Here is a 55,383-nt window from a genome sequence, read left to right as displayed (position 1 = left end):
TCGCGGCCACCGGCATACCCGCCGGCACGGTGAAGGTCTATCTGGCGCGGGCACGGACGGCGCTCGCCACCCTGCTCGGCTCCGACGACGAACGGGAGGAAACCGATGTCAACACGCATCCGTAAAGCGCTCGCCGATCTCGAGCACGACACCTCGTCGTTGCGGCTGGCCCCGCCGGCGCGGGTCCGGGCCCGGGGCGAGGCATGGCGTCGGCATCGGGTCACCGGTGGTGTCGCCGCGGCTGTCGCCGGGACGATCACGGCCACGATTGTCGGGGTCACGACGGTCGGTGGTGGGAGTACGACCTCGCCCCCGCCGGTCGGGACGAGACCGACGGTCACCTCACCGGCGGTCGCGGCGGAGACGGACTGCGGCAGGCATGCACTGCGGCTGTTCGAGAAACTGCCGGACTCCGCGATCGCCTGCTTCCTCGACGCGGTCATGGCCAAACGACCCGCCCGCCTGGCGGAGACCCGCCCCACCCCCGAGGGCGCCCCGATCCACATGCTCTATGTGACGGACACGACCGGCGCCGTCCGAGTGACGACCGATTCCCGCCAGGACAACCTCGGCAATCAAGCCGTGACGCATAAGACGTGCGCCAGGACGGTCGTTAACCACGGATACATCGAGTTCTCTCAATGCTCCTGACCCTTGTCGTCCGCCGGGCGCGGCCTCTCCTGTCACCGGCCTCCGGGGCGGGCTGGGTCGGGCCGAGGCGATGAGCCGGCTGCACCCACCGCCGCTCGAGCTCGTTCCCGGCCGGGCCACGGACGTTCGTGTCCGCGCCGCGGGCAGCCGCCGTGACCAGGCTCAATTCATCGAAGGGCTGTCGGCGAGAATGCCGACGCGTAGTCGCACCTGGTCGTCCCGCCACTCCAGCCGGGAGCCCGGCGGCGGCATCTCCACTCCCGCGATGCCCGCAGGGGACGCGAACTCATCACGGAGCTGATCGATCAGCCGCTCGGCCCGCTGCCGTACCAATGGGGACTTGTCGGGGCCATCGAGGCTCAATCCTGCGGCGTGGGCTGCGGTACCCACGCGTAGACATCCCAGCACAATGACATCGACCAAGATTAGCCGGAACCCGCGGACACACCATGACGTGGCCATCCCGAATGCGTCGTCGGTTGCGCGGTCATCGCCAGCGAGGTTCGGCTCAGACCGTGCCCTTCGGAGCGACGTTGCCCTGACATTGGTCGTCGCAGGCCGCCTTGGGCCGACGAGGGTGTCGTGTCGACGGCACCGGGCTGATCTACGAATACGCCGCGGACCTCGCCGGGCGCCCGGAGGGAGACCATCCGGACGCCCGCGCGATTCGAGGTCAGCGTTCCGCGTTGGCCTGAGCCGCCTGGCGCTTCAGGTCGGCACCGAGGGTCGCCGCCCGGCAGTCGATCTTCTTGTGTTTCATGGTGACGGTGCAGCGGTCGCCGGTCACCGCCACGCGTGGCGCGTCCAGGACCGGCTCGTTGCCGACTACGTTGCCCCTGCTGGTCGAGGTGCTGATCGCGATGCCAGCCCCGTCGGGGCTCTTCGCCACGAAGGTCGGCCGGTTGAGGATGACCGACCCGCCATGGTCGGGTGCGGTGCGGTCGCCGCGTAGCTGCACCGAGACGCCCAGCGGGTAGGTGAACGTGCCCAAGTTGACGGTGAGGTTGTCCTTCGGGTCGGTCAGCTCGACCAGCAAGCCGGCATCCGCGGATCCGGTGAACCGCGAGTTGTTGACGGTGATGACGTTGTCACCTGCGCTGACGCCCGCGTCGCCGATGTTGAGGGTCTTCGACGTGACGCGGACATTGCTCAGCACGACGTTCGCACCACGCGGGAGCTGCAGCGCGCACGGCACGTTGATGGTCACCGTGGTGTTGGCGTCGACCAGGCCGCGTTCCAGGATGACCGCGCCGGCGCGCGACTCCGTGGCCGTGGCCGAGCAGGCCGCGGTGAGAGTCGCCAGACCCACCGGTTTCCGGAAGGTCGCGATGCCATTGGCGATCGATGGGCCCGGATCGTGGGGTGTCGATCGTCCATGGCCGGCGGCGACGAACACGGGCGGTTCGTCGATCGAGGGCCTGGAGGGCGCCGCGCGGTAGACGCCGAAACCGGTCGCGGCCAGCACGGCCACCCCCGCCGCGATTGTCAGCTTCCATCTCATGGCTTCACCGCCGTCGTCACCTGGTTGGCCTGCGTCTGCGTGCCCTTGCCGTTGGGGTGCGGGTCGAACCGCTTGTGGATCTCTTTCTCCGAGTCGCCCGTGTTGACCGGCGGCCAGCCAAGGTTGAACTTGACCGCGGACGCCGCCCCCGCCGCGTCGCAGTCGCTGCCGAACACATAGCTGTCCCGGGCACCGGCGCCATGGCCGGAGAACGCCTGGCTTAGCGGCGCGAGCGTGAACTCATGCTTCTCGGCCTCCTGCCTTAGCACCCGGTTGAGGTTGGCGATGATGATCTCCGCCATCGCCCAGAGGACCGAACAGTCTCGGGACGCCAGGTTGAACGGACCAGCCTCCTTGCGGATGTGGTACGGGTTGTAATAGAGGAGGATGACGACCTCGGCGCCGTTGCTCCGCGCCTTGTCCAGGCGGTTCATCATCTTGACCACGTCGGGTCGCATCGCTTCGGCCCGGGTCTTCGCCGCCTCGTTGCAGGTGCTGCGTAGGAGGGTGGTGAACTGGCGCGCCAGGCACTCGCGGAGCCAGAACGGGACGTCGGAGAACCGGATGTCGTTGGCGCCCAGCGACACGGTGACGAGCTGACGTGCCTCTTCCGCCTCAAGGAGCTGTGGCCGCCACGGGCCCTTGGCATTACGACCGTTGTCGGCGTCCCGGACCGCCTCGCGGATCGTGTAGCCCCAGATGCCCACCCGATTCGCGTCGTCAAAGCCGCCGGCGATCCGGTCCGGGTAGGGCGTGGCCGGAGGCGTGCCGACGCAGCCGAACGCGGACTCCTCGCGGTCCTCCCTGCAAGTAGGGATGGAGAACCCCGTGGTGGTGGAATCGCCGATGGCGACGTAGTCGGGCCCGGCACCAGTAGTGATGCCGGTGACTGGTGGGTTCATGGTGAAGACGGCCAGCAGGATGTTGTCGTCGAGCGAGGGGTTCGCGGTCCGCACGGTGACGCGGCGGTCGCTGTCGTCGACGAAGGGCAGCAGGTCGTAGAGCTCGTCGTCGGATCGCGGCTCGGAGGGGCCCGTCTGGGCATCCGCCGGATTGGCGGCCGCGTCGCCCTCGCCGCCCACGGTGATCAACGCACCGTCATGGTCGGCGCCGTCATCCTCGCCGCCGGCGGCGCTGGTCAGCCGTTGACCGTTGACGTCGACGGTGCTGAACTGCTGTGTGCCGGCGGACTGGTAAGAGAAGGAGATGCCGAGTGACATCTCGAGCCGCGTGTTGCGGTCGCCGCGGTTGATCGGCGTGGCCAGCTCCACCTGGTACTCGTCGCCGGTCGGGCTCAACGCTCCGTAGAGCAGCGACACGGTCAGGTCGACCGTGACCGCCGGGTCGTCGAAGACGACAACGAAGATCTCGCCATCCACCGCGTCCGGCTGTGGCTCGACGACGGAGAAGGTGACTGGTCCGGCCGCTGCGGAATCCAATTTGGACTTGAGAAGCCCGGTCACGTCCGCGAGGTAGTTAAAGGATGAGATTCCGGTCGCGACCTCGTTGTCGAGCGCGATCGGCTCTCCGTCTACCGTCACCGGTTCGACCAGGCGCGTCCCGCGGAACCCGGTTGTCGCTACCGCCGCGTACGCGCGCCGGACGGTCGCGCCCGCCGGCTTGCGCAGGGTCAGCGTGCCGCCTGCCGCCGTGTCGCTCGCCACCGCGGCGACTGAGCGTGAGATCCGGCCGCGTTCGTTGACCTTGAGCTGCAGCCCGTTTGACGCGGCCGCCCGGGCCGCCGCGGCGGCCGGACGCGTGCCGGTGCCGGGCGTGGGCTCGGCGGCCGCCGGTGTCGCGACGAGGGCGCCGACCACACAGATACCGACGAGGCCGGCTGACAAGAGTTTTCCACGCCTGAGTCTGGTTGCGGGCATTCGCCGTCCTCTGATTGGTTGCCACCTGCCAAGCGACCAAGCTAGGCGCAAGTGTCGGCAGCATCGCTGTCCACAACAGAGGTTCAGCCTGCGGAGTCGCAAGGCGGCACGTTCGGCCTAACCCGATCGACGGATGACGCCCCATGCACACTTGTCGTTGCCCCGGGTCGGTGCCTTCGCGACCGAGGGCAAAGGCAAGCGAGGCCCACCTCAGCGAACGCGACCGGGAGCCCGGCGCCGTGAGAACTCACGCGCCGCCACGCCCAGCGGTCTTCCATGCGGCGATCGCGTTTCCCCGGTCCATGTCGGACACCGGATGACGCGGGGCTTCGCTGCAGACGTACCGCACGGACCCAAGCCAAAGCCACGCCGTACGCCAGGATTCGGTCGGCGGTAAGCCGTCGTGCACGCGGGCAGGGTGCCGGCCGCGGGGGTACAAACGGGTGGCCTGGTCCACTCGCTGGCGCAGGACGGCGGCGGATGTGCTATGTTCGTCCCGTTGCAGTTTTGATTTCCGTAGACGTTTCCGGCGCCTGATGGGTATTTGAAACCATCAAGGCGCTTTTCGTTTTTCGTGTCGTTTCGACGCAGGTGATCAACGCGGCGGCGTAGGGGTCCGCGCAGTGCGGTCTCCAACAGCCTGCGAAGGAGCAGACATGACTACAGGCACCGTGAAGTGGTTCAACGCCGACAAGGGCTTCGGCTTCATCAGCCCCGACGACGGCGGCGCCGACGTCTTCGCCCACTTCTCCGCGATCTCGACGAGCGGCTTCCGCAGTCTCGACGAGAACCAGAAGGTGGAGTTCGACATCACCCAGGGCCAGAAGGGCCCGCAGGCGGAGAACATCCGTCCGCTCTGATCCACGCTCTGCCAACGGCGGCCCGACTGGTTCAGTCGAGCCGCCGTTCGGCGTTCTGTCGACGTCGCGGCGATCGGCGACGTCGGGAACCCCGGTCGTCACTGTGCGGTTCGGACCCACACCGCGTTGATGACCCACCTGAAGTCCGACTTGCTGTTGATCTCCATGTCGTTCGTGATCGAGCCGTCGCTGCCACGCGTACCGGCCCGGATGTGCACGGTCTGGCCCTGCTGAACGGGGCCGTTGCTGAACAGCCGCGCCGTGAAGTTGCCGCCCTGGGCCAGGAACTCGCGGGAGATGACCCCGCTCGAGTCGGTTTGCCAGTTGAACCGTGACATCAACGCGAACGACGGCGCCGTGACGTTCGGATGCAGGACGTGGGCCATCAGGAAGTTCTCGTGCGTCGTGGACGAATCCGAAACACCGAACTCGTCGAGTACGCGCAGATCGTGCCGGCCGAGGCCGCACCGCGCCTCGATGAAGATCTCCAGCACACCCGTCGCCGACGCCCGGTAGTTGAAGCCGATCTGATCGTCCGCGACCGCCCAGCCGTTGTCGAAGTCGTCCGCGTCGTTGTTGTCCAGCATGATCTGGTGACTCACCAGGCCGGTGAACCGGTCGATGGCTTGCGTCCGCGAGACCCGGAACCCACCGAGGTTGTGCGGATCGAAGCCGCTCTGGGTGGCCGCGAACGGCGGACGGTGGGCTGTCCACACGAGCGGCGAATCGGGGGCGTGCTGCTCCGTGGTCGTCGGTCCCTGCGCGTCGTGCAGCCATGCCGCGTGCCCGTCACCGGCCTCGGTGCGGGGCGCCACCTCCTGCGCCGCTGCCTTGGTCTCGGCGATGATCCGCCGCAGCTGCGTCTCGTCGACGTTGAGACTGTCGAAGTAGGCCTGGACGTTCTTGCGACGCTGCTGGTCGAGTGCCTCGTAATCAGCGTTGACCCCGTTGGGAGGCTGAAGAAGATCGCGGAACCTGGTCCGCTCGCCGCGCATCCGCCGCCGCAGCGACAGCCAGTTCTCCTCGCCGAGCAGTTCGCTGATCCGACGGTTCCCGCGCTCGACGATCTCCGTCACCTTGTCGCCGCGAGCCTCGGCGGTGGTGCGCTGCCGACGGTCGTAGTCCTCGGCGACCTCCGCCGCCATGCGACGATCCGCTTCTGGAATGTCAGGATCGAACGGCATGTAGTAATGGCTGAGATATTGCCCCGTTGACATGAATCCCCCCGATGGCGCCAAGGGTCGTCCGGCCTTGACGCCGAGCCCTGCGGCTGAACGTAGCAGGCCCTTGATCCACCACGGGCCAGATCCGCCCATCTCATCCGAGCAGTTCGGGCCGGGGCCCGCGGTCCGCCGTCGGCATTGCCCGAGGAGCGTCATGCCTGCGATGACCCTCCGAGGGCGACGGCCGGCAGGGGCCGGGACCACAAACTCCCCGGTCTCGCCGGAGCGTGGGGTCCAGACCGGAGCGCTGCCGTCTCGCCGTGCACGGTTGGGACCTTGCGGCCTGGGGTGACAGGGTCAGCGCCCCTGAAGCCGAAGCGCTCGGGCGGACAGGCTCCTGGCTGTGGATGCTCTCGACCTCGCGCGCGGTGGCAGTTCGGCGTCACCACCGTCGATCACTTCCTGTTCGTGCCCGGTTCTCGGCGCTCGTGGTGGGGCTGAGCCGGGCACCTTCCTGTCCACCGTCAGCGGCGCGGTGCGCAACCCTGGCGTCCACGAGACCGGCTACGGTGCCGTCCTCGGCGACCTGGTCGCCACGTGTGGCGTCGCGCGTGCTGCGCAGGCTCCACACGATCGACACCGTGATCGTCACGACGATGACGCCAAGGGTGAGCGGAATGGGAAGCTTGCCGACGGCAGTTTCGGACAGGATCAGCTTGACGCCGGCGAAGCCGAGGAGCACGGCGAGGCCGTAGTGCAGGTGCACGAATCGGCGTAGCAGCCCGGCGAGGCAGAAGTAGAGGCTCCGCAGGCCGAGGACGGCGAACGCGTTGGCGGTCCAGACGATGAACGTGCTGGTGGTGATCGCCAGGACCGCCGCCACGGAGTCGATGGCGAAGATCAGGTCGGTAGCCTCGACCGCGATGAGGACGACGAACAGCAGGGTGGCCACGCGTTTGCCGCCGACGCGGGTGAAGAACTTGTCGCCGTGGAAGTCGGCGTCGACGGGAACGATACGGCGGACGAGGCGGACGACGAGGTTGCGGTCCGGTGGAGTCTGCTGGTCGTGCCGGAACGCCATTTTGTAGCCGGTGTAGATCAGGAAAGCGCCGAACGCGTAGGCGGTCCAGAAGAAGGTCTCCAGGAGCTCCGCGCCGACGAAGATGAAGACCAGCCGGAACAGCAGCGCGCCGATGACTCCCCAGAACAGCACCTTGTGTTGCACCGACGCGGGCACGGCGAAGTACGTGAAGATCAGCGCGAACACGAAGACGTTGTCGATCGACAGGGCCTTCTCGATGAGATAACCGGCGTAGTAGGTGCCGGCGATGTCGCCGCCCTGCCCCATCCACAGGATGACACCGAACAGCAGACCGGCAGCGATCCAGACTCCGGACCAGATCGCGGCCTCACGGAAGCCGATGACGTGATTGTCGCGGTGCAGGAACAGATCAACTGCGAGCATCGCCGCGATCGCGAGCAACACGAGGGCCCAGACCCACCAGGAGACAGACAAGGGATCACCCTTCGTCCAGCCGAGCCCGCGGCGGCGGGCCGGCGCTGTCGGACGAAGGTCTCCCCGGCCACCGGATCGGCGACCGCGCCGCCGAGGCCCGGATAGGCCGGGCCCGTACTGACGGCGGCGCGTTGATCGTCGGGTACTCCCCCTCGAACTATGTACAACTATTCACGAAGCATGCTTCGTATGTCAAGTGAGCCCGGCGGATAAGTGCGAGACTGTATTCGTGTCTTGGTGTGCGTAGATTGAGGGCGGCGGCATGCACCAGGTTCGACCGCAGGGATGGTGATCACGTGTCTCCGACACCTCAGGGCACATCTGCACCGGCAGTCAAAGGATGGACGTTCCTGACCAACCACGCCCACGTGCTGCTGGCGATCGCCCGCGACCCCACCGCCCGGCTGCGCGATGTCGCTGACGGCGTCGGCATCACCGAACGCGCCGCGCAGGCGATCGTCGCCGACCTTGAAACCGCCGGCTACCTGCAGCGCGAACGCATCGGGCGCCGCAACCAGTACACCGTCAACCCCAGCGGCCGCTTCCGACACCCCGCGGAAGCCGACCGCAGCATCGGTGAGCTGCTCAACCTGTTCATCAGGACACCATCGACCTGATCGTGAGTTCAAGCAGCTCGGACCCGGTTCAGGCTCATGCCCGAGGCGGTCGGACAGCGCTGCGGTTGGGCTCTCGACCCGTCTGGCAGGGCCGAGCGGCACGCGGATGGCGGGACCGATGGCCCTGAACGGCTTCTCCGCGGCGCGGTTGGCTTGACGGCAGGCAGGAGCAGCTTGAGGAGGCACGACCATGGATGTCCGTCCGATCGTTGTCGGTTACGACGCCTCATCCGATGCCCGGGCCGCGTTGCGATGGGCGCTCGACGAGGCCGCTCGTGAGTCACTCCAGGTCAAGCTCGTACATGCCTTCGACTGGTACGTCGGCCCGAGCTTGTTCGCACCAGGGCCGAGCAGGTGGCCTGACACGGAGGCCCGCGCCGACATCAAGGCCATGCTCGCCTACGCCGCCGCCGATGCTCGCACGTCCCATCCCGACGTTGCGGTGAGCACTGAAGTTATGGATGGTCCCGCGCAGGTTTGTCTTCGGGACGCCTCGATCGAAGCCGCGATGGTCGTGGTCGGCTGTCGTGGCAGCGGAGGATTCGCGGAGTTGCTGATCGGTTCGACCGCGGTGTCTGTCTCCGCTCGCGCGCACTGCCCGGTGGTCATCGTGCACGCCGGGGCCGGTGAGCCCACTGGCGACGTCGTCGTCGGCGTCGACGGGTCCCCGTGCGCCAAAGTCGCGCTGGAGTTCGCGTTCGCGAAGGCCGCGACCTACCGGGCGCCGTTGCGAGTCATTGAGGCGTGGGCACCACCGTCGACCCGGTTCGTGCCGCAGGGACTGGATCTGGAGACCATCGCACGGAGCATCCACGTCGAGCTCGATGACCTGGTCGCTGACTGGAAAGCCAAGTTTCCCGAGGTGCCAGTCTCGACGGAGGTGCCGTTGGGTAGTGCCGCGGGCTCCCTGGTGGCGGCAAGTGCCGACGCCAGGCTGATCGTGGTGGGCAGCCGCGGTCGCGGCAACGTGAGCGGCACAGTCCTTGGATCGGTGGGGCAGGAACTCATCCGCCATGCGCGCTGCCCGGTGGCCATCGTGCGTGAGGCGGCGATGGGCTGATTCCGCCCGCTCAGCGTGGGACCTCGACACTATGCATCCGCCGTCGGCTACCTGAACGCGGCCGGCGACGACACCGCAGGCGCATTGGACAGAATTTCGGCCGCCAGGCGGGTCGCCCGCGACCAGCGTTCCTTGTCGACACCCGCAGCTGGCTCCTCCGCGAACCCCGTCGTCAGCACACCGCAGCGGTCACGACGTCAACGCGTCCGCTCAGCTCCGCGAGCAGCCGCTGCGGTGTCGGCTGATCGTCGGCGCCGGACCCGTCCGCCGTCTCGCTCGAGTCGGTGCCGCCGCCGATGAGCCCGCGAAGGGACGCGGGCAGTTGGGCCACTCTCTCATCGAGTTGCCCGGGCGAGAAGCGTCCGCGCAGCGGCCACAGCGGGTGTCGCGGCGGTCGAACCAGACGTAAGCGCCGCGATGCTCACCCGTCCCGCCTCTCCCCTCCGTAGTGGGGTATGGCGGGCGGGGACGAACATCGCCGCGTAACCCCGCCAAGGCGTGCATCAGCGCGGTCTCCTCACCGGCGACGTAGGACCCGGCGCCCTCCACGACCTCCACGTCGGAGGTGACGCCCGAACCGTGGATATCCCGGCCCAGATGCCCCGCATCCCGAGCCGCGAGCACCGCCGCCCGCATCCCGCTGACGGCCGCCGGGTACTCCGAACGGACCAGGACCAGCCCGTGGCGCGCCCGGACCGCGAACGCGGCCAACGCCAGGCCCTCCAGGACGCGGTGCGGGTCCTGCTCCATCAGCAGTCGATCGCAGTACGACCCGGGGGTCGCCCTCGTCGCCGTTGGCGACCACATAGCGTGGCCCGGGTTGCCGGCTCGCCATCGACCACTTCTCAGCCACCGCGAAGCCGGACCCACCCCGTCCCCGCAAACCCGACATCGCGATCTCACCGATCAACTCCCCCGGCGAGCTGGACGCCAACACCCCGGCCAGACCTGCCACGCGCCCTCAGCACCGAGCAAGCCCGCCAGGACGACCGGCGGGTCCACCATGCTCTGATACGGAATCGGCGGTGGCGGCTCGCCGATGGCGACGATCGCCCCACTTCCGTGAGGAGGCGGTTCCGGTCACCGTGGCGACCGGCCAGCTCAGCCCGTCGGCCAGCCGCACCAGGTCGTCGGCACTGACGGCGCCACGCGATGACCGGACCTCGCGAAGCTGGTCCAGCACTGAGGTGCCCGGTCGCTGCAACCGCTGCTGAAGGGCGACGAATACCTCCAACGGCTCGACCATCCGACTTCCCTACGTCATATCTGCCCGGACCTGATCACGCTACGTCGCAGCCGGGACCCGGGGCTCTGAACAGCGATTACTCGTGCGAAGGAGAATCCGTGTGGCTGTGGATGACCGCGACCGGGCTGTGGGCGCAGTGCACCAGGGCCTGGCTCACCGAGCCGAGCAGCAGCCCGGTCATGCCGCCGCGACCGCGGGAACCAACTACGACCAGGGACGCGTGGCGGGAGGCGTCGACGAAAACGGCCTCGGCGTTGTCGGCTGGGCGGACGCGGAATCGAAGTGCCGTGTCCTCGAGGAAGAGGACCGGTCTGGTCTCTCGACGAATATCGAGCTGCGGATACGTGGCAACCGACGGCCGGAGCGCCGCGGAGAGGAACGCCTCCGGACCGGCTGATCCTTCGCCCGTGTCCCGATAGACGTGGATTGCCTGCAACGAGACGTGGCGCTCGGCCGCCTCTTCGCACGCGAACGCCAACGCCAACGCGGATTCGGGTGACCCGTCTACGCCAACGACGATCGGCGCGTCCACCGCGTTCGTCTCACTCGGACGGAAAACGACCACCGGGCTGTGCGCGTACGCGACGACCTGTGCGGCAACCGACCCGAGCAGCAGTTCAGGGAAGCCGCCGAGGCCGCGGTGCCCGAGGACGACGACGTCGGCTGTACGAGATTGCTCGATCAAGGCCAGCTGGCCGCTCTCCGCAGCTTGCGCGGTGTGGAGCTCGATGTCCGGGTACTCCCCCTTGACGATGGCGGCCACCTCGTCCATCAGCGCCTGGCTGTCGGCCCTCGGTTCGGTTGGCAGCGCCGGCGCGAACGGCGCGAAGCCCAGCGATGCGTACCCCGTCGGGTAGAGGAAGCCATGCGTCAGGGTGAGCGAGTCTCGGCGTCGTCGCGCCATCGCCGCCGCGTAGCGCGCGGCACCCAAGCTTTCTTCGGAGCCGTCGACGCCGACGGCTACGGTCTTTCGCATAGGATCGTGCCCCCGTGAATGCCCGATTGCCGGCACCCCGACATCTTTCAGCCAACGTCAATCCAGGCGCCCCGGGTAGGGCCGATCGGCCCTAATCGGGCGGCGACCGCGGACGCCTCCCGCAGGCACGCAGCGGCGTCGGTGGCACCTGGCAGGGTCAAACGGTGCTGGTCGGCTGGTGGTCCAGATAGCGGGTGAACCAGTCTCTTGCGTGACAGGCGGCGGTGGTCAGAGTGCCGGGCTCTTCGAAGAGGTGCGTCGCGCCGGGTACGACGACGATGTCGTTGGCACACCTCAGTTCGGCTTGTGCGGCTTGGTTGAGGGCGAGGACCGCGGTGTCCAGGCCACCGACGATGAGGAGCGTGGGAGCGGAGACGGCGCGTAGCCGTGGCCCTGCCAGGTCCGGACGGCCGCCGCGGGAGACGATCGCGGCCACGTCGGCGTGGGGCTCGGCCGCTGCCCACAACGCGGCGCCAGCGCCGGTGCTCGCGCCGAAGAACCCGGTGCCCAGCTTGTGGCCCCAGGGCTGATCACGCACCCAGGCGGTGACGTCGCTGAGTCGGCCGGCAAGCAACGCGATGTCGAACACGTTGACCCGCGCGCGGGCCTCCTCAGGCGTGAGCAGGTCGAACAGCAGGGTGCCCAGGCCCGCGTGGTTCAGGGTGGAGGCTACGTACCGGTTGCGTGGACTATGGCGGCTGCTGCCGCTGCCGTGGACGAACACCACGAGCCCACGCGCGCCCGTGGGCACCGTCAGATGCCCGGTCAGGTGCAAGCTCCGGAGCTCGATCGCCACCTCCTCGTCGCGGTCAGCAACATCGCTTCGACCTGACGGCGCGCTCGGCGTCCGGTACGGCGCGCGCGCAAGCAGTTCGCGAACCTCGTCGTCAACCGTGGGCGAGAAGTCCTTGTACCACTGGCCGACGGAGGAGATGAAGTCTGGCGCGTGGACGCAGACCACGTCGTCAGCGTCGCGGCGCAGCGTCGCGACGACATCGGCCGGTGCCACCGGGACCGCGAGGACAACCCGACTGGCGCCGCGGGCGCGGGCCACCTCGCAGGCAGCGCGCGCGGTAGAACCGGTCGCGATCCCATCATCGACGATGATCGCCGTGCGTCCGGTCAAGTCGATCGGAGCCCACTCCCCGCGCAGCTTGTTCGCACGCTTCGTGAGAGCCGCGCGCTCGGCCGCTTCAACGATCGCCAACTCTTCGGCGTCGACACGCGCGTGGCGGATCACATCCTCGTGCAGGACGCGCACGCCTCCTTCGCCGAGAGCACCCATCGCGAGTTCCGGCTGAGCGGGAACGCCCAGCTTGCGAACGACGATCACGTCCAGCGGCGCGCGTAGCAGCTCGGCGACCCGAGATGCCACCGGCACACCTCCTCGTGGGAGGCCCAATACCACGACATCACGGCCAAGCAGATGGGACAGCATGGAAGCTAGCTGCCCACCGGCGTCGCCGCGGTCTTCGAAAACCTGAGGTCCGAACGTCACCGGGTCCTCCTTTCCGTGCGGCGCTTCTGGTAGAAAGCCCTTCCAGGCATCGACGACCTCGTGGGCGTCTCGATGTCGCCGCCCGCCGTCCTCCCAGCAAATGGCGATCTCCACCGCGTCGTGTAGGGCCGATCGGCCCTAATGGCTGTGCTGGTTGGTCACAGCGCCAGCACAAAGATGGAGATGGGTTCGGTATCCTGCGTGCCGGTGCCAACTCACACCGCAGCGGGAACAGCCGTCGCGAGGGTCAGCACGACGCTGGCGGCGTTCGAGGCCAGCGGGCCCCAGGGTGGTCCGGACGGCGACGTAGCCGCCCACGGCGACGGCCCAAGGACCGTTGACGGTCAGGCGATCGAGTCGTCCTCGGGCGGAACGGTGAGAGGGCGGCGGACCTCGTCGCGCGCGGCCAGGCTCTCCATCGCGCGGATGTACTGGCGTTGCGTGATCTCACTCGTCGCGAGCTGCGCGACCAACGCGCCTTCCAGGGTCTCCGGAACCGTCGTGGCGGAGCCGGCGTCGCGGGTTGCCTTCGCGGGCTGGCCGCTCTTCGGCGGCGACTTCGCCGCCGGCCGTATCGCGTACGCATATGCGGCGATCGACACCATGACCAGGAACAGGACGAGCAGCATCGATGTCACCTTCCCCGAAGCGTCGATCGTCCACGGGCCGCTGCGGCGCGCCGACCGTCAGGAGCGCGGTACATCACGTCCTCCCGGCGGACCGCGCGCGCGGCCGGTCGGGGCAGAGCCAGGTGCCGGACGGTGCCGGCCGCCCAGAGGAGCACGATGTCGCTGACGAGCATGGCGAGCAGGACCTCGCTGCCGGTCAACAGCGCGCCGGTCGCGGCGAGCATCGCCACCGTCGCGAGCATGCTCTCGACGAGAAGGCCGCGGTCCATGGAGCCCGAGTCTCCTACCCGGAACAGGTCGCCGCCGGCGAAGCCCTCGGCCAGTCCCAACGCGAAGACGCACGCCGCGACGACATGCACGTCGGATAGCGCCGCCATGTCGACTCCCCGGACGAAGGCGACGTAGTAGGCCACCGCCAAAGCCGTCAGGGCCGTAGCTCTCACGTCTCGCTGCGTCAGTCGCATCGCTCCGCCCTCCTGGTGCTCGTCTTCCTCCATCAGACGCCGGTCCGAGTTCCATCGACAGGGCCGTAGGTCACCGCCGGCTGGGAGCTTGGACCTCGCCTGGACGCGTGGATGGGAGTGCCCGCTCCAGCACGCGCAGCAACGGGCACCCCGTCGGGGCCGGGCGAGGAGTCGAACCTCGCATGTAGGCGCGGGGACATCCCTCGGACCGCCCCACCCTGTTCGGGCAGTTGCCGTATGTCTACCAGCCCATGTCTCCCGTCCAGGATGTCTGCTGACGTTTGCTGGCGACAGGAGCGGGCGGCCCAGTTTGCCGGGCCGTACGGCAGGAGTCCAAAGCCCCGGTCCGAGGCGACTACCGGTCCGGGACGTCGGGCCGCAGGCTCGACCGGGTGGGGACGCGGTCGTCGTAGGCGTACCCGTGCGTGCGCGGACGCCGAAGGTCGTCGTGTTCCCACGTCAGCCGGTCGACGACGTCGACGACCCCGGCCACCTCACGGGTCAACGCGACCGCGAGGCGGGCGACGCTGCGACTCTCCAGTTTGCCGGTCTCGGTCACGACGCCATCGATGACGTCGACCTCGACGGAGAGCGGGTCCACGCAGAGGTCACGGCGCAGGACGTTGTCCACGATGTCGACGCGGATGTCCGCGTCCGGGCGGGTGTGCAACCGAAGCAGGTCACGCCGAGACACGATGCCCAGGAGCCTGCCCTGGACGTCCACGACCGGCATCCGCTTGACGCGACGCGCCTCCAACCGGCGAGCGGCGTCGGTGATCCGGTCCGCGGGGCCGACCGTCACCGCGGGCGCGGTCATCAGCTCGGCGGCTGTGCCGCCGTCGGCTTTCGCCGCCGACAACCGCGCCTGCCAACCGGCACGTGGCGATCGGCGCGCGGCCGCCCTCTCCAGTTCGTGCAAAAGGTCCGCCTCGGAGACCACACCGAGCACCCGACCGAGCTCGTCGACGACAGGCACGGCGCTGACCGCGCGGTCGACAACGAGATCGACGATCTGCCGGTACGTGGCCTGCGGCGGCACCGCCACGACGTCACGGGTCATGACGTCCGCCACCGTCCATTGTCTCATCCCAACGGCCTCCCTCAGCTCTTCGCTCGTCTCTCCGGTCTCACAGCCGTGAAGATCGGCACCTGGAACGCCGAACGGCGGGGCTCGGGCGCTCCGCGGTCGGCGGTCACCTCCAGCAGGCCGTCGGCGTAGCGGGCCGTCATCGTGCCGCAACGCACGTCCCACGGAACGGCGACGACGCGTACGCGGCGCCCGTACCAAAGCTCGCTCTGGCCGCGGGCGGCGGTTGTCGGCGGATCGCGCGTCGCGTCGAGTCGCAACTCGCTTCCGTCGCACGTCACCCGCAGGTCGTGGACCGGGTCGATGCCCGGCAGCTCGGCCAGGAGTCGAAAGCGGTCCGGATAGACCGCCTCCTCGACCAGGATCGTCCGAGCGTCCATCATCGCCTCGGGTGCTCGGGCCGCAGAAGCTCCACGAGACGTCGGTAGTCGTCCTCGCTGATCTCACCGCGAGCGAGCCGGTCAGCGAGGACGCGACGGGCGCTGGTGTCCTCGTCGCCACCAGGTTTGGGCCGGAGCAACGCGACGACCACAGCCAGCACGGTGATGATCATCAAGCCGAGCACGTACAGATATCCGAACCCGAGTCCGTGACCGGGCATCTCCTTCACCTTCCTACGAAGATCGGGACGACCCGCCCGTCAGAGGAGGCCGGTTGGGTTGCCCAGTCCGGGCTTCAGGTAGGCCGGGTTGAGGTCGTCGAACTCGAAGGTCAGCCCGTCGTCCACGCGCACGACTCCGCTGACCTGGGCGGCGAGGTGGGCCGAGATCTGCGCCGAGCTGTGCCGGTCCAGGCGTCCCGACAAGGAGACGACGCCGTCGGTGACGGTGACGTCCACTGTGTGCTCATCGATGTTCAGCACACGCTTGAAGACACCGTCGAGGACGTCGCGCCGGATGTCGTCGTCGGGGCGAAGGTGAACCTTGAGGAGGTCGCCACGGGAAACGATGCCGACCAGCCGGCCGAGGTGGTCTGTGACCGGCAAGCGCTTGATGCGCTGGCGATGCATGATCCTCGCCGCTTCCACCAGCGTGGTCGAGACGGAGGTCGTCACCGCTGGCGTGGTCATCAGGTCGCCCGCGTCGGTCGCGTCGGCCTTGACGCGGGCATCGTGCCGACGCCGGCTCTCGAAGACGCGACGCTCGTGAGGCTCACCGATCAACTCGATCTTGTGAAGAAGGTCGGCCTCGGAGATGACCCCGATCACGCCACGATGCTTGTCCACCACCGGCACCGCGCTGACGCGTCGCGTGGCCATCAGATCGACCACCTGCCGGTACGTAGCATCGTCGCCGACCGCCGCGACGTCCTTCGTCATGACGTCGCCCACCTGCCACGCTCTCATCGCCGTCCTCCCTCGAGTGCCCCGGGCCTGTGCGCCATCTGCTGGATGTCGCCGGCCGCCGCCTCGAGCAGTTGGTGCGCGAGGTCGGACAGGGCTCGCGCGGCGGCGAGCTCGTCGCCGATTTCCGGGACCTCGCCGTCCGCCGGGTTCCGGCGAGCCTGCCCCCGCCCGCGCAGGTCAGTGGCGTCCGAGGTGTGCAACCGCGCCTCGGCGTTCGTCAGCCGTTCGTCGTCGTGCTCGGTGATGTCGATGGCCACCGTCCACGTCTTGATGCGCGTCACGCTGATCCCTCCTCGTTCTCTCTCCGTCAGCCTCCAACGAGTCGCTCGGCCGTGGCAGAGGCCAAAGTCCCGCCCGGTGCCGACACCCGGCCGGTACGGCGGACAGCGGCGCTTGTTGCGCGAAGGTCCATCGGCATTCCGGGTCGGGACCATCGGCTCTCCCCGGACGTAACCGCGCGTGGGATGTTGGTACGAGCGGACGCCCGCCCGATGTCCACCCGGGACGAGACAGGGCGTTCCGGTCGCACGGCCGCCCGCGCGAGGGAGGTCGTCCCCATGTCGCCGATACTGGGCAGATGCCACTCGGCCGCGGTCGCTGCGGCGATTCTCGCGTTCGCCGCGATTCCGGGCACCGCATCCGCCACCGACTCGGTGCGGGCCTGGCGGATCACCGGCAAGACCGACATGGGGACACCCGCGGGCGCTCTTCCTTCCACCATCGGCAACGACGTCGTGCTTCCGCTGGACGTGTTCCAATCCACGCCGGCCTGGCGGTCCGAACAGCTCGTGCTGCGCCTGACCGCCGTGGGTGCGCCGGTCCGGTTGCACCTACGTGGCGCGGCCTGGGGAGACCCGCCGGTGACCGAGTATCGGGCCGGCCCGGACGGCGCCTTCTACCAGCTTCGGACCTCTCGCACGACAGGGGTCAGCATCCGGTACGGACTCCTCTCGGGCGCGGCACCCTCGCCGTCGAGCGCGTCGTCTCCGCCGGCGACCGCCACGCCGGGCGGTCCCGCGGCGAGCCCGGTCGCCACCCCTCCCGCCGAACCTACGGTTCCAGCGGTACCGGCGGCGGCGGCCGGCCCACACGCGACACGAGAGGCCGACCGACGACACCCGGCCGACGGTGGACATCGGGTAGAGGTCGTGAGACCGCGGCTCCAGGCAAGGGGCGCTGCGATATCTGCCCGCGGAAGGAAGTGACGGTTTGATGGCCTTCGAGGATCGCGCCGACGCGGGGCGCCGGCTCGCCAGCCGGCTCACCCACCTACGTGGTTGCGACGCGGTCGTGCTCGGAGTGGTCCGCGGTGGCGTTCCGGTGGCATTCGAGGTGGCCCGGGCGCTGGGCATGCCGTTGGATGTCGTCGTCACCGGGCGGGTTCGGGATCCGTTCGGTTCCTGTGTCACCCTCGGCGCCGTGGCCGAAGGCGGAGTCGCGGTGTTCGACGACACGGCGCTCCGATGTGCCGGCATCGCGGAAGGCGACCTCCTCGATCTCACGGCAGGTCTCGATGCGGAGATCGACCGGCGCGCACGGGCCATCCGCTCCGGCCGGGCACCGGTCACGTGCACTCGGCGAACGGTGCTGCTGGTCGACGACGGCATGGCGACGGGCGTCTCGGGGCGGGCCGCCGCCCGGGTGGCCCGTGCCCGCGGCGCACAGCGCGTGGTGTTCGCCGTGCCGGTCGCGGCCTCCGACGCCGTGGCCAGCCTCGATGGCGAAATCGACGAGACCGTCTATGTCGACATCGTGCCGTGGGTGCCGGCTATCAGCCGTTGGTACCGGGACTACCCGCCCACGACCGACGACGAGGTCGCGGACATCCTCCGCCGGGCCGGCATCCGGTCGCCCTACCGCGCACCGAGACCGGCGGCGTGACGGGACCACACACCTGGGTGCGACGGCCGGTTCGGCCGTCGCACCCGTCTGTGTGCTCGCACGTCAGTTCGCGGAAGGCCGCATCAGGTGCTCGGGTGTTCCGAACGAGTAGCCCGGAGAGTGGACCACACGTGAGTCGTCCTGATCCCAGGTGAGCCGGTCGACCACCTCGACCACGCCCGCGACCTTGGATACGAGGTTGCCTACCAGGCCTGCCAGACTGCGACTCTCGACCCTGCCCGTCAGCGACACGACTCCGTCGCTCACGTCGACCTCGACCGTCGCGGGGTCGATCCACAGGGTGCGGAGCAAAACGAAGTTAGCGATCTCGGAACGGATGTCCGCATCCGTACGGGTGTGTATCCACAGCAGGTCACGGCGTGACACGATGCCGACGAGACGGCGTTGCGCATCCACGACCGGCATCCGCTTGATGCGTTCGGACTCCAGCCGCCGAGCCGCCGCGACGATCGAGGCCCCGGGCTCGATGACCACTGCCGGTGCGGTCATCAGGTCCGCCGCGACGGCGCCGTTCGACGGCGCGACCGCGCGTCGCCGGCCCGCGAAGAGTCTGCGGTGTTGCTCGTCACCGACCGCCTCCACCTTGTGGAGAAGGTCAGCCTCCGACACCACCCCGACGACGCGGCCGGCGGAGTCGACGACAGGTGCCGCGCTCACGCCGCTGTCCACGAGCGCGTTGACCACCTCGCGATATGAGGCGTCGGGAGCGACTGATACGACATCTCGCGTCATGACGTCCTGGACGGTCCACTGTCTCATTCCTGGTCCCCTCTCCACCGCCGCGACAACCGCCGCATCTCCCGCTCGATTTGCTGGTCGGTCGGCGCCGGAGCGTAGACGTCCCAGATGTTGAAGACGAGGCCGATTCCCCAGCCGAGCATCGGGAAGAGCGGCCAGTAGAAACCGCCGGGCATGATGAGCACCCACAGAGCGTTCAGCAGCAGGTTCACCATCACGTAGGCGAGAATGTGCGCCTGCAGCCCACGTTTCTTGCGGAGCTGGTTGACGGCCGCCTCCCGCAGCTCGGCGTCAGGGCGCGGCGTCACGTTGGTCGACATCGGATCCTCCTCTCGACCACCTCCAGCCTGGCGCGAGGGAGGGTCACCCGGGAAGCGTCGTTAGGCCCCTCGTCGAGGGCCGGAAGTCGCTTGTCCGCGCGTCTACACGCGACGGCGCCCGACCGCGAAGGTCAGGCGCCGGAACTCACGTGGTCAGCTCTTCTTGGCGACCGCCGGCTTGCCGTTGCCGACGACGACCGGGATCTCGCGAGTCTTCGGCGGTGTCTCTCCGACGAGGACCCGCACCTCGAGGATGCCGGCCTCGTAGGTCGCCGTGACCTTGTCTCCGCGCGTCCCCGCGGGCAGCGGGATGTGCCGGTAGAGCGAGCCGTAGTGGAACTCGGAGTGCACGACCTTGCCTTCCTCGGTCCGCTGCTCCTGCTTGCGTTCCACCTTGATGCTCAAGCCGCCGTCCACCACCGTCACGTGGATGTCCTTCTTCGGGTCCACGCCTGGCAGCTCCGCCCGGACCACGTAGTCGTCGGCGTCGAGAAACTCCTCGATGCGGATGGGCTGTCCGGTCAGCGGCAGCCAGGTGAGCGTCGGCCACTCCATTGGGAACAGGCTGCGCGCCCGCAACGTCGCGGTACTCATCCTGACCCCTCCTCTCGTCGATGTTCCACGTCCAGACCACCACGACGACCTGGCGTGCGGGCAGAGGAGAAAGTCATCTGCCGCCGCCGAAGTGCCCTGCCCCGCCGGCCTTCCCGTCAAGAGCCGAAGTGGGCAGGGGCGGGTGGTCGGCTCGCCTACCGCGTAGGGATGACGGCGACCGGGCAGCCGGCACGGTGCGTCAGGATCTGGGCCAGCGAGAGGCTCGAGCGCTGCCCAGCCCGCACGGCGGTGCCGACCACTACGAGCCGGGCCGAGCGCGAGGCGGCTGTGACGGCCATGGGCACGTCCAGGCCATGGCGCACTGCCCTGCGCACAGGCACCTCCGGGTACTTCTCGGACCAGATCCGAAGTGCGTCGGCCAGAGCGCGGTCCGCGGCGTCGCGTCCTTCCGCGAAGCGCCGGCGCGACGGGTCGCGGTCGCGATGTGCCGTGCCCGGCCACACGGTGATGGCCAGCAACGGTGCACCCCACATCGCCGCCTCCGTGAACGCGAACTCGAGAAGGACGTCGTCGCCGGGTTCGCCGCCCACCGCGACCAGCACCGGACGATGGGGCGAGCCGGTGGCCTCCACCCGGCGGTGCAGGATCACCGGGACGCCCGCCCGACCGATGACGCGGTGGGCGATCGACTCGCGCCGCACGCGTCCCTGGGCGCAGCCACTGTTGTGACCGACGACGAGCAGGCTGCTTCCGCGCGACCGCGCGAGCAGCAGCGCGTCCGGGTCGCCGGCACCGACGACGGCGGACGAGGACACCTCAGGACAGGTGGATCGCGCACGTGACAGCGCGAGCGTGGTCACCCGGGCGCCGGACTCCGCGGTCTCGCCCTCCTCCACCGCGTGGACGACCACGACCGGCGACGTGCGCGCGTTGGCTTCCGCCAGCGCGAGCTCCAGGGCGGCGGACCCTGCCGGCGACCCGTCCACCCCTACCACCACGGGACCCATCGGCTCGATCGGCATCGCGCACCTCCGCTTCTTCCTCAGCATCGATCCGCGCCCGCGCCGGCCGGCAGAGGCGTCGCGCCCGATCTGAGGGACCTTCGGCCCGGGAGGTAAGCACAGGAGAACGAGCCGTCCCCGGGCCGCCGCGCCGGACCGGGGACGGCAGGTGGCCGCGTCAGATGAACAGCAGCTGGGCGCCGTCGGTCTTCTCGATGAAGTCCGCCGCGCTGATGATGCCCTCCACCTGATCGCTGAGGTCCGCTTCGTGGAGGTGCATCATGTCGGCCGACATCCGGCACGCCCACAGGTGTCCGCCGGAGGCGACGATCTGGTCCAGGAACTCGGGAACGTCGGGCACACCGACCTCGGCGATCTGCCTCTTCATCATGCGTGTGGCGAACGCCGTCATCCCTGGCAGACCGCCGAGACCCTGAGGTAGGTGGGTCGCGGTGTTGCCGATCGTGGTGAACTTGAGGTCGTGCATCCGGGACTTTGTGATCATGTCGAAGCCCCAGAAGGTGAAGAACAAGTGGGTCTCCACGCCTTCACCCAGTGCGGCATTGGCGAGGACCAGACCTGGGTACGCCATGTCGAAGTTGCCCTTGGAACAGATGATGGCGAGCTTCCGACCGATGGTCGCGTCGTCGTCGAAGTTCGGCACGATGCTCGGCGTGGTGATGCTGGTCATGACGGTTCGCTCCTTCACACGCAGCCGTGCGGCTTGGGCAGGCCGGCGACGTGGATGCTGTGGCACCACTCGCCGCCGTCCAGGAGGCCGGGCGTCTGGTCGGGCCGCGGTTCCACGCCGGTCGCGATCACGAGATAGTCGTACGGAAAGGTACGGCCGCTGGCCAGCGACACGACGTTGGCGTCAGGGTCGACCCGCTCCACGTCGCCGTAGTCGAGGTGCACGCCACGCGGAATGAACCGGTCCCGTGGCCGCACGATGTCACCCTCGTCGTAGCTGCCGAACGGCAGGAACAGGTATCCCGGTTGGTAGTGGTGTGTGTCCGAGCGGTCGATCACCGGCGCCCCAGGGCCGAACGTCCCCGTCGGCTGTGCCTGTCGACTTTTCAGGCCATGACGGGACCACAATGGACGGAGGTGCACGCGGGAAATCCGGTGACGAGGCGGACGACTCAATCAGCGACCCAGTGGATGCGGCGGGCGAGCAGGAGCCCGCCCGCGGTCCACGCGAGCAGGACGAGGACGTCGACCGTGGGAAAGCCACCGCCGGCGGTGAACGCCGTCGCCATCGCGTGGGCCGCGTGCTCGAGTGGCAGCAGGCTCGCCGTCACCTCGAGAACGTCCGGCATCGCGGCGCCGACGACGAAGACGTCGGAGATGAAGCTCAACGACAACAACGACCCGAGCGTCACCGCGATGACCGTCTGGACCCGCCGCGCCATCGCGAGCACCGCGAACCCGAGCGCCGCGAAGCACGACCCAGCGACCATGAACACCAGAGTCAGCGTGGGCAGGCGCGTCAGATCGACCCTCACCCCGAAGCCGGCGACGGCAACCGTGGACAGCGCAAGGGCCGTGGCCGCCGGTGCGGCGAGACCGACGACCACACGTCCGGTGACGTAGGCCCAGAAAGCCATCGGGGTCGCCGCGAGGCGGGCGAGGGCCCGTCGCTCCCGTGCCTGGGCGATGCCGGAGGGGATGACCGAATAGACGGTCACCGCCAGGCCGTAGGTGGCCATACCCGGAAGCAACGCGGCCGCGGCCGCCGTGCGCGCGGCGCCCGGCGGCGCGGTGAGCACCGGGAAGAGTGCGAGCAGGATGACCGGGAAGATGAGCGCGAAGAACACCGCGCTGCCGTCGCGGCGCAGGCCGCGCCACGCGTAGCCGACCTGAGCTCCCAGTGTCGCCGGCAGGGACGGGTGGCCGGTCACCTCCCGGTGCAGAGCGGCCGGCCGGCGAGAGGCCGCGACGGCGGGTCGAGGTGCCGGGTGGTTGGGGGATTCCCACGAGAACCGGCGCACGGCGACGACGCCTCCGGCGACACCCCAGGCGGCCAGCACGAGTAGGCTGCCCGAGCGGAAGCCGCTGCCGGGCGCGGTCAGGTTGGTCGCGTCGAACATCGCGGCCGCGAAGTGCCGCAGCGGAAGCACCCATCCGAGCCTGTCGAAGCTCTCGGGCATGCGTGCGCCGACCAGGAACACGTCGGAGACGAACGCCAGCGTGATCAGCAAGCCGTTGGTGAGCGCTTGGACGGCGGTCGCGCCCGGCACCAGCGAGACGACCGCCAAGCCGAGAGCGGCGAAGGCGGCCACCCCGACCACGAGCGTGACCACGGCGGCCGGAAGGCCGCGCCACGCCACGTCGACGCCGTAGCAGGCCACTCCGACCGCGAAAACCAACACGGCCGCACCGACCGCGATCACCGTCGAGGTGCCGAGCCGACCGGCCAGCAGGGTCCATGGCGCCACCGGTGCCGCTCGCAGCCGCTTGAACACGCCATTCTCGCGCAGGCGCGCCGTCTCGGCGGCGAGCAGGCAGAACGCGGCCTGAGCCGCTCCGAAGACGGCGAGTGCCGGCGTCAGGGACTGAGCCAGCGAGACTCCGTCACGGCTCGCGACGACCTCGTTGCCGAAGAGGCCGGCGAGGAGGACGAGAAAGACCACGGGCAGACCGACGGTGAAGAAGGCCGCGACCGGGCTGCGAACGAACGACCGCAGCCCGTGAAACGTGAGCAGCGTGACCGCCGCGACAGAGCGGGGCCGGGTTCGTGTGCGGTGACCCCGACGCGCGACGTCAGTGAACATCGGCCTGCTCCCCGACCAACCGCAGGTAGACGTCCTCGAGGTTGGGCCGCCGCACGGTCAGGCAGGCCAGGTCGAGCCCCCGCCGCACCGCCCAACCGGTCAGCTCGTGGAGGTCACGAACCGGCGACGCGGTCACGAGCTGGAGCCACCCGTTGGCCACCGACGGAGTCTCGCTCAGCAGCGGCAGTCCGCTGATCGACACCCCGGCGGGCACCCGGCAGCGGACCACGCTCGCCGGCGCCGCACCGCTGTCGCCGACGCCGAGCTCGTCCGGCCGGCCCAGCGCGATCAGCCGTCCCGAGCGCATCACCGCGAGGCGGTCCGCGAGACGCTCGGCCTCCTCGATGTAGTGGGTGGTCAACAGGATCGTTGTTCCCGCATGGCGCAGACCCTCGACGAGAGTCCACGCGCGGTGCCGCGCGCCCGGATCGAACCCGGTGGTCGGCTCGTCCAGGAACAGCAGGTCAGGAGCGCCGACGACGCCGAGTGCGAGGTCCAGCCGGCGGCGCTGGCCGCCCGATAGCCCCTTGACCCTGGCCGTCCGTTTGTCCGCCAGGCCGACGAGGTCGATCACCTCGTCCACCCCGTAGTGTCGCGGGAACAGCCTCTGCTGCAGGCTCACCAGCTCGCGAACCGTGAACTCCTCCTCGAATCCGGCGCTCTGCAGGACCACCCCGATGCGCTCGCGGTGACGCCGTCCGCCCTTTGCCGGATCGACGCCGAGGACGCGCACGGTTCCGGCTGTCCGGTCCCGGTAGCCCTCGAGAATCTCGAGGGTGGTGGTCTTGCCCGCGCCGTTGGGCCCGAGCAGGGCGAATATCTCACCCGCCTCCACGCTGAAGGAGACGTCGTCGACGGCACGAACCTCGCCGAAGGTCTTGCACAGGCGTTCCACGACGATGGCGGACATGCCTCAAGCAAACGCCCGAACAGGCTGAGGCCGTCAGTGCCATCTGTCCCATGTCGAAGGACGTAGTGCCTCGCCGCCTGGGTCGGGAGGTGCCGTCAGTGGGCGGACGGTTCCTCGATCCGTGAATCCGGACCAGGAAACACCAGCGCCTCGTGCCCGTTGTCGAGCCAGCGCACGACGTACGGTGGGCTGCCGTCATCGTGTTTGAGGGCGAGGACGACGCCGCACCGGCGGCGGTCTCCGACGTGTGTGCCTTCCAGGATGAGGCGGTCGCCGACCTTGGCTTTCATCATCTCGTCCCTTCGTTGTCGTTAGCCCCCGGCGCACGGACGACGAGCACCGGGCAGTGTGCGTGGTGCAGCAGCTGACGGGTCACCGAGCCCAGCCGGCTCCCACGGAATCCGCCGCGCCCGCGCGAACCGACGACGACGAGCTGGGCACCGCGCGACGCTTCGACGAGCGCCCGCGCCGCGCCGGTCTCCGGTGCCCGCATGCTGACCGAGACCGTCGCGCGCCGGCTGTCCCGCAGAGCGTCGGCCAGCAACGTGCGTTCCGCGGTCTCGAGCTCCTCCACGGCGTCCTCGTTGCGCGGCCGGCCAAGGCTGTGCCACGGCTGCGGCGGCTGCCAGGCCCGGACGGCCACGAGCTCGGCGCCGCGCCTCTCCGCTTCGGCGAAGGCCGCGGACACGGCCCCGCGCGCCTCGGGCGACTCGTCGACCCCGACGACCACCGGCCCGGAGGCGTACGACCCGGCCACACCGCGGCGGACGACCGCGACCGGGCCGGCGGCGTGCGTGGCCAAGGCCGCAGCGACCGACCCGAGGAGCAGGTCGGCGAACCCACCGCGGCCACGGTTGCCCACGACGACCAGTTGAACTCCCGTGGAAAGCTCCGCGAGCATCGTCGCCGGCGGCCCTTCGACCACCAGCCCGGTGATCGGAACGTCCGGGTTCGCGGCTCCGAGCACCGACACCGTCCGGTCGAGTGCCTGCTCGGTGTCACGGTAGGCCGGCGTACGCGGCCAGTTGTCCGCTCGCGGCGTGGCCGGTCCGACGCGCACGGGCCACTCGACGACCTCGACGAGGCGGACGCCGCACGTCCATCGTCGCGCCTCGTCGATCGCCCACTCGACGGCGGCCTCGGCGGCCGGCGAACCGTCGTATCCGACGAGAATCCTGTCCGTCTCCATGCTCATCACGCCGTGAAGCCGTCAGCGGCGACCACCGCACCATTGACGAGCTCGCCTGACCACGACCGTTCCACCTGCCAACCGCCGTCCATCGTTTCGCTCCCTCGCCGCTCGGTCCCGTTTCGAGCGTCGTCGCGCCCGCGTCCCGGCCGGTACCGGCATTGGTCACGTCAGGATGGGACCAGTGGCGGCAATGAGTGACACGAAGAGAGCAGTGTGTTTCGAGTGACGCACGAGGGGGCGGCTCACGACAGCAAGACCTCGTCGAGCGGGCGGCGCGGAGTGGGGCGCATCCGGGTGGCCGGGTATCCGACGCGGAGCACGCTCTGCAGGGTCAGACCGTTCGCCTGATCGCCCAGCAAGGACCGCAGGTGCGGCACCTCGACCACCTGGCTGAGCGGCGTGGCGGCCAGGCCGCGCACCGTCGCCGTCAACAGGACCCGTTCGAGGGCCATCCCGGCGCGCAGCCAGTCGGCCGGCGCGTCGCCGCCGGTGAGGATCAGCAGCGCGGTCGGCTCGTGTTCGAACTGGACGGTGGCCGTCGGAGCGCCGTTTCCGACGCTGAAGTCGCGCAGTGGGATCGCCTCGTTCTTGTCGCGCGGGCCGAACGCCTCACGCGGAACGCCGTCACGTCTGCCGATGCCGCCCGGAGTCGTCCACGCGGCCAGCTCCGCCTGGTACCCGTGGTCGGCGCGCAGCAGGGTGTCCGCCGTCCGCACGAGGGACCACACCGAGGACCGGAGGGCTCCGTCGGCGACGAGGACCGTGACCCCCTCACGGTCGCCGGCGACCGCCAGATCGGCCAGCACAGCGGGCGGGACAGGCCGGTTCCGGTACGGCCGGCGATTGGTGTGCCTGCGCGGAATGGCACCGGCGAGCGCGACGGCCGCCGGCGTGGAGGTCCGCGCCCGGCCCATCCTCACCCGCGCGGCGAGCTCCGGGTGGTCGGCGTCGGGAAGCACGACGACCTCCGGGTGCCGGCCGTGAGCCCGGACGGCGACCCGCAGGTTGAACACCGCTGCCCCGACGCTGAGGTGCAGCTCTCGACCGTCCGGGTCGACGTTGTCGAGGCGGCGCGCTTTGTCGACCAGCACCTCCACCAGGTCCTCCGCGACCCGGAACAGCCACGGTTGGGTGTTGTGGATGGAGGGTGCCGCGGCCGCCGCCGCGAGACATTCTCGCAAGACCGGCCCCGGCCCGCCGTCGGCATCGAACCAGAGTTCGTCGTTCATGGCGTCAGGGTCATCCCGACCTTCGATGCGGCGCCACCGCCACCCGACCCGCTTCGGGTGCCGAAGGTCCTGACGGCGCTTCTTCGCGCCGTATGGTGACCACTGCCGGATTTCCGAGTCGAAAGTCTCTGTCCGGTCACCATGCGGCGGAGAAGGGTTGGAGACGACCCAGCCATCCCCTGCTAGGGGTCGAGGACATGAAGCGTCTCGTCGCGGCCTTGGCGGCCGCCGCCCTGCTCACTCTCGCCGCCTGCGCTGACGACACCGGCACGGGAACGCCGCCGCCGTCCACCGCCGCACCGTCGCGTACCTCCGCACCGCCGCTCCCGCCGCCGAGCGTCGCGGCGAGTCAACGAAGTGGTGGATGGGTGACCGGCCCACTCACGGTCCGCCACGACGTGGCTGTCCCGCCCGTTCCGGTCGTCGTGCGCATCAGGCACGCTCAGCACCCCGCCGACGGGTACGACCGGATCGTGTTCGACGTCTCCGGCGCGCTGCCCGGCTACGACGTGCGCTATGTGGCCCGACCCATCGGGGACGCCACCGGCGAACCTGTGTCGATGCCGGGACGGCGCTTCCTCCAGATCCGGCTCATGCCGGCGGACGCGCACGACCAGTCCGGCGCCTCGGCCGTCCCACGGTCGCGGACGCTCGGCTACCCGATGCTCGAGGCGTACGCCGTAACCGGCGATTTCGAGGCCGTCGTCACGATCGTCCTAGGGCTCGACGACGTGGTGGCGTTCCGGGTGGGCGAGCTACCCAGCCGGATCTACGTCGACGTGGCGGCCTGAACCCCATCCACTGCGGTGAGCCGGGGGTCATGCCGGGCCGGGACCTTCGACCCTGACCGCCACCACGCCGCCGAGCGACGGTTGTCGAAGGGCGAGGGAGGCAACGCGATGGGACGGTCCACGCGAGCGACAGGCCCGCAGGGGCGCCGGAGGGCGACGAACCCGCCGCCCGCCGTCGCCGAGCTGGCCGAGCGCGAAGCCCGTGGACCGGTCGACGCGCTCGTTCGGCAGCTACGCTCCTCCCCCGACGGGCTCTCCCAGCGCGACGCGGCTCGCCGTCTTGTGAGCTACGGCGCGAACGAGCTCGTCCGTCGGAGACGGCGGGGACTGCTGCGTCCGCTGGTCGGTCAGTTGACACACCCGCTCGCGCTGCTGCTCTGGGTGGCCGCCGGGTTGTCGCTCGTCGCCGGGACGCCTGCCCTGTCCATCGCGATCGTCGTCGTCATCGTGGTCAACGCCGTGTTCGCGCTCGTCCAGGAGAGCCAGGCCGAACGCGCGGTCGAAGCGCTCTCGTCGTATCTCCCCGCCACCGCGAGCGTCATACGAGACGGTCGGCGCCAATCGGTGGACGCGCGCGAGCTCGTGCCGGGCGATGTGATGATCGTCGAGGAGGGCGACCGGATCAGCGCGGACGCCCGGATCCTGGAGGGCTCGCTCGAGGTCGACCTGTCGACCCTCAACGGCGAGTCGCTGCCCGCGGCGCGGGGCGCCGACCTCCACGACCCCGGCGGCTCCCTGTTCGACGCGCCGGACCTGCTCTTCAGCGGCAGCTCGTGCACTGGCGGAGATGCCCGTGCCCTGGTCTTCGCCACCGGAATGCACACCGAGCTCGGCCGCATCGCCGCTCTGTCCCAGCGCACCGGTCCCGACGAGAGCCCCCTTGAGCGGCAGGTCCGGCGGGTCGCGTGGCTGATCGCTCTGGTCGCGGTGGCGGTCGGCATCGCGTTCCTGCCGCTGGGTGCGCTGGCGGCCGGGCTGTCGTGGGCGGCCGCTTTCACGTTCGCGATCGGACTGCTGGTCGCGAACGTCCCGGAAGGGCTGCTGCCGACGATCACCCTCGCCCTTGCTGTCGGTGTGCGCGACCTGGCGCGCCGCGGTGCGGTCGTGAAACGCCTCAGCGCGGTCGAGACGCTGGGCTCGACGACCGTCATCTGCACCGACAAGACAGGCACACTCACGATCAACCAGATGCGGGTCATACGGATCTGGACGACCGAGGGCACGACGGAGCTGTCGGAGGCCCGATCGCCGAAGCCGCCATCCGCACAGCTGCTGGACGCGGCACGGGTCATGGGCCTGTCCACCACCGCCGTCTTCGACCCGGACCGGCCGGACGAGACGGCGGGCGACCCGACCGAGGTGGCGTTGCTGCGCGCCGCCGACCTGCTGGGCGGCCGCGTCGACGCGGCCAGCCGGGATCGTCACCGGCTTCGCATGTTCCATTTCGAGCCGGCGTTGCGCCGCATGTCGACGATCGACGACATCGACGGTGTCCCCTGGGTCCACACCAAAGGTGCCCCCGAAGAAGTCCTGCCACTGTGCGACCGGATCGCCGGGCCAGGAGGCGACCGCCCCATCGTCGAGGCGGACCACGCGGACCTGTCCGATGTGGTCCGTGGGTACGCCGAGCAGGGCCTGCGGGTGCTGGCCGTCGCCCGGCGCCGGCTGGATGTCGGGCTCCCGCTGCCGGACCGCAGGCCGGACGCCGAACGGACGCTCGAGCTGGTCGCGATCGTCGCGATGTTCGACCCGCCCCGGCCGGAGGTCGCCCAGGCCGTCGAGCGCTGCCACACCGCGGGCATCCGCCTGATCGTCGTGACCGGAGACAACGGGTTGACGGCCAAGGAGATCGCCCGCCGGGTCGGCATCGGCCGCGCCGGCGCGCGCGTAGTCACTGGCGGCGAGCTCGACGCCATGCCGGAAGCCGCGCTCGACGAGCTGCTCGACACCGAACGAGAGATCATCTTCGCGCGTAGCTCGCCCGAGGCGAAGCTGCGCATCGCCGACGCCTTACGCGAGCGCGGCAATGTCGTCGCCATGACCGGAGACGGGGTCAACGACGCCCCGGCGTTGCGCCGAGCCGACATCGGGGTCGCGATGGGTGTCACGGGCACCGACGTCGCGCGCGAGGCCGCCACGATGGTGCTCACCGACGACAATTTCGCCACCATCGTCGCCGCCGTGCGGGCGGGCCGTCGCGTCTACGACAACGTTCGCAAGTTCATCCTCTACATCTTCGCCCACGCGACCCCGGAAGTCGTTCCGTTCCTGGTGTTCGCCCTCTCCGGAGGGCAGGTGCCGCTCCCGCTCACCGTCCTGCAGATCCTTGCCATCGATCTCGGCACGGAGACCCTGCCCGCGCTGGCCCTGGGCCGCGAACCGGCCGAGCCGGGTCTGATGGACCGACCGCCGCGGCCACGCCGGCAGTCGGTCATCGACCGGCGGATGCTCCTTCGCGCATGGCTGCTGCTCGGCGGTGTCTCGGCGGTCCTCGTCATGGCGGGCTACTTCTTCGCGCTGCAGGCCGGAGGCTGGTCGCTGGGCGCGGACACGGGCGTCGGCAGCCCATTGCACCACACCTGGCAACAGGCGACGACGATGACCTTCCTCGGCATCGTCTCGTGCCAGATCGGCGTGGCGTTCGCCGCCCGCACCGATCGTGCCTCCCTCCGGACTGTCGGTCTGACCACCAACCGCCTGCTTCTCTATGGAGTCGCGTTCGAGGTCCTGGTCGCCGCCGCGGTGGTCGGGATCCCGGTCCTCCAGGACCTCTTCGGCACCGCTGTGCCCAGCTGGCCACAGCTCGCCCTCCTGGCCGTCTTCCCGGTCATCGTCTGGGGTGCCGACGAGCTGTGGCGCGCGATCCGTAGGCGGCGCAGCGCGAGTGCCGGCCTGGCGATGTGAACGCCGTCCCTGGCGTCCAGGGCTCGTCTCAGGCTCAGGACCCGCCGTCGCCGCAGACCACCTCGATCGTCACCGAGGGCGGCTGGACAAGGGTGTTGTGCACCGTGCAACGCGACACGACCGCGTTCAACGCGTGACGTCGCTGCGGCGGAAGCCCGGCCGGTGCCTGAACCGCCAGGCGCACCGCCGCCACCCGAGCGGGACGGTCGGTCGCCATCTCGTACTCGACTGCGACACCCAACCCGTCCCGGCTCACTCCGTGGCGGGTGAGGTACCGGCCCGCATAGAAGGCGACGCAACTCGCCAACGACGCGACGAAGAGCTCCGTCGGCGTCGGGGCCAAGTCCGCTCCACCGGAGTCGGTCGGCTGGTCGACCCTCAGCCGGTGGCCCCGCACGGTGATCTCGTACGAGTCTCCCGCCACAAGGGCGACGTCCATCCGCTGGGTCTCTTCCGCGCCGCTGCGCGCCAGGCCGGTGCGCTCCATGCTGTTCACCTCCGGGTGACGGGTCCTCCGCCAGGACTACTCCGTCCGATCAGGACGCACCGGAACGGCAGCGGGAACGACCAGGACAGGCCGGTAGGCGTGGTGCAACGTAGCCATGGCCACACTGCCCAGGAGGATCTCCTTGACTGCCGATCGCCCACGCGAGCCCACCGCCAGTGCCGCCGCGGCCTCGCTTCGGGCGGTGCCGGCGAGCGCCCTCGCGACTGTCCGACCGGCGCCGCCATCGCCCGGCACGTGCAGACGAGTCACCGCCCTGTCGCCGACCTGCGACGGGATCGTCGAGGAGTCGCCGTCGACGGTGACGAGTGTCAGCACACGGGACGGGAAGAGTCGCGCCGCGGTCTCCAGCGCCGTCCGTGCACCGGGCGAGCCGTCGAAGCCGACCAGCACCGGGCCGTTCTCGAGCGCGGCCCACTCGGCGATGAGCAGCGGGTGCGGGACCACGAGGACAGGCCGTGGCGAGTAGTGGACGACCATGTCGGAGACGCTGCCGAGAATCGCTTGCGCACCCCCGAGCCCCCGGGAGCCGACCAGCACGAGGTCGGGGTCGATCTTCTCGGCGAGCTCGGTGAGCAACAGCCCCTCCCCGCCGTAGCTGCGCACCACCAGAGGCTCCGCGTCCCACCCGGCGGCGCCGGCGAGGGTGACTCCGACGGCCGCCGTTCGTTCGGCTTCCCGCTGGCCTTCGCGCTCCACCGCCTCGACGAACTCGTTGGCGTGGCTGGTGCCGCTCCAGAGGCGCTGCCGCAGGCTGGTGCTCGCGAACGGTGGGATCCACAGATGTGCGATCGACGCCTGGGCCCGCGGAAAGAGGCGGGCGCCGACCTCGATCGCGGCGCTAGCCGCTGGGGAGCCGTCATATCCCACGAGTACCCGGATCGGCATAGCCGCCTCCTCGACGTCACGCGGTGGAGATCCACCCGGCGTGCCCCTTTGAGACAAGCATGGCTCGCGCGAACCGTTCGCGTCCGGGGCTTTGGACCGTTCCTGACGTGCCGTTGGTCCCGGACGGCTGACCCTGGTCGAGCTTTACCCCTGCCGCGGTGCCGGCGCACAGGGGCGCCGGCACCGGCGGGATCGCGCTCAGCGGACGATTAGAACCGGGCAGTCCGCATGGTGTACGAGCTGCAGGCCGACAGAACCGGTCACGGTGCCCGCGACAGTGCCCTGCCCGCGCGTCCCGACGACGACCAGCTGCGCGGTGTGCGACAAGCCGACCAGCACGCCCGCCGCGCCGCCGTGCGCCACCAGCGGCTCGGTGGACACGTCCGGGAACTTCTCCCGCCATGGCGCGAGCTGCTCGTCGAGCTCCGCGTGCAGCTCGGCGTCTCGTTCTGCCACGTCGTACACCACCGGTTCGACGTTCACGCCCCAGGGCGGCGTCGGTGGCACGTACGCGCGCACCGCGATCAGTCGCGCCGAACGCGCGGACGCCTCGCGGAAGCCCGCCGCCAACGCGTCCAGCGACGACGGCGAGCCGTCGACGCCGACCACGACCGCGCCCGCGCCGACGTCGGTGCGGCCACGGACGACGACCACGGGCACGGCCGCGTGGGTGGCGAGGCGCTGCCCGACGGAGCCGAGCAACAGGCTGCCGAAGCCGCCACGGCCACGGTTCCCGACGACGATCATCGACGCGTCCTTGGCGGCGTCGAGCAGGACCGGCGCCGGAGACCCGAGCACCGACGTCCGCGACACGCTGACCGTCGGCGCGATGGCGGCCGCGATGGCGGCGGCGTCGGCCAGAGTCGTGTTCGCCTTGTCCTCCGCCCACTCCCGCAGGACGGTGCCCCCGTCGAAGCGGGCGCCGTAGTAGTCCCAGTCGAAGGCGTGTACCAGGTCCAGGGTGGCGCCGGTTTGCCGCGCCGCACGCGCGGCCCATTGCGTCGCCGCCTTGCTCGGGTCGGATCCGTCCACGCCGACGACGATCCGGGTCATGTTCATCGCTCTCCTCCTCATGTCGGTCTATGGATCAGCGTGCGGCCGGCGAGATCCCGCGGGCAGGGCCTAAAGACCCACTGTGGACATGGCCCAGGTCCCGACCGGCGACGGTCTCGCGACCCTGACCATCGAGCCAGGCCGAACCTACGGTGAGACCGAGGTCAAACGACGAAGGAGATGCGTGATGAGGACCTGGCAGGTCGGCGACGTGATGACGACGGACGTCGCCACGGTCGGCGAGAGTACGCCGTACCGCAAGATCGTCGATGTGATGACGGCCCGGCGCGTCAGTGCCGTGCCTGTGGTGGATGACTTCCGGCGGGTGCTCGGTGTGATCTCCGAGGCTGACCTGCTGCACAAGGTCGAGCTGATCGGCAAGCCGCACGAGCCTCGGCTCTTCGAGGGCCGACGCCGGCATGCGGCGCGGGTCAAGGCCGACGCGGACGAGGCGCGTGACCTGATGACGGCTCCGGCCATCACCACCATGGACAGCACGACGCTGGTCGAGGCGGCGAAGACCATGGACCGCGAGGGCATCAAGCGACTACCGGTGATCGACGACCTCGGCCGTCTGATCGGGATCGTCTCGCGCGGCGACCTGCTGAAGGTGCACCTGCGCCATGACGACGACATTCGGCATGACGTGGTCACCGAGGTGCTGCATCGCATCATCGGAATCAGCGACGACGCGGTCACCGTGACGGTTACCGACGGGGTCGTCTCACTCGTCGGCCGACTCGACCGACGGAGCTCGGCCGAGATCGCGACCCACCTGGCCGCTCAGGTCAGCGGCGTCGTCAACGTGGTCGACAAGATCGAGTTCGACTTCGACGATGTCGACCCGGTGCTCTACAAGCCCGGGCTCGGCACGCCGACCGGAATACTCTGAGACGAACGCGACGGCACGGTGCCTGTTCTGGGCTCCGTGCCGCTGCCGCGTCAGGGCTTCTTGCCGAGCAGCCTGGTGGCCAGCACCGCGGCCTGCGTGCGCCGTTCGAGGCCGAGCTTGGCCAACAGGCTGGAGACGTAGTTCTTCACGGTCTTCTCGGCCAGGAACATCTCGGCGGCGATCTCGCGATTGGTGCGGCCCTCCGCGATGTGCTCGAGGATGCGGCGCTCCTGATCGGTGAGCGACTTGAGCTCCTGGGGCTGTTCGACGCCGCTGCGGATCCGGTCCAGCACCCGTTGGGTGACCGCCGGGTCGAGCATCGACTGGCCCGCGGCGACCCGGCGCACACCCTCGACGAGGTCGGTGCCGCGGACCTGCTTGAGGACGTATCCCGCCGCCCCGGCCATGATGGCCGCGAAAAGTGCTTCGTCGTCTTCGTACGAGGTGAGGATGAGGCCCTTGATGGACGGGTCGACGGATCGCACGTCGCGGCACACGTCGATGCCGCTGCCGTCCGGCAGCCGCGCGTCGAGGATCATGACGTCGGGTCGTAGCGCCGGGATGCGCGCGGTCGCCTCGCGCGCGAGCCCTGACTCGCCGATGACCTCGATGTCGCCCTGGCTCTGGAGTAGGTCGGCCAGGCCGCGGCGGACCACCTCATGGTCGTCGAGTAGATACACACGGATCACGCCTCATTCTCTACCCCAGAGGCACCTCGGCGCACCACCGGCCCCGCAGACCGGCTGGCCTGGGACGTCAGGACCTCTGCCCCTGCTCGGCGGGCAGGCGTCGAACGACGATTGGTGCAGCGAGAGACATCGCAGCGAGGGAGGCATCATGCAGCCGACGAACATGGCGCCGACGACAACCGGGTACACCGCCGACGACCTTGCCGCCGCGGCCGAGCTGGCGATCCGGGCACCGTCGATGCACAACAGCCAACCCTGGCGGTTCCGCCTCTCGAACGGCGCGATCGAGGTTCGCCTGGATGATGCCCGGTTGCCGGACATTCCGGCCCGGGCGTGGGCCGGACGGGTCAGTTGTGGAGCGGCGGTGTTCAACCTCAGGATGGCGCTGGCGGTCCTCGGCAAACCCGCGGTCGCCCTCGTCCAGCCGACCGAGCGGGACGCGGTCGTGGTCGCCAGGCTCGTCCCGGACCGGCCGCGACCGGCATCCGGGGCCGAACGCACTCTCTATGCCGCGATTCCCCGCCGGCACAGCAACCGTACGCCGTTCAGCACCGAGACGGTTCCCGCCGACCTCCGGTTCCGTCTCCGTGAGGCGGCCCGCAGCGAGGGCTGCTGGCTTGACCTGATCATCGGAACCAGCGCCGTGAACGCCCTCGCGGAGGTCGTCAACGCCGCGAACCGGGTTCTACAACGGGACAAGGCGTATGCGGGTGAGCTCGCCCGTTGGAGCCGCGAGGAAATCTCCCAGGACGGTGTGTCCGCGCGCGCCGCGGGATACGCCCCGGAACCACAGGACGTGCTGCCCATGCGCGCGTTCGGCGCACGCACGCGGCCGCCCGGCCGCGACTACGAACCCGAGCCGCTGGTCGCGGTGCTCGGCTCGGCCGGCGATCGCGACGCCGACCAGGTGACCGCGGGCCAGGCCCTGCAGCGGGTGTTGCTGACGGCGACGGACGCCGGACTCTCCGCATCGATGTTCTCGCAGCCCATCGAAGTGGGGGCGGCCCGGGAGCGGCTCCGGTCGGCGCTCGGTCGGCACGGTGTGCCGCAGATGGTGTTGCGGGTCGGCTACGGGCAGCCGGGATATCCCAGCCTGCGACGGCCGGCCGCCTCAGTCATCGACCGCCCGGAGTGAAGCACACGGTGAAGCCCCCACCGCGCGGGTGGGGGCTTCACTCACGGCTCAGCGGCTGTCCGAGGTGGAGCTCACGACGGAAGCCCGTCCGGCCTCGAGCCGGGCGACCGGCACGCGGTAGGTCGAGCAGCTGACGTAGTCGAGCCCGATCCGCGCGAAGAACCTCACCGAGGCGGGGTCGCCGCCGTGCTCGCCGCAGACTCCGGTCACCAGCTCCGGTCGAGCGCCACGGCCTTCCTCGACCGCGAGCCGCACCAGCCGGCCGATGCCGGCGTCGATGGTCTCGAAGGGCGACCGGTCGAGAATGCCGAGGGCGAGATAGCGGCTGACCACGGTGCCTTCGACGTCGTCGCGTGAGAGTCCCCAACCCATCTGGGTCAGGTCGTTGGTGCCGAAGGAGAAGAACTCGGCGGAGCCGGCGATCTCGGCCGCGGTCAGTGCCGCGCGCGGCACTTCGATCATCGTGCCGATCCGCATGGCTGGTGCACCCGGCACGGCGTCGACCACGGCTTGCGCCTCACGGCGCACCGCCTCCAGCTCCCGCGCCGACGCGACGAGAGGAACCATGACCTCTGGCCGCGGATCGCCGCCGTCGGCGATCCGCCGCGCCGCCGCCTCCGCCACCGCCTGGACCTGCATGGCGAACAAGCCCGGCACCAGGAGGCCGAGCCGCACTCCCCGCAGCCCGAGCATGGGGTTGGTCTCGTGCATCCGTCGGACAGCGGCGAGCAGGTCCCGGTCGTGCCCGGTATCGGCGCCCGACGCCTCCGCTCGGGCCACGCGCACCGCGAGATCTTCGAGGCTGGGGAGGAACTCGTGCAGAGGCGGGTCCAGCAGGCGGATGGTCACCGGGAGGCCGTCCATGGCGGCCAGGATCTCGGTGAAATCGTCGCGTTGCAAGGGCAGCAGCGCGGCGAGCGCCGCTTCCCGCTCGCGCTGGTCGGTGGCCAGGATCAGTCGCTCGACGAGCTCTCGGCGGCTGCCGAGGAACATGTGCTCGGTCCGGCACAGCCCCACTCCGGCGGCGCCGAAGCGGCGTGCCCGGGCCGCGTCCGCAGGCGTGTCGGCGTTGGCGCGCACCCCGAGCGCACGCACGTTGTCCGCGTGCTGGAGTAACCGGTCGACCGCGTTGACCAACGGATCGGACCGCATGTCACCGATGCCTTCGAGATGGCGGACGACGGGTGATGGCCGCACCGGCAGTTCGCCCAGATAGACCGCTCCCGTCGAACCGTCGATGGAGATCCGGTCACCGGCGTTGACCGTGACCACGCCGACGGTGAAGCTGCGCCCGTCCGGTGCGATCTGGATGTCGTCGGCGCCGCAGACACACGTCTTGCCCATTCCGCGCGCCACGACGGCGGCGTGGGAGGTCTTGCCTCCTCGGCTGGTGAGGATCCCCCGTGCCGCGATCATGCCGGCGAGATCGTCCGGGCTCGTCTCGCGACGGACCAGGATCGCGTCGCCGGCGTCGACAGCCGCCGCGGAGTCGAACACGACCCGGCCGACCGCGGCGCCGGGCGAGGCCGGCACACCACGGGTCAGCGGCTCGGGCAACGCGTCGTCGTCGAACGTCGGGAACATCAGCTGTGTGAGATGCTCCCCGGTGACCCGGGAGAGCGCCTCGTCGAGGTCGATCAGGCCTTCGTCGACGAGCTGGCTGGCGATGATGAACGCCGCTGCCGGGGTGCGCTTGCCGACCCTCGTCTGCAGCATCCACAGCTTGCCGCGTTCGATGGTGAACTCGATGTCGCACAGGTCACGGTAGTGCTTCTCCAGGGTATCCATGATGGACAGCAGCTGGTGGAAGCTGGCCGGATCGATGACTTCGAGCGCTTCGAGCGAGACGGTGTTGCGGACACCGGCGACGACGTCTTCGCCCTGCGCGTTGGTCAGGTAGTCGCCGTAGATGCCGCGAGCGCCCGTCGCGGGGTCCCGCGTGAACGCGACGCCGGTGCCCGAGTCGGTGCCGAGGTTCCCGAAGACCATGGCCATGATGTTGACGGCGGTGCCGAGGTCGTCGGGTATGTGCTCTTGACGACGATAAAGAGCCGCCCGGGGCGCCCGCCAGGACGCGAAGACGGCGCGCACGGCCAGTTGGAGCTGTTCGTGCGGCGCCTGAGGAAAGTCGCGACCGGTCGCGGCACGGAAGACGATCTTGTAGGTGCCGACCAGCCGTCGGAGCTGGTCGGCGGTCAGTTCGTTGTCTGTGGCGACGCCCGCGCCGCTCTTCGCGGAGTCCATCTCCGCCTCGAAGCGTTCGGCGGGGACGTCGAAGACCGTGCGGCCGAACATCTGGATCAGCCGCCGGTACGAGTCCCAGGCGAACCGTGGATCACCCGTGTGGGCGGTCAGACCCTCGACGCTGTGGTCGTTTAGGCCGATGTCGAGGATCGTCTCCATCATCCCCGGCATCGAGAACTTGCCTCCGGACCGGACGGAGAGCAGGAGCGGGTCGGCGGGGTCGCCCAGGCGCTTGCCCGTGCGCGTCTCCAGCTCGCGCAGGTGGTCCGCGATCTCGGTGTAGAGCCCGTCGGGCATGTCACCCGAGGCCAGGAAGGCGCGGCAGGCGGTCGTGGCGATGGTGAAACCGGGCGGCACCGGCAGACCGAGCCGCGCCATCTCCGCGAGGTTGGCTCCCTTGCCGCCGAGCAGGTCCTTCTTGTCCTTGTCACCTTCGATGAATGCGTAGACGTACTTCGGCATCGTCGTTCCTCTCCTCCCGCGGTCCTCGCCTGCCAGCGTCGGCCGCGCGGGCGGGAGGGGGCAGAGGCGAAGGTCCCGGGCCGGTCGGGACGGCGTCGCTCACGTCGTCCCAGGTCTTGGCCCGCCGAGCAGCCGGCCGGTCAGGCGACGCAACGGGATGGCGATGGTGTGTCCATCCACGGCAGAGGCCGCCCACGGCTGTGGCATCCGGGTCGCGAGCGACGCCAGACGCTGGGGATCAGTCACCTCGTAGGCCTCGCCGACGCCGAGCACGCTCCACCCCGTCCGGGCCAGGGTGTCGATCTCGTCGACCTGGAACGCGACGATGTTGTGCAACGTGGCGGCCGCGAGCTTCCCACCAGCGCCGGTGCGAAAGACCACCTCGTCGCGGTCCAGCAGGTAGTTCACGGGGTGCGCGGCGGGCAGCGCGCGTTCGGTGAAGACGACGCGGCCCACCGAGGTGGTGGTGATCAGCCGAAGGCACTCCGCCCGGCTGATCTCCACGAGCTCCTGGGTTGTGTCGTGGCCGACGGGCAATGGGTTCACCGCTCCAACATCGTCGGTGCGGTGCTCGGTGGCTAAGGGTCGAAAGTCCTCAGATGTCGCCGGTGGGCCTTAGTGGAACGGACCAGCGCAGCCGGGTGCCCGGCTGGGCGGCCACGACGAGCAGCGCGCCGCCGCGCCGTTCCGCACGGGCACGGAGGTTGCCCAGACCGCTGATCCGGGTGGTGTCGCCGATCCCCCGGCCGTTGTCACGGATCTCGAGGGACACGGTGTCGGAGGTGACGGCGAACTCCACGTCAGCGCTGCGGGCATGCGAATGACGGGCGACGTTGGTCAATGCCTCGCGAAGCACCGCCTCGAGGTCGTCGGCGAGGTCGTCCGGAACCCGGCTCTCGATGACGCCGCTGAAGCGGACGCCAGGCTCGAACCCCAGCGCGGGAGTGACCTGGCTGGCGACATCGAGCAGGCGGGCGCGGATGCTGCTCTCGGCCACGCCAGGCTGCCGCTGGAGCTGGAAGATGGTGGTCCGGATCTGGCTGATGGTGGTGTCCAGGTCGTCGATGACCCGCATCACCCGGTCGGTCGCGGGTCCGGACCCGATCTGGGCGGCAGCGGCCTGCAACGACAGCCCCGCGGCGAACAGGCGTTGGATGACATGGTCGTGCAGGTCCGCCGCGATCCGCTCGCGCTCGTGGAGCATCGCCGAGCGCTGCTGCTCGGCACGCGCCTCGGCCAACTCGATCGCGAGCGCCGCCTGGTTGGCGAAGCTCCCCACCATGTCGACGTCGTCCGAGGTGAAGGCGGGTCCACCGGGCGCACGCGCGGTCCACAGCACGCCGTGCACCCGCCCGGAGCCGTGCAGCGGCACGGCCAGGACCGGGCCGACGTCGAGCGCGTCGGTGGTCGGTGAGACGTTCGCACCGCCGTCGCGCGGATCGGAAAGCCGCAGGGGTTGACCGGTCGTGAGCACCTCCCCCGAAAGCGTGCCGCGAGCCGGCACCCGGGTGCCGATCAGTCGCTCCGCCGCCATGCCGACAGCCACGTCGATCCGGAGCTCGTCCTCGTCGTCGGGGTCGGGGAGGACGACCGTCACCAGATCGGCGGCCGCCAGGTCCTTCGTGCGCTCGGCGATGCGCCTCAACGGGTAGATGGGCGAGCCTTCGGTCGCCAGGACCTGCCGCGTGATGGCGGCCGATGCCTGCAGCCACTCGCCGCGCATCCGCGCGGACGCGTACAGGTTGGCATTGTCGATCGCGACAGCGGCGGTCGCCGCGAGCGCCTTGACGAGCTCCTCGTCCTCGGCGCTGAACGCGCCGCCCTCGCTCTCGGAGAGGTAGAGATTGCCGAAGACCTCGTCTCGGATGCGGATCGGCACGCCCAGGAAGCTGTGCATCGGCGGATGTCCGGGCGGGAAGCCGACCGAGCGGCGATCATCGGCGATGTCCTGGAGCCGGATCGGTCGCGGATCGTCGATCAGGGCACCGAGCAGCCCCTTGCCCTCCGGCAAGTGGCCGATGACCTCGACCGCGTCGGCGGGCATCCCGCTGTGGATGAACTCCGCCAGCCCGCCCCGCGGGGACACCACGCCCAGCGCGGCGTAGCGCGCGCCGACCAGCTCACGGGCCGCCTCGACGATGCGCCGGAGCAACGCCGGCAGCGTCAGGCCACCGATGATCAGCTGGTTGGCGCGCAACAACCCGCGGAGCCGACCCTGGGTGGCCATCACCTCTCGCGCACGGTCCACCAACTGCCCCAGGAGCTGGTCGAGCTCCAGCCGTGACGCGTCCGGAAAGGTCAGCGAACTATCGACTGGTTCACGCGCTTCACGCGCTTCACGCGAATCGTCGGGTGTGTCCGGTCCTGACATGGGTCTCCTCCGGCGGTCTCAGGGGGAGACTAGCCACCTCTTCGCCGTCGCCATAGGGCTCCTTCCCAATGCTAGACGCCTTCCCGATGCTAGACGCCCGCCTGGGGGGTCCATCGCCAGCCGCTGATCGCCGGGTCGTCGTCTCCGTGCGCGCGGGTGTAGTCGCGGCACCGCTGCCGTGCGTCGACCATGTCCTGGCGCAGTTGGGCGGCCCGGGCGCTGAGTCCCGGCACCCGGTCGATCACGTCGATGACGAGGTGGAAGCGGTCGAGGTCGTTGAGCATCACCATGTCGAACGGCGTCGTGGTGGTCCCCTCTTCCTTGTAGCCCCGGACGTGCAGGTTGTGGTGGTTGGTGCGCCGGTAGGTCAGCCGGTGGATCAGCGTCGGATAGCCGTGGAACGCGAAGATCACCGGCTTGTCCGTCGTGAAGATGGCGTCGAACTGCGCGTCTGGGAGTCCGTGCGGATGTTCGCTCTCGGGCTGCAGGCGCATCAGGTCGACGACGTTGACCACCCGGACCTTGAGCTCTGGCAGGTGGGTGCGCAGCAGGTCCGCGGCGGCCAGGGTCTCCAGTGTGGGAACGTCGCCGGCGCAGGCGAGCACCACATCGGGCTCGGCGTCGCCCCGCGAGCTCGCCCACTCCCAGATGCCCAGCCCGCGACGGCAGTGCAGGATCGCCTCGTCCATCGGCAGCCAGGTCGGCGCCGGTTGCTTCGCGGCGACGACCACGTTGATGTAGTGCCGGCTCCGGAGACAATGGTCCATCGTGGACAGCAGGGTGTTGGCGTCCGGCGGCAGGTACACCCGCACGACTTCGGCCTTCTTGTTGACGACGTGGTCGATGAAACCGGGGTCCTGGTGGGAGAAGCCGTTGTGGTCCTGCCGCCAGACGTGGCTGGACAGCAGATAGTTCAGTGACGCGATCGGTCGCCGCCACGGGATCCCACGCGTCACCTTCAGCCATTTGGCGTGCTGGTTGACCATCGAGTCGACCACATGGATGAACGCCTCGTAGCTGGTGAAGACGCCGTGCCGGCCGGTCAGCAGGTAGCCCTCCAGCCAGCCCTGGCACAGGTGCTCCGAGAGCACCTCCATGACCCGTCCATCCGGAGCGAGATGATCGTCGCCGGGCCGGATCTCGGCGTCGAAGGCTCGGTCGGTGACCTCGAAGGCGGCGCCCAGACGGTTGGAGGCGACCTCGTCGGGGCCGAACAACCGGAACCGCTCGGGGTTCGCCGCGATCACGTCACGGACGAAGGCGCCCAGCACCCGGGTCGCCTCGCTGTCGGGCGCACCGGGGCGGGGCACGTCGACGGCGTAGTCGCGAAAGTCGGGTAGCACGAGGTCGCGGAGCACCGCTCCCCCGTTCGTGCGCGGGTTGGCGCTCATCCGCCGTCCGAGCCGCGGCGCGATGGCCGAGACCTCGGGCACCGGCGTGCCCGTCGCGTCGAAGATCTCCTCGGGGCGGTACGAGCGCAGCCAGGCTTCCAGCATGGCCAGGTGCTCCGGGTTGTCGCGAACGGCGGCGACCGGCACCTGGTGGGCGCGGAACGTTCCTTCGACCGGCAGGCCGTCGACCACCGCGGGACCGGTCCATCCCTTCGGCGTCCGCAGGATGATCATCGGCCAGCGGGGCCGTGCGTCGGCCTTGCCCTGCCGCGCCCGGCGCTGGATGCCCGCGATGTCGTCGAACGCCTTCTCCAACGTCGCGGCCAACGACTGGTGCACACGGGTGGGGTCGTCACCGGCGACCTCGTAGGGCTCGTAGCCGTGCCCGCGCATGAGGCTGTGCAGGTCCTCGTCGGGAATCCGGGCGAGGACGGTCGGGTTTGCGATCTTGTAGCCGTTGAGGTGCAGGATCGGCAGCACCGCGCCGTCGCGGGCCGGGTTCAGGAAGACATTCGAGGGCCAACTGGCGGCCAGCGGGCCGGTCTCGGCCTCGCCGTCGCCGACCACACAGGCGACGACCAGGTTCGGGTTGTCGAAGGCCGCGCCGTAGGCGTGCATCAGCGAGTAGCCCAGCTCGCCGCCCTCGTGGATCGAGCCCGGCACCTCGGCGGCGACGTGACTCGGGATGCCACCGGGAAACGAGAACTGCCGGAAGAGTCGGCGCATACCGGCCTCGTCCCGACTCACCGACGGGTACAGCTCGCTGTAGGTGCCTTCCAGCCACGTGTTGGCGACGATCGCCGGACCGCCGTGGCCGGGCCCCGTCACATAGATCATGTCGAGGTCACGGCGGTTGATCATCCGGCTCAGGTGCGCGTACAGCAGATTGAGCCCTGGGCTGGTCCCCCAGTGACCCAGCAGGCGCGGCTTGACGTGCTCGGGCCGCAACGGCTCCCGGAGCAGCGGGTTGTCCAGCAGGTAGATCTGTCCGACGGTCAGATAGTTGGCCGCGCGCCAGTAGGCATCCAGCTGGGCGAGCTCGTCGGTGGTCAGGGGCGTCTCCAGGTCGGCGACGGTGTCCATCGAGGGTGTCCTCCGGTATCAGGGTGACTAGCTACTGGCTGCCACGCTCGGGGCGCGCAGGTCGGCGGCGACGAACACGGCCCAGTCACGGATCGCGGTCCAGTCGCGGAAGTCGCCCTCCGGTGCATGCAGGGCGAGGACGATCGCCTTCTCACCGAAGGTAAGCCGGGTGCGGTCGAGCCGGCCGGCGAACACGGCGTGGCCGGCGGCCGCGGTCATTCGCAGGATGTCGGAGACGTCCACGGCCGGCTCCTCCGGTCGCGGCAGGTCACCGACCGGCCCGCTGGAGAACAGCCAGACACGCCGCTGCCGCAGTGCTCGGCCGTTGCCGCGGACGAAGTCGGTCGCCTCCTTCAGCCATCGCCCGATGTAGACGGCACTGCCGAGCACGACCGCGTCGTAGCCGTCGACGTCGGCGCCGGGCAGCTGCCTGACGGTCACGACATGTCCGCCCGACGTGAGCTCCTGCGCGATGGCCTCGGCGATCTCGAACGTCGAGCCGTGTTTCGATGCCGCGGTGACAAGGACCTTCATACGCCCATCCTCGGGTCGACGCGCGCGACGGAGCAGGGTCGCGGGACCCGAGGAGGCCGGGACCTTCGACCCGCAGACCGGCCGCACCACCCGCCTCGATTGCCCGAGTGGGCGCACCGACAGCACCGGTCACGCCGACGCAGTCCGGGAATCCGGGCCCACCGACCCCCGGGCCTTGTGACCATTGACCTGGGCGGCACCGCGGGTGCGGCGAACGCTGGGGTGAGAAGCTCGCGGCCCGGGCAGGGGACCGACATGAGAAAGACGGCGGCACAGCGACAGAGCGCCAACCTGAGCCAGTACCGGTGGGTCCGGCACGACTTCAACTGGCGGTACGCCCGCAGGTGGATGGCGGGTCTCCCCGACGACGGTGGCATCAACATCGGCTATGAGGCGGTCGACCGCCACGCCGGCGGTGCGAGGCGGGACTGTGCGGCATTGCACGTCGTCGATCGCCACGGAGCAACGATCGAAATCAGTTACGGCGAGCTCCGACAACGCGCCGACCGGTTCGCGAACCTGCTCACCTCCCTCGGGATGCGCGTGGGCGGACCGGTGCACACGTTGCTCGGGCCCTGCCCCGAGCTCTTCGCGGCCGCGCTCGGGACCATGCGCCGCGGCGACGTGTACGTGCCACTGTCACCGTCTCTCGACGAGGCCTTCGTCCGCGGGCTGCTGCACCGGCACACGGCCCGGGTGCTGCTGACCACGCCGCGGCTCTACCAGGAGCGCATCGCCGCGCACCGCGCCCTTCTGCCAGCTCTGACGCATGTCCTGCTCGTCGGCGACGGGCACCCGCTCGCGGGAACCATCGCGCTCGACGAGGCGCTGGCCGCCGTGCCGGACCTCGCGTTCACCGTCCCGGCGACCAGCCCCGAACAACCGGCGATGGTGGTGCTGACCCGAGGCACGACCGGGTCCCCCAAGCCCACCCTGCACCACCACGGGGCCGTCCTGGCCCAGCACGCCACCGCACTGTTCTCTCTCGACCTTCGGCCAGGAGACATCTACTGGTGCACCGCCGATCCGGGCAGCATCGCCGGGACCGCGTACGGGCTGGTGGCTCCGCTCAGCCTCGGCGCCACAGTCGTGCTCGACACCTCTGGTTCGACCACCGCCGCCAGGCGGTACGCGATCCTCGCGGAACACGGCGTCACGGTGTGCTACACCGAGCCAGACGTCCTGCGTGCGATGCGCGCGCACAGCCGCGAGGCGCCCTGGTACGAGCTCTCCGCGCTGCGGCACCTGGCAGCCACCGGCGCCCCTCTCACGGCCGACCTCGTCGAGTGGTCCGCCGACGCGCTGGGTGCCCCCGCCCACGACACCTGGTGCCAAGCGGAAGCCGGTGCGATCGCGATCGGGAACTACGGCGGCGTCGACATCGTCCCCGGGGCGCTCGGCCTGCCGGAGCCGGGTGTCGACGTGGCCATCGTGGCGACCGGCGACGACGACCGGGCGGACCTGCGGGGCGGCGGCGTCCACCCCGCACCAACGGGGTCGCCCGGACTGCTCGCCATCCGCTCTGGTCTCCCGTCGATGTTCCAGGGCTATCTGGATGACGCGTCACCGCCTCCGCGACCGGGGGGCTGGCAGGTCACCGACGACGTCGTGGAGTGTGGCGACGGCGGCTACTACCGCTTCGTCAGACGAGCGGGGCACAGGATGCCCGCGGTCGCGGGCAGGCGCAGGGAGCGACGATGACCCGGCGCGCTCGGCGCCTTCGCCCGGCAGCTCAGCTGTCGCCGTCGACGGCGGACAGGTCGACCGTCTGGTCGGCCGGCAGCCGTGGCGTGTGCGGCGGACCCGCGTGCGCCCGATCGGTGATACCCAGCCGAAGAACGAGATAGGGGCGGCCAACGCCGGCGAGCATCTCCCGCAACGTCTCCCGAGTCGCGGCAACCTCGACGACACCGCTGAGCGGCACGACGGAGACACCGAGCCCGACCGCCGTCAGCCACACCGCCGTCAAAGCCGCGCCCGCCCGCAGCCAGGAGTCCGGCTCGTCGTCGTCACCGTAGAGCAGCGCGTACCTGGCCTGCCGATCATGTCCTGGGCCGATCGGCAGCGTCCCCGGCGCGCCGAAGTCCCGCCCGGGAACCGTCGTCTGCGGCGGATGCGCCGGAAGGACGTCGTGCGGCAGTCCCGTCCCGTCCAGGCCGGACCTGCTGGTCCAGTAGGCGAGCTCGGCCCGGATCTGCGGGTCGTCGGCCTCGATCTCGGCTGCTCGATGGGCCGCGGCAGCCAGTTCCAGGACCTGGTCGGCGGTCAGCACATGCAGCCGTGCCAACCCGGACGCGGCGCCGAGCAACGCCGCCGTCGTATCCGGCGAGAGCGCCTGCTCCGAGAGCGGCCGCCGATCGGTGTGCCGAACGCGCATCGCCTGCACCATCCGCATCGCCTGTGCGGTCGGCTCGGACCGGTCAGCGGCGACGATCTCCGCGAGCAGGTCAGGCTGGGCCGGGTCGGGCAGGTATCGGACCTCGGTGGTCCAGCCTTCCGCGAGCAAGGCCAGCCGGGCGTGCTGCAAGGCGGCACCACAGCTGAGGACGAGCAACATTCCGTCCGGGTCCGTGGCGGCGAGCTGTCGGCTGCGGTCCGCGAACAACAGGAGCCGATCGGGCCGCACGCGCCAGTGCCACGGCTGGGTGTTGTGGATCGACGGAGCGTAGCCGGCCGCGTTGGCGGCCCCCGCGAGCGCGACCGCGGTGGGGTTTGCGATGCGCGACATCTCGATGTCCTTTCCTAGGTGCGCCGCTTCCAAGGCAACCGCATCGCCATGCGGCAGACAAGGCCGACCGGCACTCGAACGGCGGGCCGGATGGCCCTGACCGGCCCGGGCGCGACGCGCTTGGCTTGAGTTGTCAGCATGAGGATCGTGAGGAGGCAGCCATGCAGGCCCGCCCGCTCGTTGTCGGATACGACGGTTCGCCCGATGCCCGCGCCGCCCTGCATTGGGCGCTCGACGAGGCCGAGCGTGCGTCCTTGCCGGTCAAAATCCTCTACGCGTTCGCCTGGTACATCGGCCCGACCTGGTACGCGCCCGGACCGAGCGCCTGGCCTGACGCCGAGGCTCGCGCCGATGCCACGGCGATGCTGCGTTCCGCGGTCGACGACGCGCACACATCGCACCCTGGCGTCACAGTCAGCGCTGTGGTCATGGACGGTAGCCCGCAAGTGTGCTTGCAGGACGCGTCGGCCGATGCCGCGATGGCCGTGCTCGGCGGTCGCGGCACGGGTGGATTCGGCGAGTTGCTGATCGGCTCGACGGCGGTGTCGGTGTCGGCGCATGCGCGTTGTCCCGTGGTGGTCGTGCGCGCCGGGACGGACGAGGCAGCCGGTGACGTGGTCGTCGGATTCGACGGTTCGCCATGTGCCCACCTCGCCCTCGAGTTCGCCTTCGAGAAGGCCGCGGCCTGCCACGCGCCGTTGCGGGTCATCCAGACACTCTCGCCGCCACCGACCCGGTACTACCTCGAAACCGCCACGCAGCACCTCCGCGACCACCTGACCCAGCTGACGGCCAGCCTACGACAGAAGTTTCCGCAGGTACCGGTGTCAACGGACGTGCTCATCGGCGGGGCCGCGGGACACCTCGTCGCGGCCAGCAGCCGTGCCAGGCTGGTGGTGGTGGGCTCCCGGGGCCGCAGCGGCTTCAGCGGAGCATTCCTCGGTTCGGTCGGTCAGGAACTGATCCATCACGCGCACTGCCCGGTAGCCATCGTGCGGGAGGTGCCGGCACCGGTCGCGGTGAGTTGAGAGCGTGGAAGGGCGGTGCCGTGGACAGCCGGGAGATCGTCGTCGGTACGGACGGCTCGGCGTGCGCGACGGCCGCGGTCAGATGGTCGGCGCGGGAGGCCGCCCTGCGCGCCGTCCCGCTGCACATCCTGCTCGCCCACGACACCGAATGGCCGGGAACGCGCTTCGGCGGCGAGCCCGGGCTCCGCAAGCTCAGCCCCGAGCAGGCTGACTCGATTCTCGAAACGGCCGCCGACACCGCCCGCGGGGTTGACGGCGGCATCGACCTCCGCCCGCGACGGGTGGTCGGCTGGGCCGTGCCAACGCCCTCGATCAGACCGTCGAGCGGGAGCTGTCCGGCGCCCTGGACCCCTGGCGGCAGAAGTTCCCCGACGTCGACGTGCGGGCCGTAGTGGCGCACGGCAGCGCGGCCGGTGCCCTCGTCGAGCGATCCCGCACGACGCAGGCCGTCGTCGTCGGCTGCCGCGGCCGCGGTCAGGTGACGGGTGCCCTGCTCGGATCAACCAGCCTGCAGCTGCTCCATCACGCGCTCTGCCCGGTGGTCGTAACGCACGAGGGACAACGCGAGTGAGCGTCCGGTGATGGTGTTCGCGCCGGCGCCACGGTTCCAGTTCGTGCGCGCTGGACGCCGTTGACAGAGGTGACGGAGGGTCCGGCGATGCGAACGGTGCCAACGGGATCGGCGCCAGCCCGAACGGACACGATCCAGCGCCGTAGGCTGTCATCATGGCCGACGAAGCCCAGCCCGAGGAGCGGGCACAGACCCGCAAAGCCTTGCGCGACGCGGTTTCGGCCTCGCTGTACGCACCGTCCATCTTGAACACGCAGCCGTGGCGGTGGTCGTTGCGCGGCACACGGCTGGAGCTGATCCGTGACCCGGACCGAAGGCTGGAGGCGGTCGACCCGTCGGGACGGATGGCGATGATCAGCTGCGGCACCGCTCTGCACCACGTCCGAGTGACCTTGGCGGCCCGCGGACACGCGGTCAGCGTACGCAGGCTGCCTGCCGGAGACCCCGCGGACCTGCTCGCCACGCTGGAGATCACCGGTTCTGCGGACGCGTCCGCGGGCGACGTCGAGTTGGCGCGGGCGATCCGGCATCGACGCAGCGACCGCCGGCCGATCGTCGCGACGTCCCGCGTGGACGACGGCGTGATCGCCGCCTTGGCCGCTGCCGCGACGCGCGAAGGATCCACGCTGTTCCGCGTCGGCGACACCGAACGCCCCTACCTGGGGACCGCTGTCGACGAGGCGCAGCGCACCGAACAGTCCGACCCGGCCTACCACCGTGAGCTGGCCGCCTGGACCGTGCGACGACCGTCCGGCGGAGGTGTGTCGTTCGAGAGCCTCGTCTCTCCGGTGCCACGACCGGTCGCCGTGCGCGACTTCGCCGACGACGGGGAGACCGGGCTGTTCCCCGGGTTCGGCGACGACCGCTTCGCCGACTACCTGATCGTCGCGACCTCCTCCGACACCCCGGCCGACCGGCTCCGCGCCGGCGAGGCGACGAGCGCGGTCTGGCTGACGGCGACCGCACGCGACCTGGCGATGTCGGTGATGAGCGACGTCGTCGAGGTCCCGGCGACCCGGAGCCTGATCAGCCGCCTGCTGGCCGACCGCGCGGAGCCGCAACTGGTGCTGCGCACCGGTCCGCAGGGCCAGCCCGTTCCGCCTCCACCCGCCAGCCACCGCGCCCTCGACGAGGTGCTGGACGAAGACCCGTCGTGAACACGGCGGCCGAGTGGATATGGGCGTTCGAGTTCGAACCCGAACGGGAGGCTCGACGGGAGGTGCTGTGTGGCCTCGCGAACGGATATGTGGGCATCCGAGGCGCGGAGCCGGAACACGTCGCCGACGGTACGCACTATCCAGGGACCTACGCCGCCGGCTGCTACAACCGGCTGCGTGACAGCGTCGACGGTCTCCCGGTCGAGACCGAGAGCCTCGTCAACCTGCCGAACCCGTTGGCACTGACGATCCGTGCCGAGGACGGCGGCTGGCTCGGCGGCGCAGGTGTCGAGCTCATCGAGTCCCGGCACGAGCTGGACACCCGCCACGGCGTGCTCACCCGGCGGGCGCGATGCCGCGACCGCGCCGGACGCACGACGACCATCGTGCAACGGCGCTTCGTCCATCGGGTTCACCGTCACGCCGTCGGCCTGCGGACCATTGTCGTGCCAGAGAACTGGTCAGGAACCCTGACCGTGCGGGCGGGCATCGACGGGCGGACGACGAACTCGGGGGTCCGCCGTTATCAGGCCCTGAGCAACGCTCACTACGAGGTCGAACAGCTGTCGAATCCGGCACCGGACACCTCGCTGTCCGTCGTGGAGACCACTCAGTCCCGGATCCGGATCGCCCTCGCGGCGCGCACCCGCGTCGCTCCGGGCTTGGAGCCCGTGAGGTCACATCCGGTGGTCCCGGTCGGCGCCGGCCAGGCAGCCACCGAGCTGTCGGCGGCCGTCACCGCGGGCACCGCCGCCACCTTCGACACGACCGCGGTGGTCTACACCTCTCGCGACCCGGCGGTATCGGAACCGGCCCTCGCCGCGACCGAGCGGATCCGCGGTCTGCCGACCTTCGACGACCTGTGCGAGACGCACATGCGGGCTTGGCGGCAGGTCTGGCAACGGTTCCGGTTCCGCCTGTCGTCCGAGCGATGGCGCCTGACCCACGCGGCGCGGCTCGACCTGTTCCACGTGCTTCAAACCGTCACGACGCACAGCGCCGACCTCGACGTCGGAGTACCGGCTCGCGGGCTGCACGGCGAGGCGTACCGGGGTCACGTCTTCTGGGACGAGCTCTTCGTGCTCCGCACGCGGTGCCTGCGGGAACCGGAGGTCGTCCGAGGTGTCCTGCGGTACCGGTACCGCCGGCTGGACCGGGCGCGACGGGCCGCCCGCGACGTCGGTCAACGAGGAGCCTGCTATCCGTGGCAGTCCGGCAGCGACGGGCGGGAGGAGAACCAGCGGCTCCACCTCAACCCGGCCTCCGGCCGTTGGATACCGGACGAGACCGCTCTGCAGCGCCATATCGGCCTCGCGGTCGCCTACAACGTCTGGCAGTACTGGCAGGCCAGCGGAGACCTCCAGTTCCTGGAGCAGTACGGGGCGGAGATGATCCTGGAGATCGCCCGGTACTTCGCGTCCATCGCCGACTACCACGCCGGAAGGGGCCGGTATGTGATCCGCGGCGTGGTCGGCCCGGACGAGTTCCACACTCGGTATCCGGGCGCCGCTCGGCCGGGAATCGACAACAACGCCTACACGAACATCATGACGGTGTGGACGATGATGCGGGCACAGGACGCGCTGGCCGTGATCTCGGACCGTCGCCGGTCCGAGTTACGCGAGAGTCTCAGGCTGCGGAGCCGCGAGCTGCGGCGCTGGGAGGAGCTGTCCCGTCGCATGTTCGTGCCCTTCCACAGCGACGGCGTGATCAGCCAGTTCGAGGGATATCCAGAGTTGGCGGAGCTCGACCTCGCCGCGCTGCGCGCGAGGCACGGTGACATCCGCCGTCTCGATCGCATCCTCGGCAGCACCGGCGACGATCCGAACCGCTACCAGGTGTCGAAACAGGCCGACGTGCTCATGCTGTTCTACCTGCTGTCCGCCGACGAGCTTCGGGAGCTGCTCGGTCGGCTCGGGTATTCGTTGCCGGCCCACGCCGTTCCGCGGACGATCGACTACTACCTGGCGCGGACAACGCATGGTTCGACCCTGAGCGCCATGGTCCACGCGTGGGTGCTCGCCCGCAGCCGGCGTGCGGAGGCGATGGAGTTCTTCGTCCGCGGACTCGAGTCCGACATCGGTGACGTACGCGGCGGTACGACCGGCGAGGGCGTCCATCTCGGGGCGATGGCCGGGTCGATCGACACCATGGAACGGTGCTTCGGCGGCCTGGAGACCCGTGACGGGATGCTGTGGCTCAATCCCTACTGGCCCGTCAGCCTGGGAACGCTGGAGTTCGACATCGCCTTCCGCGGGCATCTGCTGCGGGTACGGATCAGCGGCGCTGGTGCGAAGGTGACGTCGCTGGCCGGGCAGACGCCGGTGCGGATCGGTTGTCGCCGCGAGATTCGTACGGTGGGTCCGGGGCAGGCGGTGACGTTCGTCGGGCCGCTCCGGCGCCGTGCTTAGGCAGTCACGCGGCCGCGGCCAGCGGCACCAGTTCCGACCGACCGTCCGCGAACAGCGTCGTGCCGGACGACGGATCGAAGAGCTGGATCTCGCCGGTATCCACGCCGAACGTGACCTCGGTGCCGGGGGTGATTCCGCTGCCGGCCTCCGCCTTGGCCGTCCAGACGTCGGCGGCGTCTCCGGATGGTGGCACTCCGGGCGCCGCGAAAAGGAGGTGCTCGGCGTTGCCGAGGAACTCGCTGGCGGTGATGGTGGCCGTCAGCTTGGGCCACCCGGCGGGCGCCGGCCAGGTCACCGCGTGCGGCCGTATCCCGACGACCACGTCGCGGTCGGTCGTCCAGCGGCCCGGCACAGGCAACCGGGTTCCGTCCGCGAGCGTCACGACCGGACTCCCCCCGGCCGTCAGCCGTGCGGGCGCCACGTTCATCGCGGGAGATCCGATGAAGCGGGCGACGAACATGTTCAACGGCTGGTGGTACAGGTCGTGGGGTGTGCCGACCTGCTGGATGCGGCCCTCGTGGAGCACGGCGATCCGGTCGCCGAGCGTCATCGCCTCGACCTGGTCGTGCGTGACGTAGACCGTCGTCGTGCGGAGCTTCCCGTGCAGGCGGCGGAGCTCGGCGCGCATCGCCACCCGCAGCTTCGCGTCCAGGTTGGACAGTGGCTCGTCCATCAGTAGAATCCGCGGGTCGCGCACCAGTGCCCGCCCCATCGCGACCCGTTGGCGCTGGCCGCCGGAGAGCGCCTTGGGTTTGCGATCCAGCAACTCGCCGATCTCCAGCATGTGAGCTGTCTCGTTCACCCGCGTGGTGCGCCGGGCCGTCGGCACCTTTCGCAGGCGCAGCGCGAAACCGAGGTTGTCGCCGACTGTCATGTGCGGGTAGAGGGCGTAGTTCTGGAACACCATCGCCACGTCGCGCATCTTCGGCGGCAGGCCGTCGATGACCGTCCCGTCCACCGACACCGAGCCGTTGGTGGCCTCCTCGAGGCCGGCGATGATCCGGAGAACGGTCGACTTGCCGCAGCCCGAGGGGCCGACGAGGACGAGCAGCTCGCCGTCACGGACGGTCAGGTCGACGCCGTCGAGGGCGACCGCCCCGCCGGGAAACACCTTGGTGACGTGGTCGAGCCGGATGGTGGTCATCGGGACACCTTCTTCAGGTCGTCATGGGTTCCGGCGAAACCCGGTCGGGGGGCACCGCCGACGGCGGTGCCCCCCGGGCCGAGCGGGTCACTTGAGCCAGGGCAGGCGCCGCACGATCGGCAGCTTCTCCCAGTAGCCGCCCAGGCCGAGGGTCCGGCCGGCGCCGACCAGGGCGAGACCGACCATGACAGCCGCGCTGATCAGGTGCTCGTCGAGGAAGGGGTTGGTCTCCGGAGGGAGCACGACCGACCACATCATCACGTAGAGCAGGGCACCCGAGGCGGCGGCGACGCGCATGCCGATGCCGAGGGTGAAGGCCAGGCCGATGCCCAGCAGTGCGAGCATGAACGCCCAGTTGGCGAAGCCGGTGCCGGCCAGGTTGTGGTAGAAGTCCGCGAACGGGCCTTCCGAGCCGCTGAGGAATCCCTTGGTCGGGCTGCCACCGTTGAGCCAGGAGCGCTCACTCGGGGTGGCGAATCCGAATCCGAAGACCTTGTCCAGGAACGCCCAGAGGAACGTGAACGCGAAGGCCAGGCGAACGCCTGCCCACACGTACCGTGCTGTCTTCTGGGTCGTCGTCTCGGCCGACTCGTGGGTGACCGCCGGAGCGGTCGTCCGCGCGGTGTGCCGCTCTGCCATCGCGGTCATGGCGTGCCACGTCCTTTCCTGTCGTCTGCGAGCCCTGTCTGGACCCACCTCGATTCCACCCCTGTGTCCGACTCCGCAGCAGTGCCGGTGGACCACACATGTGCGGGACCCCCGTCACCCATGGACCGGGACCTTTGCCCCTCCCCGTGCCGGAGAGCGCGGGCCGAGGCTGGTAGGGACGACCGAGGAGGAGCAATGCTGCGAGTAGCGATCAACGGCCTGGGACGGATCGGCCGGGCGTACCTGCGTGCGCTCGTCGAGCGTGGGCTGCTCGACACCGAGGTGCAGGTGGTCGGGGTGAACGACCTGTGGGACACGGCGACGTTGGCACACCTGATCGCGTACGACTCGACTTTCGGGAAGGCGAAGTTCCCGGTGGGCTACGACGCCGACAGCATCAAGATCGGAGAACGCGGGATCCCGGCGTTCCGCGAGCGCGACCCGGTGGAACTGCCCTGGCAGGAGTTGAACGTCGACCTCGTGATCGAGTCGACCGGCAAGCTCCGCACCCGTGAGAGCGCCGCCGGCCACCTCAAGGCGGGTGCCAGGCGGGTGCTGATCTCGGCGCCCGGCAAGGGGGTGGATGTCACGCTCGTGCCGGGGGTGAACGACCACGAGTACGACCCCGTCCGCCACGAGATCCTTTCGGCCGCTTCCTGCACCACCAATTGCGCGGCGCCGATGGTCAAGGTGCTGCACGACGCGTTCGGCGTGGAGCGTGGGTTCCTGACGACGGTCCACGCGTACACCAATGATCAAATGTTGATCGACTCACCGCACAAGGATCCGCGCCGCGCGCGCTCGGCGGCGGTCAACATCGTGCCCACCAGCACCGGCGCGGCCAAGGCGATCGGGCTGGTCATCCCGGAGGTCGCGGGCCTGCTGGACGGTGTCGCGCTGCGGGTGCCCGTCGAGGACGGGTCGCTGGTCGACCTGGCCTGCCAGTTGGCCACACCGGTGAGCGCCGAGGCGGTCAACTCCGCGTTCGCGACCGCCGCCACCGAGATGGCCGGCGTGCTGTCCTATGTCGATGGTCCGCTCGTGTCGCGAGACATCGTCGGCGACCCCGCGTCCTGCGTCTTCGACGCGCGGCTGACGCAGGCGGCCGGCACCTTCGTGAAGGTCTTCGGCTGGTACGACAACGAGTGGGGCTACACCAACCGGTTGGTGGACCTCACCACGATGATCGCCGCCGGCGAGTGATCACCGTTCCTTGACGACCGCGACCGGGGCGTCGGCTTCGTCGACGGCCCGGTCGCTGACGCTGCCGAGCAGGGCCCGCGCCGGCCAGGACCGCCCGCGGTCGCCGACACAGAGCAGGGCCACGCCGGCGCCGGCCCGCAGCAGCCCGTCGCCGGGCTGTCCGGCGAACACCGCGCGCTTGATCGGCACGTCGGGGTGTCGATGGTGCCAGGGCTCCGTCTCGGCGGCCAGTAGGTCCAGTCCGGCCGGCTCGGCGGTGAAGTGGGTCGAGAGCAGGTCGTCGTCGAACCAGTAGTCCTCCCGCCGGTCTCTCGTGACGTGGACCGCGGCGACCGGCCGGTGATGTGTCGCGGCTTCCTGGAAACCGAAATCGAGGGCGGCGCGGCTCGGCGCGGACCCGTCGACGCCGATCACCACGTGCCCCGCGAAGGGACCGGATC

The 55,383-nt window shown here is 70.0% G+C and carries 56 protein-coding genes and 2 pseudogenes (2 of these 58 running past the window's edge); 17 read left to right on the top strand and 41 right to left on the bottom strand.

Features of this window, described 5'->3' with window-relative positions; genetic code table 11:
- Together AB0J88_RS21335 and AB0J88_RS21330 are read left to right on the top strand one after the other, a co-directional pair.
- Positions 1-125: the 3' portion of a SigE family RNA polymerase sigma factor gene (locus AB0J88_RS21335; RefSeq protein ID WP_364353926.1), read on the top strand. The gene continues 388 nt to the left of window position 1, outside the view; the window shows 125 of its 513 coding nt (coding positions 389-513); its start codon lies beyond the left edge, outside the window; the stop codon is at positions 123-125.
- On the top strand, positions 106-651 hold the full coding sequence (locus AB0J88_RS21330; protein ID WP_364353762.1) for a hypothetical protein: 546 nt from the start codon (positions 106-108) through the stop codon (positions 649-651). The genes AB0J88_RS21335 and AB0J88_RS21330 overlap by 20 nt, the downstream gene beginning before the upstream one ends.
- Before the next feature lie 162 nt (positions 652-813).
- Here AB0J88_RS21330 and AB0J88_RS21325 read toward each other — a convergent pair whose 3' ends face one another.
- The 3 genes from AB0J88_RS21325 to AB0J88_RS21315 all read right to left on the bottom strand — a co-directional run bounded on the left by AB0J88_RS21325 (position 814) and on the right by AB0J88_RS21315 (position 3,996).
- Positions 814-1,041 (bottom strand): hypothetical protein, encoded by a 228-nt coding sequence (locus AB0J88_RS21325; protein WP_364353759.1) that lies wholly within the window; start codon positions 1,039-1,041, stop codon positions 814-816.
- 283 nt (positions 1,042-1,324) lie between these two features.
- Positions 1,325-2,152, bottom strand: a complete 828-nt coding sequence (locus tag AB0J88_RS21320) for a hypothetical protein (protein WP_364353756.1) — start codon at positions 2,150-2,152, stop codon at positions 1,325-1,327.
- The gene (locus tag AB0J88_RS21315; protein WP_364353753.1) at positions 2,149-3,996 is read right to left on the bottom strand and encodes a GDSL-type esterase/lipase family protein; all 1,848 of its coding nucleotides are present in this window, start codon (positions 3,994-3,996) and stop codon (positions 2,149-2,151) included. The genes AB0J88_RS21320 and AB0J88_RS21315 overlap by 4 nt, the downstream gene beginning before the upstream one ends.
- 689 nt (positions 3,997-4,685) lie before the next feature.
- On the opposite strand from AB0J88_RS21315, the gene AB0J88_RS21310 reads away from it, so the two are divergent.
- Positions 4,686-4,889, top strand: a complete 204-nt coding sequence (locus tag AB0J88_RS21310) for a cold-shock protein (RefSeq protein ID WP_089298106.1) — start codon at positions 4,686-4,688, stop codon at positions 4,887-4,889.
- Between the two features lie 98 nt (positions 4,890-4,987).
- On the opposite strand, the gene AB0J88_RS21305 is transcribed toward AB0J88_RS21310, so the two are convergent.
- Positions 4,988-6,034: a hypothetical protein gene (locus AB0J88_RS21305; protein ID WP_364353750.1), complete on the bottom strand. Its 1,047-nt coding sequence runs from the start codon at positions 6,032-6,034 to the stop codon at positions 4,988-4,990.
- Between the two features lie 460 nt (positions 6,035-6,494).
- Positions 6,495-7,568, bottom strand: coding sequence for a TerC family protein (locus AB0J88_RS21300; protein ID WP_364353747.1), 1,074 nt, complete (start codon positions 7,566-7,568; stop codon positions 6,495-6,497).
- A 296-nt stretch (positions 7,569-7,864) separates the two neighbouring features.
- Here AB0J88_RS21300 and AB0J88_RS21295 point away from each other — a divergent pair, with 296 nt between their 5' ends.
- On the top strand, positions 7,865-8,185 hold the full coding sequence (locus AB0J88_RS21295) for a MarR family transcriptional regulator (protein ID WP_364353744.1): 321 nt from the start codon (positions 7,865-7,867) through the stop codon (positions 8,183-8,185).
- A 190-nt stretch (positions 8,186-8,375) separates the two neighbouring features.
- The gene (locus tag AB0J88_RS21290) at positions 8,376-9,245 is read left to right on the top strand and encodes a universal stress protein (protein WP_364353741.1); all 870 of its coding nucleotides are present in this window, start codon (positions 8,376-8,378) and stop codon (positions 9,243-9,245) included.
- 172 nt (positions 9,246-9,417) lie between these two features.
- On the opposite strand, the gene AB0J88_RS21285 is transcribed toward AB0J88_RS21290, so the two are convergent.
- The 12 genes and pseudogenes from AB0J88_RS21285 to AB0J88_RS21230 form a co-directional block, all read right to left on the bottom strand.
- A complete protein-coding gene (locus AB0J88_RS21285) occupies positions 9,418-9,576 on the bottom strand; it encodes a hypothetical protein (RefSeq protein ID WP_364353938.1) in 159 nt (52 codons plus the stop codon).
- A 137-nt stretch (positions 9,577-9,713) separates the two neighbouring features.
- Positions 9,714-10,052, bottom strand: a pseudogene (locus AB0J88_RS21280) (NADH-quinone oxidoreductase subunit L); the annotation flags it as partial.
- A pseudogene (locus AB0J88_RS21275) lies at positions 10,042-10,137 on the bottom strand (hypothetical protein); the annotation flags it as partial. The pseudogenes AB0J88_RS21280 and AB0J88_RS21275, both read right to left, overlap by 11 nt.
- A gap of 430 nt (positions 10,138-10,567) precedes the next feature.
- Positions 10,568-11,467 (bottom strand): universal stress protein, encoded by a 900-nt coding sequence (locus tag AB0J88_RS21270; RefSeq protein WP_364353738.1) that lies wholly within the window; start codon positions 11,465-11,467, stop codon positions 10,568-10,570.
- 157 nt (positions 11,468-11,624) lie between these two features.
- The gene (locus tag AB0J88_RS21265; RefSeq protein WP_364353735.1) at positions 11,625-13,079 is read right to left on the bottom strand and encodes a phosphoribosyltransferase; all 1,455 of its coding nucleotides are present in this window, start codon (positions 13,077-13,079) and stop codon (positions 11,625-11,627) included.
- Between the two features lie 230 nt (positions 13,080-13,309).
- Positions 13,310-13,594 (bottom strand): hypothetical protein, encoded by a 285-nt coding sequence (locus tag AB0J88_RS21260; protein WP_364353732.1) that lies wholly within the window; start codon positions 13,592-13,594, stop codon positions 13,310-13,312.
- A 5-nt stretch (positions 13,595-13,599) separates the two neighbouring features.
- Complete coding sequence (locus tag AB0J88_RS21255; RefSeq protein WP_364353729.1) at positions 13,600-14,037, bottom strand: hypothetical protein; 438 nt, start codon at positions 14,035-14,037, stop codon at positions 13,600-13,602.
- Positions 14,038-14,413: 376 nt separating this feature from the next.
- On the bottom strand, positions 14,414-15,145 hold the full coding sequence (locus tag AB0J88_RS21250; protein ID WP_364353726.1) for a CBS domain-containing protein: 732 nt from the start codon (positions 15,143-15,145) through the stop codon (positions 14,414-14,416).
- 14 nt (positions 15,146-15,159) lie between these two features.
- A complete protein-coding gene (locus AB0J88_RS21245; protein WP_364353723.1) occupies positions 15,160-15,528 on the bottom strand; it encodes an Hsp20/alpha crystallin family protein in 369 nt (122 codons plus the stop codon).
- Positions 15,525-15,746 (bottom strand): SHOCT domain-containing protein, encoded by a 222-nt coding sequence (locus tag AB0J88_RS21240; protein WP_364353720.1) that lies wholly within the window; start codon positions 15,744-15,746, stop codon positions 15,525-15,527. The genes AB0J88_RS21245 and AB0J88_RS21240 overlap by 4 nt, the downstream gene beginning before the upstream one ends.
- 39 nt (positions 15,747-15,785) lie before the next feature.
- Positions 15,786-16,463, bottom strand: coding sequence for a CBS domain-containing protein (locus tag AB0J88_RS21235; RefSeq protein ID WP_364353717.1), 678 nt, complete (start codon positions 16,461-16,463; stop codon positions 15,786-15,788).
- A 23-nt stretch (positions 16,464-16,486) separates the two neighbouring features.
- On the bottom strand, positions 16,487-16,771 hold the full coding sequence (locus AB0J88_RS21230; protein ID WP_364353714.1) for a DUF1876 domain-containing protein: 285 nt from the start codon (positions 16,769-16,771) through the stop codon (positions 16,487-16,489).
- A 931-nt stretch (positions 16,772-17,702) separates the two neighbouring features.
- On the opposite strand from AB0J88_RS21230, the gene AB0J88_RS21225 reads away from it, so the two are divergent.
- Positions 17,703-18,371, top strand: coding sequence for a phosphoribosyltransferase family protein (locus AB0J88_RS21225; protein ID WP_364353711.1), 669 nt, complete (start codon positions 17,703-17,705; stop codon positions 18,369-18,371).
- A 63-nt stretch (positions 18,372-18,434) separates the two neighbouring features.
- Here AB0J88_RS21225 and AB0J88_RS21220 read toward each other — a convergent pair whose 3' ends face one another.
- The 11 genes from AB0J88_RS21220 to AB0J88_RS21170 all read right to left on the bottom strand — a co-directional run bounded on the left by AB0J88_RS21220 (position 18,435) and on the right by AB0J88_RS21170 (position 27,111).
- Positions 18,435-19,124, bottom strand: a complete 690-nt coding sequence (locus AB0J88_RS21220; protein ID WP_364353923.1) for a CBS domain-containing protein — start codon at positions 19,122-19,124, stop codon at positions 18,435-18,437.
- 23 nt (positions 19,125-19,147) lie between these two features.
- Entirely contained in the window at positions 19,148-19,450 is a 303-nt protein-coding gene (locus AB0J88_RS21215) for a 2TM domain-containing protein (RefSeq protein WP_364353708.1), read from the bottom strand.
- 153 nt (positions 19,451-19,603) lie between these two features.
- Positions 19,604-20,044, bottom strand: coding sequence for an Hsp20/alpha crystallin family protein (locus tag AB0J88_RS21210; protein WP_364353705.1), 441 nt, complete (start codon positions 20,042-20,044; stop codon positions 19,604-19,606).
- A gap of 155 nt (positions 20,045-20,199) precedes the next feature.
- Positions 20,200-21,027, bottom strand: coding sequence for a universal stress protein (locus AB0J88_RS21205; RefSeq protein ID WP_364353702.1), 828 nt, complete (start codon positions 21,025-21,027; stop codon positions 20,200-20,202).
- A gap of 157 nt (positions 21,028-21,184) precedes the next feature.
- Entirely contained in the window at positions 21,185-21,697 is a 513-nt protein-coding gene (locus AB0J88_RS21200) for a DsrE/DsrF/DrsH-like family protein (protein WP_364353699.1), read from the bottom strand.
- 14 nt (positions 21,698-21,711) lie between these two features.
- Positions 21,712-22,035 (bottom strand): hypothetical protein, encoded by a 324-nt coding sequence (locus AB0J88_RS21195; protein WP_364353696.1) that lies wholly within the window; start codon positions 22,033-22,035, stop codon positions 21,712-21,714.
- 113 nt (positions 22,036-22,148) lie between these two features.
- Positions 22,149-23,780 (bottom strand): ABC transporter permease, encoded by a 1,632-nt coding sequence (locus tag AB0J88_RS21190; RefSeq protein ID WP_364353693.1) that lies wholly within the window; start codon positions 23,778-23,780, stop codon positions 22,149-22,151.
- Positions 23,770-24,690 (bottom strand): ABC transporter ATP-binding protein, encoded by a 921-nt coding sequence (locus tag AB0J88_RS21185; RefSeq protein ID WP_364353690.1) that lies wholly within the window; start codon positions 24,688-24,690, stop codon positions 23,770-23,772. Before AB0J88_RS21185 ends, AB0J88_RS21190 begins: the two co-directional genes overlap by 11 nt.
- 95 nt (positions 24,691-24,785) lie before the next feature.
- Positions 24,786-24,983, bottom strand: a complete 198-nt coding sequence (locus AB0J88_RS21180) for a DUF1918 domain-containing protein (protein ID WP_364353687.1) — start codon at positions 24,981-24,983, stop codon at positions 24,786-24,788.
- Positions 24,980-25,879, bottom strand: a complete 900-nt coding sequence (locus AB0J88_RS21175) for a universal stress protein (protein WP_364353684.1) — start codon at positions 25,877-25,879, stop codon at positions 24,980-24,982. Before AB0J88_RS21175 ends, AB0J88_RS21180 begins: the two co-directional genes overlap by 4 nt.
- A 245-nt stretch (positions 25,880-26,124) precedes the next feature.
- Positions 26,125-27,111, bottom strand: coding sequence for a nitroreductase family protein (locus AB0J88_RS21170; protein ID WP_364353681.1), 987 nt, complete (start codon positions 27,109-27,111; stop codon positions 26,125-26,127).
- A gap of 197 nt (positions 27,112-27,308) precedes the next feature.
- Between AB0J88_RS21170 and AB0J88_RS21165 the strand changes: the two genes are divergently transcribed.
- Positions 27,309-27,902, top strand: a complete 594-nt coding sequence (locus tag AB0J88_RS21165; protein WP_364353678.1) for a hypothetical protein — start codon at positions 27,309-27,311, stop codon at positions 27,900-27,902.
- A gap of 108 nt (positions 27,903-28,010) precedes the next feature.
- The gene (locus tag AB0J88_RS21160) at positions 28,011-30,806 is read left to right on the top strand and encodes a cation-transporting P-type ATPase (protein ID WP_364353675.1); all 2,796 of its coding nucleotides are present in this window, start codon (positions 28,011-28,013) and stop codon (positions 30,804-30,806) included.
- Between the two features lie 34 nt (positions 30,807-30,840).
- Here the strand turns inward: AB0J88_RS21160 and AB0J88_RS21155 are convergent, their stop codons facing one another.
- From AB0J88_RS21155 to AB0J88_RS21145, 3 genes are all read right to left on the bottom strand, one after another.
- A complete protein-coding gene (locus AB0J88_RS21155) occupies positions 30,841-31,293 on the bottom strand; it encodes an OsmC family protein (RefSeq protein WP_364353672.1) in 453 nt (150 codons plus the stop codon).
- 36 nt (positions 31,294-31,329) lie between these two features.
- Complete coding sequence (locus tag AB0J88_RS21150) at positions 31,330-32,199, bottom strand: universal stress protein (RefSeq protein WP_364353669.1); 870 nt, start codon at positions 32,197-32,199, stop codon at positions 31,330-31,332.
- Between the two features lie 198 nt (positions 32,200-32,397).
- Positions 32,398-33,258, bottom strand: coding sequence for a universal stress protein (locus tag AB0J88_RS21145; protein ID WP_364353666.1), 861 nt, complete (start codon positions 33,256-33,258; stop codon positions 32,398-32,400).
- Positions 33,259-33,439: 181 nt separating this feature from the next.
- Here AB0J88_RS21145 and AB0J88_RS21140 point away from each other — a divergent pair, with 181 nt between their 5' ends.
- Positions 33,440-34,144 (top strand): CBS domain-containing protein, encoded by a 705-nt coding sequence (locus tag AB0J88_RS21140; RefSeq protein ID WP_364353663.1) that lies wholly within the window; start codon positions 33,440-33,442, stop codon positions 34,142-34,144.
- Between the two features lie 50 nt (positions 34,145-34,194).
- Here the strand turns inward: AB0J88_RS21140 and AB0J88_RS21135 are convergent, their stop codons facing one another.
- Entirely contained in the window at positions 34,195-34,833 is a 639-nt protein-coding gene (locus AB0J88_RS21135; protein WP_364353660.1) for a response regulator transcription factor, read from the bottom strand.
- 148 nt (positions 34,834-34,981) lie between these two features.
- Between AB0J88_RS21135 and AB0J88_RS21130 the strand changes: the two genes are divergently transcribed.
- Positions 34,982-35,968: a nitroreductase gene (locus AB0J88_RS21130; protein ID WP_364353657.1), complete on the top strand. Its 987-nt coding sequence runs from the start codon at positions 34,982-34,984 to the stop codon at positions 35,966-35,968.
- Positions 35,969-36,016: 48 nt separating this feature from the next.
- Here the strand turns inward: AB0J88_RS21130 and ppdK are convergent, their stop codons facing one another.
- The 5 genes from ppdK to AB0J88_RS21105 form a co-directional block, all read right to left on the bottom strand.
- Positions 36,017-38,674 (bottom strand): pyruvate, phosphate dikinase, encoded by a 2,658-nt coding sequence (gene ppdK / locus AB0J88_RS21125; protein ID WP_364353654.1) that lies wholly within the window; start codon positions 38,672-38,674, stop codon positions 36,017-36,019.
- A gap of 99 nt (positions 38,675-38,773) precedes the next feature.
- Entirely contained in the window at positions 38,774-39,220 is a 447-nt protein-coding gene (locus AB0J88_RS21120; protein WP_364353651.1) for a pyridoxamine 5'-phosphate oxidase family protein, read from the bottom strand.
- Between the two features lie 49 nt (positions 39,221-39,269).
- On the bottom strand, positions 39,270-40,922 hold the full coding sequence (locus AB0J88_RS21115; RefSeq protein WP_364353648.1) for a GAF domain-containing protein: 1,653 nt from the start codon (positions 40,920-40,922) through the stop codon (positions 39,270-39,272).
- A 212-nt stretch (positions 40,923-41,134) separates the two neighbouring features.
- Positions 41,135-43,519 carry a phosphoketolase family protein gene (locus tag AB0J88_RS21110; protein ID WP_364353645.1) on the bottom strand — a complete coding sequence of 795 codons (2,385 nt, stop codon included), beginning with the start codon at positions 43,517-43,519 and terminating at the stop codon, positions 41,135-41,137.
- 27 nt (positions 43,520-43,546) lie between these two features.
- Positions 43,547-44,053 carry a flavodoxin domain-containing protein gene (locus tag AB0J88_RS21105; protein ID WP_364353643.1) on the bottom strand — a complete coding sequence of 169 codons (507 nt, stop codon included), beginning with the start codon at positions 44,051-44,053 and terminating at the stop codon, positions 43,547-43,549.
- Between the two features lie 255 nt (positions 44,054-44,308).
- Between AB0J88_RS21105 and AB0J88_RS21100 the strand changes: the two genes are divergently transcribed.
- Positions 44,309-45,754, top strand: coding sequence for an AMP-binding protein (locus tag AB0J88_RS21100; protein ID WP_364353641.1), 1,446 nt, complete (start codon positions 44,309-44,311; stop codon positions 45,752-45,754).
- 31 nt (positions 45,755-45,785) lie between these two features.
- On the opposite strand, the gene AB0J88_RS21095 is transcribed toward AB0J88_RS21100, so the two are convergent.
- Entirely contained in the window at positions 45,786-46,781 is a 996-nt protein-coding gene (locus AB0J88_RS21095; RefSeq protein ID WP_364353639.1) for a nitroreductase family protein, read from the bottom strand.
- Between the two features lie 161 nt (positions 46,782-46,942).
- On the opposite strand from AB0J88_RS21095, the gene AB0J88_RS21090 reads away from it, so the two are divergent.
- From AB0J88_RS21090 to AB0J88_RS21070, 5 genes are all read left to right on the top strand, one after another.
- A complete protein-coding gene (locus tag AB0J88_RS21090) occupies positions 46,943-47,809 on the top strand; it encodes a universal stress protein (protein ID WP_364353636.1) in 867 nt (288 codons plus the stop codon).
- A 20-nt stretch (positions 47,810-47,829) separates the two neighbouring features.
- Positions 47,830-48,201 carry a universal stress protein gene (locus AB0J88_RS21085; protein WP_364353633.1) on the top strand — a complete coding sequence of 124 codons (372 nt, stop codon included), beginning with the start codon at positions 47,830-47,832 and terminating at the stop codon, positions 48,199-48,201.
- A complete protein-coding gene (locus AB0J88_RS21080; RefSeq protein WP_364353630.1) occupies positions 48,189-48,380 on the top strand; it encodes a universal stress protein in 192 nt (63 codons plus the stop codon). Before AB0J88_RS21085 ends, AB0J88_RS21080 begins: the two co-directional genes overlap by 13 nt.
- A 155-nt stretch (positions 48,381-48,535) precedes the next feature.
- A complete protein-coding gene (locus AB0J88_RS21075) occupies positions 48,536-49,537 on the top strand; it encodes a nitroreductase (RefSeq protein ID WP_364353627.1) in 1,002 nt (333 codons plus the stop codon).
- Positions 49,534-51,948 carry a glycosyl hydrolase family 65 protein gene (locus AB0J88_RS21070; RefSeq protein ID WP_364353625.1) on the top strand — a complete coding sequence of 805 codons (2,415 nt, stop codon included), beginning with the start codon at positions 49,534-49,536 and terminating at the stop codon, positions 51,946-51,948. Before AB0J88_RS21075 ends, AB0J88_RS21070 begins: the two co-directional genes overlap by 4 nt.
- Before the next feature lie 4 nt (positions 51,949-51,952).
- Here AB0J88_RS21070 and AB0J88_RS21065 read toward each other — a convergent pair whose 3' ends face one another.
- Together AB0J88_RS21065 and AB0J88_RS21060 are read right to left on the bottom strand one after the other, a co-directional pair.
- Positions 51,953-53,092 carry an ABC transporter ATP-binding protein gene (locus AB0J88_RS21065; RefSeq protein ID WP_364353622.1) on the bottom strand — a complete coding sequence of 380 codons (1,140 nt, stop codon included), beginning with the start codon at positions 53,090-53,092 and terminating at the stop codon, positions 51,953-51,955.
- A gap of 87 nt (positions 53,093-53,179) precedes the next feature.
- A complete protein-coding gene (locus AB0J88_RS21060; protein ID WP_364353619.1) occupies positions 53,180-53,740 on the bottom strand; it encodes a hypothetical protein in 561 nt (186 codons plus the stop codon).
- Between the two features lie 195 nt (positions 53,741-53,935).
- Between AB0J88_RS21060 and gap the strand changes: the two genes are divergently transcribed.
- The gene (gap, locus tag AB0J88_RS21055) at positions 53,936-54,943 is read left to right on the top strand and encodes a type I glyceraldehyde-3-phosphate dehydrogenase (protein WP_364353616.1); all 1,008 of its coding nucleotides are present in this window, start codon (positions 53,936-53,938) and stop codon (positions 54,941-54,943) included.
- Here gap and AB0J88_RS21050 read toward each other — a convergent pair whose 3' ends face one another.
- Positions 54,944-55,383 carry the 3' portion of a universal stress protein gene (locus AB0J88_RS21050; RefSeq protein WP_364353614.1) on the bottom strand. The gene runs 409 nt beyond the window's last position, so only the last 440 of its 849 coding nucleotides appear in the window; the start codon falls outside the window, past its right edge; it ends in the stop codon at positions 54,944-54,946.

The sequence above is a fragment of the Asanoa sp. NPDC049475 genome (genome assembly GCF_040676915.1).
In the GTDB taxonomy this organism is placed as follows: Bacteria; Actinomycetota; Actinomycetes; order Mycobacteriales; family Micromonosporaceae; genus Asanoa.
Note: the sequence above shows the minus strand (reverse complement) of the source record. Positions and strands in the feature narration are given on the sequence as shown.

Excerpts from the sequence above, each read along its gene's own strand:
- AB0J88_RS21330 (WP_364353762.1), top strand. The coding sequence starts at position 106 with ATGTCAACACGCATCCGTAAAGCGCTCGCCGATCTCGAGCACGACACC.
- AB0J88_RS21320 (WP_364353756.1), bottom strand. The coding sequence starts at position 2,152 with ATGAGATGGAAGCTGACAATCGCGGCGGGGGTGGCCGTGCTGGCCGCG.
- AB0J88_RS21310 (WP_089298106.1), top strand. The coding sequence starts at position 4,686 with ATGACTACAGGCACCGTGAAGTGGTTCAACGCCGACAAGGGCTTCGGC.
- AB0J88_RS21305 (WP_364353750.1), bottom strand. The coding sequence starts at position 6,034 with ATGGCGGCGGAGGTCGCCGAGGACTACGACCGTCGGCAGCGCACCACC.
- AB0J88_RS21290 (WP_364353741.1), top strand. The coding sequence starts at position 8,376 with ATGGATGTCCGTCCGATCGTTGTCGGTTACGACGCCTCATCCGATGCC.
- AB0J88_RS21270 (WP_364353738.1), bottom strand. The coding sequence starts at position 11,467 with ATGCGAAAGACCGTAGCCGTCGGCGTCGACGGCTCCGAAGAAAGCTTG.
- AB0J88_RS21260 (WP_364353732.1), bottom strand. The coding sequence starts at position 13,594 with ATGCTGCTCGTCCTGTTCCTGGTCATGGTGTCGATCGCCGCATATGCG.
- AB0J88_RS21250 (WP_364353726.1), bottom strand. The coding sequence starts at position 15,145 with ATGAGACAATGGACGGTGGCGGACGTCATGACCCGTGACGTCGTGGCG.
- AB0J88_RS21245 (WP_364353723.1), bottom strand. The coding sequence starts at position 15,528 with ATGATGGACGCTCGGACGATCCTGGTCGAGGAGGCGGTCTATCCGGAC.
- AB0J88_RS21240 (WP_364353720.1), bottom strand. The coding sequence starts at position 15,746 with ATGCCCGGTCACGGACTCGGGTTCGGATATCTGTACGTGCTCGGCTTG.
- AB0J88_RS21235 (WP_364353717.1), bottom strand. The coding sequence starts at position 16,463 with ATGACGAAGGACGTCGCGGCGGTCGGCGACGATGCTACGTACCGGCAG.
- AB0J88_RS21225 (WP_364353711.1), top strand. The coding sequence starts at position 17,703 with ATGGCCTTCGAGGATCGCGCCGACGCGGGGCGCCGGCTCGCCAGCCGG.
- AB0J88_RS21220 (WP_364353923.1), bottom strand. The coding sequence starts at position 19,124 with ATGACGCGAGATGTCGTATCAGTCGCTCCCGACGCCTCATATCGCGAG.
- AB0J88_RS21215 (WP_364353708.1), bottom strand. The coding sequence starts at position 19,450 with ATGTCGACCAACGTGACGCCGCGCCCTGACGCCGAGCTGCGGGAGGCG.
- AB0J88_RS21210 (WP_364353705.1), bottom strand. The coding sequence starts at position 20,044 with ATGAGTACCGCGACGTTGCGGGCGCGCAGCCTGTTCCCAATGGAGTGG.
- AB0J88_RS21205 (WP_364353702.1), bottom strand. The coding sequence starts at position 21,027 with ATGCCGATCGAGCCGATGGGTCCCGTGGTGGTAGGGGTGGACGGGTCG.
- AB0J88_RS21200 (WP_364353699.1), bottom strand. The coding sequence starts at position 21,697 with ATGACCAGCATCACCACGCCGAGCATCGTGCCGAACTTCGACGACGAC.
- AB0J88_RS21190 (WP_364353693.1), bottom strand. The coding sequence starts at position 23,780 with ATGTTCACTGACGTCGCGCGTCGGGGTCACCGCACACGAACCCGGCCC.
- AB0J88_RS21185 (WP_364353690.1), bottom strand. The coding sequence starts at position 24,690 with ATGTCCGCCATCGTCGTGGAACGCCTGTGCAAGACCTTCGGCGAGGTT.
- AB0J88_RS21180 (WP_364353687.1), bottom strand. The coding sequence starts at position 24,983 with ATGATGAAAGCCAAGGTCGGCGACCGCCTCATCCTGGAAGGCACACAC.
- AB0J88_RS21175 (WP_364353684.1), bottom strand. The coding sequence starts at position 25,879 with ATGGAGACGGACAGGATTCTCGTCGGATACGACGGTTCGCCGGCCGCC.
- AB0J88_RS21170 (WP_364353681.1), bottom strand. The coding sequence starts at position 27,111 with ATGAACGACGAACTCTGGTTCGATGCCGACGGCGGGCCGGGGCCGGTC.
- AB0J88_RS21165 (WP_364353678.1), top strand. The coding sequence starts at position 27,309 with ATGAAGCGTCTCGTCGCGGCCTTGGCGGCCGCCGCCCTGCTCACTCTC.
- AB0J88_RS21160 (WP_364353675.1), top strand. The coding sequence starts at position 28,011 with ATGGGACGGTCCACGCGAGCGACAGGCCCGCAGGGGCGCCGGAGGGCG.
- AB0J88_RS21155 (WP_364353672.1), bottom strand. The coding sequence starts at position 31,293 with ATGGAGCGCACCGGCCTGGCGCGCAGCGGCGCGGAAGAGACCCAGCGG.
- AB0J88_RS21150 (WP_364353669.1), bottom strand. The coding sequence starts at position 32,199 with ATGCCGATCCGGGTACTCGTGGGATATGACGGCTCCCCAGCGGCTAGC.
- AB0J88_RS21145 (WP_364353666.1), bottom strand. The coding sequence starts at position 33,258 with ATGAACATGACCCGGATCGTCGTCGGCGTGGACGGATCCGACCCGAGC.
- AB0J88_RS21140 (WP_364353663.1), top strand. The coding sequence starts at position 33,440 with ATGAGGACCTGGCAGGTCGGCGACGTGATGACGACGGACGTCGCCACG.
- AB0J88_RS21130 (WP_364353657.1), top strand. The coding sequence starts at position 34,982 with ATGCAGCCGACGAACATGGCGCCGACGACAACCGGGTACACCGCCGAC.
- ppdK (WP_364353654.1), bottom strand. The coding sequence starts at position 38,674 with ATGCCGAAGTACGTCTACGCATTCATCGAAGGTGACAAGGACAAGAAG.
- AB0J88_RS21110 (WP_364353645.1), bottom strand. The coding sequence starts at position 43,519 with ATGGACACCGTCGCCGACCTGGAGACGCCCCTGACCACCGACGAGCTC.
- AB0J88_RS21105 (WP_364353643.1), bottom strand. The coding sequence starts at position 44,053 with ATGAAGGTCCTTGTCACCGCGGCATCGAAACACGGCTCGACGTTCGAG.
- AB0J88_RS21100 (WP_364353641.1), top strand. The coding sequence starts at position 44,309 with ATGAGAAAGACGGCGGCACAGCGACAGAGCGCCAACCTGAGCCAGTAC.
- AB0J88_RS21095 (WP_364353639.1), bottom strand. The coding sequence starts at position 46,781 with ATGTCGCGCATCGCAAACCCCACCGCGGTCGCGCTCGCGGGGGCCGCC.
- AB0J88_RS21090 (WP_364353636.1), top strand. The coding sequence starts at position 46,943 with ATGCAGGCCCGCCCGCTCGTTGTCGGATACGACGGTTCGCCCGATGCC.
- AB0J88_RS21075 (WP_364353627.1), top strand. The coding sequence starts at position 48,536 with ATGGCCGACGAAGCCCAGCCCGAGGAGCGGGCACAGACCCGCAAAGCC.
- AB0J88_RS21065 (WP_364353622.1), bottom strand. The coding sequence starts at position 53,092 with ATGACCACCATCCGGCTCGACCACGTCACCAAGGTGTTTCCCGGCGGG.
- AB0J88_RS21060 (WP_364353619.1), bottom strand. The coding sequence starts at position 53,740 with ATGACCGCGATGGCAGAGCGGCACACCGCGCGGACGACCGCTCCGGCG.
- gap (WP_364353616.1), top strand. The coding sequence starts at position 53,936 with ATGCTGCGAGTAGCGATCAACGGCCTGGGACGGATCGGCCGGGCGTAC.